General features: G+C 56.5%; 46 protein-coding genes (2 of these 46 cut by a window edge). 26 read left to right on the top strand and 20 right to left on the bottom strand.

Annotation, left to right across the window (positions count from 1 at the left end; all coding sequences use genetic code 11):
- Together KO499_RS13635 and KO499_RS13630 are read right to left on the bottom strand one after the other, a co-directional pair.
- Positions 1–225, bottom strand: partial view of an ABC transporter permease gene (locus tag KO499_RS13635; protein WP_215984300.1) — the start only. The gene continues 834 nt to the left of window position 1, outside the view; the window shows 225 of its 1059 coding nt (coding positions 1–225); it begins with the start codon at positions 223–225; the stop codon falls past the left edge of the window.
- Positions 222–1778, bottom strand: a complete 1557-nt coding sequence (locus tag KO499_RS13630) for an ABC transporter ATP-binding protein (RefSeq protein ID WP_215984299.1) — start codon at positions 1776–1778, stop codon at positions 222–224. The genes KO499_RS13635 and KO499_RS13630 overlap by 4 nt, the downstream gene beginning before the upstream one ends.
- A gap of 281 nt (positions 1779–2059) precedes the next feature.
- Between KO499_RS13630 and KO499_RS13625 the strand changes: the two genes are divergently transcribed.
- Positions 2060–2794 (top strand): GntR family transcriptional regulator, encoded by a 735-nt coding sequence (locus KO499_RS13625; protein WP_215984298.1) that lies wholly within the window; start codon positions 2060–2062, stop codon positions 2792–2794.
- Positions 2795–2833: 39 nt separating this feature from the next.
- Positions 2834–3835, top strand: a complete 1002-nt coding sequence (locus KO499_RS13620) for a formamidase (protein ID WP_215984297.1) — start codon at positions 2834–2836, stop codon at positions 3833–3835.
- A gap of 31 nt (positions 3836–3866) precedes the next feature.
- Here KO499_RS13620 and KO499_RS13615 read toward each other — a convergent pair whose 3' ends face one another.
- The 9 genes from KO499_RS13615 to rutR form a co-directional block, all read right to left on the bottom strand.
- Positions 3867–4508, bottom strand: coding sequence for an isochorismatase family protein (locus KO499_RS13615; protein ID WP_215984296.1), 642 nt, complete (start codon positions 4506–4508; stop codon positions 3867–3869).
- 2 nt (positions 4509–4510) lie between these two features.
- Positions 4511–5296, bottom strand: coding sequence for an SDR family NAD(P)-dependent oxidoreductase (locus KO499_RS13610; RefSeq protein WP_215984295.1), 786 nt, complete (start codon positions 5294–5296; stop codon positions 4511–4513).
- 43 nt (positions 5297–5339) lie between these two features.
- Positions 5340–6266 carry an ABC transporter permease gene (locus tag KO499_RS13605; protein ID WP_215984294.1) on the bottom strand — a complete coding sequence of 309 codons (927 nt, stop codon included), beginning with the start codon at positions 6264–6266 and terminating at the stop codon, positions 5340–5342.
- Between the two features lie 2 nt (positions 6267–6268).
- On the bottom strand, positions 6269–7360 hold the full coding sequence (locus KO499_RS13600; RefSeq protein ID WP_215984293.1) for an ABC transporter permease: 1092 nt from the start codon (positions 7358–7360) through the stop codon (positions 6269–6271).
- On the bottom strand, positions 7353–8873 hold the full coding sequence (locus KO499_RS13595) for an ABC transporter ATP-binding protein (protein ID WP_215984292.1): 1521 nt from the start codon (positions 8871–8873) through the stop codon (positions 7353–7355). The genes KO499_RS13600 and KO499_RS13595 overlap by 8 nt, the downstream gene beginning before the upstream one ends.
- Positions 8870–9958, bottom strand: coding sequence for a BMP family ABC transporter substrate-binding protein (locus KO499_RS13590; protein ID WP_215984291.1), 1089 nt, complete (start codon positions 9956–9958; stop codon positions 8870–8872). Before KO499_RS13590 ends, KO499_RS13595 begins: the two co-directional genes overlap by 4 nt.
- A gap of 32 nt (positions 9959–9990) precedes the next feature.
- The gene (locus tag KO499_RS13585; RefSeq protein ID WP_215984290.1) at positions 9991–10377 is read right to left on the bottom strand and encodes a VOC family protein; all 387 of its coding nucleotides are present in this window, start codon (positions 10375–10377) and stop codon (positions 9991–9993) included.
- A 1-nt stretch (position 10378) separates the two neighbouring features.
- Entirely contained in the window at positions 10379–11389 is a 1011-nt protein-coding gene (locus KO499_RS13580) for an isopenicillin N synthase family dioxygenase (RefSeq protein ID WP_215984289.1), read from the bottom strand.
- A 241-nt stretch (positions 11390–11630) separates the two neighbouring features.
- Positions 11631–12323: an HTH-type transcriptional regulator RutR gene (gene rutR / locus KO499_RS13575; protein WP_323133348.1), complete on the bottom strand. Its 693-nt coding sequence runs from the start codon at positions 12321–12323 to the stop codon at positions 11631–11633.
- A gap of 300 nt (positions 12324–12623) precedes the next feature.
- Here rutR and rutA point away from each other — a divergent pair, with 300 nt between their 5' ends.
- Genes rutA through rutF form a run of 6 tightly spaced genes read left to right on the top strand, consistent with a single transcriptional unit; the run spans position 12624 to position 16843 of the window.
- The gene (rutA, locus tag KO499_RS13570; protein WP_215984515.1) at positions 12624–13715 is read left to right on the top strand and encodes a pyrimidine utilization protein A; all 1092 of its coding nucleotides are present in this window, start codon (positions 12624–12626) and stop codon (positions 13713–13715) included.
- The gene (gene rutB / locus KO499_RS13565) at positions 13712–14482 is read left to right on the top strand and encodes a pyrimidine utilization protein B (RefSeq protein ID WP_215984288.1); all 771 of its coding nucleotides are present in this window, start codon (positions 13712–13714) and stop codon (positions 14480–14482) included. The genes rutA and rutB overlap by 4 nt, the downstream gene beginning before the upstream one ends.
- Positions 14483–14498: 16 nt before the next feature.
- Positions 14499–14885, top strand: coding sequence for a pyrimidine utilization protein C (gene rutC / locus KO499_RS13560; protein WP_215984287.1), 387 nt, complete (start codon positions 14499–14501; stop codon positions 14883–14885).
- A gap of 20 nt (positions 14886–14905) precedes the next feature.
- Complete coding sequence (gene rutD, locus KO499_RS13555) at positions 14906–15718, top strand: pyrimidine utilization protein D (RefSeq protein ID WP_228339981.1); 813 nt, start codon at positions 14906–14908, stop codon at positions 15716–15718.
- Complete coding sequence (locus KO499_RS13550) at positions 15715–16305, top strand: malonic semialdehyde reductase (RefSeq protein ID WP_215984285.1); 591 nt, start codon at positions 15715–15717, stop codon at positions 16303–16305. The genes rutD and KO499_RS13550 overlap by 4 nt, the downstream gene beginning before the upstream one ends.
- A 10-nt stretch (positions 16306–16315) precedes the next feature.
- On the top strand, positions 16316–16843 hold the full coding sequence (gene rutF, locus KO499_RS13545; protein WP_215984284.1) for an NADH-dependent FMN reductase RutF: 528 nt from the start codon (positions 16316–16318) through the stop codon (positions 16841–16843).
- 49 nt (positions 16844–16892) lie between these two features.
- Here rutF and KO499_RS13540 read toward each other — a convergent pair whose 3' ends face one another.
- The gene (locus tag KO499_RS13540) at positions 16893–18254 is read right to left on the bottom strand and encodes an 8-oxoguanine deaminase (RefSeq protein ID WP_228339980.1); all 1362 of its coding nucleotides are present in this window, start codon (positions 18252–18254) and stop codon (positions 16893–16895) included.
- 236 nt (positions 18255–18490) lie between these two features.
- On the opposite strand from KO499_RS13540, the gene KO499_RS13535 reads away from it, so the two are divergent.
- Complete coding sequence (locus KO499_RS13535) at positions 18491–19450, top strand: isopenicillin N synthase family dioxygenase (protein ID WP_215984282.1); 960 nt, start codon at positions 18491–18493, stop codon at positions 19448–19450.
- Between the two features lie 9 nt (positions 19451–19459).
- A complete protein-coding gene (locus KO499_RS13530) occupies positions 19460–20446 on the top strand; it encodes an ABC transporter substrate-binding protein (RefSeq protein ID WP_215984281.1) in 987 nt (328 codons plus the stop codon).
- Positions 20447–20499: 53 nt separating this feature from the next.
- On the opposite strand, the gene KO499_RS13525 is transcribed toward KO499_RS13530, so the two are convergent.
- Both KO499_RS13525 and KO499_RS13520 read right to left on the bottom strand, forming a co-directional pair.
- Positions 20500–21255: an alpha/beta fold hydrolase gene (locus KO499_RS13525; RefSeq protein WP_215984280.1), complete on the bottom strand. Its 756-nt coding sequence runs from the start codon at positions 21253–21255 to the stop codon at positions 20500–20502.
- Positions 21248–22213: an isopenicillin N synthase family dioxygenase gene (locus tag KO499_RS13520; protein WP_215984279.1), complete on the bottom strand. Its 966-nt coding sequence runs from the start codon at positions 22211–22213 to the stop codon at positions 21248–21250. Before KO499_RS13520 ends, KO499_RS13525 begins: the two co-directional genes overlap by 8 nt.
- A 425-nt stretch (positions 22214–22638) precedes the next feature.
- Here KO499_RS13520 and KO499_RS13515 point away from each other — a divergent pair, with 425 nt between their 5' ends.
- The 9 genes from KO499_RS13515 to KO499_RS13475 all read left to right on the top strand — a co-directional run bounded on the left by KO499_RS13515 (position 22639) and on the right by KO499_RS13475 (position 30346).
- Entirely contained in the window at positions 22639–23643 is a 1005-nt protein-coding gene (locus KO499_RS13515; protein ID WP_228339952.1) for an ABC transporter substrate-binding protein, read from the top strand.
- A gap of 2 nt (positions 23644–23645) precedes the next feature.
- Positions 23646–24434, top strand: a complete 789-nt coding sequence (locus tag KO499_RS13510; RefSeq protein WP_215984278.1) for an ABC transporter ATP-binding protein — start codon at positions 23646–23648, stop codon at positions 24432–24434.
- Positions 24415–25200 carry an ABC transporter permease gene (locus KO499_RS13505; RefSeq protein ID WP_215984277.1) on the top strand — a complete coding sequence of 262 codons (786 nt, stop codon included), beginning with the start codon at positions 24415–24417 and terminating at the stop codon, positions 25198–25200. Before KO499_RS13510 ends, KO499_RS13505 begins: the two co-directional genes overlap by 20 nt.
- Positions 25201–25269: 69 nt before the next feature.
- Positions 25270–25734, top strand: coding sequence for a nucleoside deaminase (locus KO499_RS13500; RefSeq protein WP_215984513.1), 465 nt, complete (start codon positions 25270–25272; stop codon positions 25732–25734).
- 11 nt (positions 25735–25745) lie between these two features.
- Complete coding sequence (gene wrbA / locus KO499_RS13495; protein ID WP_215984276.1) at positions 25746–26417, top strand: NAD(P)H:quinone oxidoreductase; 672 nt, start codon at positions 25746–25748, stop codon at positions 26415–26417.
- A gap of 240 nt (positions 26418–26657) precedes the next feature.
- Positions 26658–27653, top strand: a complete 996-nt coding sequence (locus KO499_RS13490) for an ABC transporter substrate-binding protein (protein ID WP_215984275.1) — start codon at positions 26658–26660, stop codon at positions 27651–27653.
- Positions 27654–27714: 61 nt separating this feature from the next.
- Positions 27715–28593 (top strand): ABC transporter ATP-binding protein, encoded by an 879-nt coding sequence (locus KO499_RS13485; RefSeq protein WP_215984274.1) that lies wholly within the window; start codon positions 27715–27717, stop codon positions 28591–28593.
- Positions 28590–29393 carry an ABC transporter permease gene (locus KO499_RS13480; protein ID WP_215984273.1) on the top strand — a complete coding sequence of 268 codons (804 nt, stop codon included), beginning with the start codon at positions 28590–28592 and terminating at the stop codon, positions 29391–29393. The genes KO499_RS13485 and KO499_RS13480 overlap by 4 nt, the downstream gene beginning before the upstream one ends.
- Positions 29394–29395: 2 nt before the next feature.
- Complete coding sequence (locus KO499_RS13475) at positions 29396–30346, top strand: DMT family transporter (protein ID WP_215984272.1); 951 nt, start codon at positions 29396–29398, stop codon at positions 30344–30346.
- A 93-nt stretch (positions 30347–30439) separates the two neighbouring features.
- Here the strand turns inward: KO499_RS13475 and KO499_RS13470 are convergent, their stop codons facing one another.
- Positions 30440–31333 (bottom strand): LysR family transcriptional regulator, encoded by an 894-nt coding sequence (locus tag KO499_RS13470; protein WP_215984271.1) that lies wholly within the window; start codon positions 31331–31333, stop codon positions 30440–30442.
- A 197-nt stretch (positions 31334–31530) separates the two neighbouring features.
- On the opposite strand from KO499_RS13470, the gene KO499_RS13465 reads away from it, so the two are divergent.
- Together KO499_RS13465 and KO499_RS13460 are read left to right on the top strand one after the other, a co-directional pair.
- Positions 31531–32292 (top strand): helix-turn-helix domain-containing protein, encoded by a 762-nt coding sequence (locus KO499_RS13465; RefSeq protein WP_215984270.1) that lies wholly within the window; start codon positions 31531–31533, stop codon positions 32290–32292.
- On the top strand, positions 32282–34684 hold the full coding sequence (locus KO499_RS13460) for a hybrid sensor histidine kinase/response regulator (RefSeq protein WP_215984269.1): 2403 nt from the start codon (positions 32282–32284) through the stop codon (positions 34682–34684). The genes KO499_RS13465 and KO499_RS13460 overlap by 11 nt, the downstream gene beginning before the upstream one ends.
- Here KO499_RS13460 and KO499_RS13455 read toward each other — a convergent pair.
- Genes KO499_RS13455 through KO499_RS13445 form a run of 3 tightly spaced genes read right to left on the bottom strand, consistent with a single transcriptional unit; the run spans position 34671 to position 39321 of the window.
- Positions 34671–35612: a diguanylate cyclase gene (locus KO499_RS13455; RefSeq protein ID WP_215984268.1), complete on the bottom strand. Its 942-nt coding sequence runs from the start codon at positions 35610–35612 to the stop codon at positions 34671–34673. The genes KO499_RS13460 and KO499_RS13455 overlap by 14 nt on opposite strands.
- Entirely contained in the window at positions 35609–38050 is a 2442-nt protein-coding gene (locus KO499_RS13450; RefSeq protein ID WP_215984267.1) for a response regulator, read from the bottom strand. The genes KO499_RS13455 and KO499_RS13450 overlap by 4 nt, the downstream gene beginning before the upstream one ends.
- Positions 38047–39321, bottom strand: a complete 1275-nt coding sequence (locus KO499_RS13445) for an ABC transporter substrate-binding protein (protein WP_215984266.1) — start codon at positions 39319–39321, stop codon at positions 38047–38049. Before KO499_RS13445 ends, KO499_RS13450 begins: the two co-directional genes overlap by 4 nt.
- A 385-nt stretch (positions 39322–39706) precedes the next feature.
- Between KO499_RS13445 and KO499_RS13440 the strand changes: the two genes are divergently transcribed.
- Both KO499_RS13440 and KO499_RS13435 read left to right on the top strand, forming a co-directional pair.
- The gene (locus KO499_RS13440) at positions 39707–48097 is read left to right on the top strand and encodes an SdrD B-like domain-containing protein (protein WP_215984265.1); all 8391 of its coding nucleotides are present in this window, start codon (positions 39707–39709) and stop codon (positions 48095–48097) included.
- The gene (locus KO499_RS13435) at positions 48094–52227 is read left to right on the top strand and encodes an OmpA family protein (protein ID WP_215984264.1); all 4134 of its coding nucleotides are present in this window, start codon (positions 48094–48096) and stop codon (positions 52225–52227) included. The genes KO499_RS13440 and KO499_RS13435 overlap by 4 nt, the downstream gene beginning before the upstream one ends.
- 129 nt (positions 52228–52356) lie before the next feature.
- On the opposite strand, the gene KO499_RS13430 is transcribed toward KO499_RS13435, so the two are convergent.
- Together KO499_RS13430 and KO499_RS13425 are read right to left on the bottom strand one after the other, a co-directional pair.
- Entirely contained in the window at positions 52357–53496 is a 1140-nt protein-coding gene (locus KO499_RS13430) for a DcaP family trimeric outer membrane transporter (protein ID WP_215984263.1), read from the bottom strand.
- Between the two features lie 194 nt (positions 53497–53690).
- Complete coding sequence (locus KO499_RS13425) at positions 53691–54692, bottom strand: LysR family transcriptional regulator (RefSeq protein ID WP_215984262.1); 1002 nt, start codon at positions 54690–54692, stop codon at positions 53691–53693.
- A 230-nt stretch (positions 54693–54922) separates the two neighbouring features.
- On the opposite strand from KO499_RS13425, the gene KO499_RS13420 reads away from it, so the two are divergent.
- The 3 genes from KO499_RS13420 to KO499_RS13410 all read left to right on the top strand — a co-directional run.
- Positions 54923–56266, top strand: coding sequence for a hypothetical protein (locus KO499_RS13420; RefSeq protein ID WP_215984261.1), 1344 nt, complete (start codon positions 54923–54925; stop codon positions 56264–56266).
- A gap of 95 nt (positions 56267–56361) precedes the next feature.
- Positions 56362–57522 carry an acyl-CoA dehydrogenase family protein gene (locus KO499_RS13415; RefSeq protein ID WP_215984260.1) on the top strand — a complete coding sequence of 387 codons (1161 nt, stop codon included), beginning with the start codon at positions 56362–56364 and terminating at the stop codon, positions 57520–57522.
- A gap of 14 nt (positions 57523–57536) precedes the next feature.
- On the top strand, positions 57537–57671 hold the beginning of the coding sequence (locus KO499_RS13410; RefSeq protein ID WP_215984259.1) for a CaiB/BaiF CoA transferase family protein. Its footprint extends 1089 nt past the window's final position; 135 of the gene's 1224 nt are visible here — the first part of the coding sequence; it begins with the start codon at positions 57537–57539; the stop codon falls past the right edge of the window.

The raw sequence follows: 57671 nt of genomic DNA, 5'->3' as shown, positions 1-57671 counted from the left end.
CAGCAGGATGGGAGCGGTCTTGACCAGGGTCTCACTGAATGAATAGCCATCGCCGAAGGCCCCCATGACCATTTCCTGAAACAGGGATATGGATTCCCGGCCATTGATTGCAAAGAACGTCAGTGCCGCCAGCACAAACGTGGCCGCCATGATAAGCACTGCGCCGGTGGGGCCTCTTAGCAGCCGCAGCCCGAATCTGACGGCCGGTTGGGTGGTTATTGTCATGATGCAATTCTCGCTTGAGGTTCAGCGGGTGCCGGGTCAGCGGTGGGAAGGTGTTCTCCGGTCATGGCCCGGCCGATGTCGAGGCGATCGAACTGGTCCGGGTTGAACAGTCCCGAGATGCGTCCGCCCTGAAGTACGGCAATCCGGTGGGCGTAGGACATGAGGTCATCGAGATCCTCTGAAATCCATAGCACGGCTGCGCCCTCGCGGGCTTTTGTGAAAAGAGCCTGATAAATGTCATGGGCCGCACCAGCGTCCAGTCCCATGGTGGGGTAAGCTGCGACAATCAGATCCCTCGGGCCTTCCAGTTCACGCCCGACCACCAGTTTCTGAAGGTTGCCTCCGGAAAGTTGTCCGGCGCCCAGCGCCGGATTGTCAGGACGAACCTGATAACGGCGGATGATGTCCCTGGTTTTTTCCTCTTCCGGGCCCCAGGCAGGAAAGAAACGCAGTTGCCGGAAATGGGACAGAGCCACGTTGACGGTCAACGACAGATCGCCGGCCACCGCGTTCACGGCCGGTTGCTCAGGTATGTATGCAACCCGGTCAGAGGTTTTCGGGGCACGGCTGGCGGACTGGAGTACCACGCCATCAATAATGACTTCGCCACGGGAAAGCGGGACCAGGCCAACCAGCGCGTCTGCCAGCAGATGCTGGCCGTTACCGGAAACCCCGGCAATACCAAGGATCTCTCCCGGCCCGATATCCAGGCTGATGTTGTCAATGGACTGGACGCCATGGTTTGCATGGAGCCCACGAAGACTGATTCGTGGCGGCTTGCCAGCGAGGTCGGGGTCCCGATGTGTGTCGATGTCGGAGCGTTGACTGCTGTCTCCCATCATCAGGCTGACCAGTGAGGCCTCACTGCAGTTCTCTCTGGTCAGAGCCTGTACCATTTTGCCGGCACGCATCACGACCACTCTGTGGGCGCAGGCCATGACGTCCTGCATTTTGTGGGTGATCAGAACAATACTTCTTCCGGCTTCGGCCATTTTTCGGATCAGCCCCCAGAGTCGTTCCGCTTCCTGTGGTGGCAGAACCGACGTTGGTTCATCCAGTATCAGAACCTTGGCATTCAGATTCAGCACCTTGACCAGTTCCAGCAGTTGGCGCTGGCCCACGGATAGATCGCGTACCAGGGTATTGGGGTCCAGGCCGGGCGCGAGTTCCTCCAGGTAGGCGAGTACGTTCTGCTGAGAGGCGCCTTCGCCAAACAGCCGGCGGAACGTCCAGAAGGGTGGCCTGGGATAGGCCAGTAACAGGTTGTCCAGCACCGACAGTGCCGGTACCAGATTGAACTGCTGGAACACCATGCCGATGCCCAGTGACATGGCCTTCTGCGGGGAGTCGATGAGAGTTTCACGACCGTTGACAAGAATGCTGCCTTCGTCCGGCGTGTAGAGCCCGAACAGCATCTTCATCAGGGTGCTCTTGCCGGCGCCGTTTTCGCCGAGCAGCGCGATGACTTCTCCCTCGCGGATGTCCAGGGAGATGCCGTCATTGGCCGTGACCTCCCCGAACCGCTTGGTGATGTTGTAAAGCTGAATCTCCATGGAACCGTGCCTTGGCTACAAATCTTTGTTGTATACAAGGGTGCATGGTTCATGCCACGTTGACGAAGAGGTGCATGGTTCTGGCAAGGAAGACACTCATATTCCTGTCGCGTGTTGGAAAAGTACAAGAAAACAGAAAGTTGATGGCGACACGATGGTGCGTTGATTGATGGTAATGCATTATTTTGGTGCGATCCTGGGTTCTCGGTGGTGTGCCATAGTGATTGAAATTCAATGGGACTTGGATAAGATGTATGCAACGAGATGACAAGGAAAGAATCGTGAGTGAATCATTCAGGAAAGGAACCACAGGCAGCATCTACCAGACTCTGCGTCAGAGCATCATGAATCTGGAGCTATATCCTGGTAGCCGGGTTACTGAAACCGAGCTGGCCCAGCACTTCGGAGTGAGCCGAACTCCGGTTCGGGAAGCGTTGCAGCGCCTGGCGGTGGAAGGCTACCTTACGATCCGTCCCAAGCACGGCTGTTATATCCGCCAGCTCGACGTATTTGAGCTGGCGGAGTACTACGATGTCCGGGTTGGTCTGGAATTGGAAGGTATTGCTTTGATGGGGCAGCGTATTCCCTATCGGGAGGTGGCGCAGCTGGCGGAGGATTGGGATCCCCAGCAGGCCCGCTATGGCATGTCTGGCTCCGAAGAGTTCAAGGACGCCGAGGAACTGTTCCATATAAGGCTGGCCGAGCTCTGTGGCAACCCGATTCTGGTGCAATACCTGCGAGACGTTAACAATCATATTCGGATTGTGCGTCGTCTGGGCCTGCCGGACCAGGACAGTGTCATGCAGACCTACCGGGAGCACCATGAGATCTGCCAACGTATCCTGGCCAATGATCTGGAAGGCGCAACCGTAATGTTGCGGGCCCATATCCACGAAAGCCAGGCGAAGAGCCGGGAAGTGACCCTGGCCCAACTGCAAATGCGCCGGCGTGAGCGGGGCTTGGGGACCGATGCCGGTACGGCCTCTGCAACGCCTGGCACGCTTCCTGCTCATTAGCTTCCGACATCATCTAAACATCATGTGAGAGGAAGCGTAATGAGCGGATTTGGTGGTTTGAACAAGTCCCCGAACGGGGTGGTGATCGGGCTGGTGCAGCTGCAATTGCCAGATGTGGCCACCCCGGAACAACTGGCAGCCCAGACCCGCCGGGTATGTGAGCTGGTGGGGAAAGCCCGTCGGCAGTCTCCGGTGATGGATCTGGTGGTATTCCCCGAATACTGCCTGCATGGTCTTTCGATGAACATTGACCCCGCCATCATGTGTGATCGTGACGGCCCGGAGATGGATGCTTTCCGGGAAGCCTGCCGAGAGCATGACATCTGGGGCTGTTTCTCCATTATGGAGAGCAATCCCGGAGGGAACCCCTACAACACCGGTGTCATTATCGATAACACCGGCGAGGTGCAGCTGTTCTATCGCAAGCTTCATCCCTGGGTGCCGGTGGAACCGTGGGAACCGGGCAACCTGGGAATCCCGGTCTGCGATGGACCCAATGGCAGCCGTCTGTCACTGGCTATCTGCCACGATGGTATGTTCCCGGAAGTGGCGCGCGAGTGCGCCTACAAAGGGGCGAACATCATGCTGCGGACCGCAGGATACACGCCACCCATCCGTCATGCCTGGAAGATCACTAACCAGGCGAACGCGTTCTGCAATCTTATGGTCACTGCCAACGTCTGTCTGGCCGGTACAGATGGTACCTTCAACTCCATGGGTGAGGGCATGGTGGTCAACTTCGATGGCGTGCCTATGGTGGAAGGAAGTGGCTTTGCCGACGAAATCATTACCGCGGAAGTGCGGCCAGATCTGGTGGACGAAGCCCGTATTCACTGGGGTGTCGAGAACAACATTTACCAGCTCGGCCATCGTGGGTATGTGGCGGTAAAGGGTGGTGCCGGAGATTGCCCGTACACCTTCATGCAGGACATGGTGAGGGGCGAATACCGTTTGCCATGGGACGGTGATGTCAAAGTGGTGGACGGCCGGGACTTTGGTTTCGCCCCTCCCGAGCGCAAGTATGAGTCCGGTCAGGAGTAGCTTCTGATTTGATGACCTGACGGGCCGGGAGTTACTCCCGGCTCTGCAGCCTCTGCACAATATCATCCGTGCTTGTCACCTCACCGAACTCGTAGGCAAAGGTGGTCAGCGCGACCTTCTGAACCTCGTCTGCAGTAACGGCCCCCCAGCCAAGATCGGGATAGGGCATGGCGGCGCTGGCATCGCTCAGCGCGATAACCTTGTATTCCCGGTGAACGGCGTCGCGTATGGTGGTGTCACAGCAAACATTGGTGACGGTGCCACAAACGATCAGGGTATCCACATCCCGGGAACGTAGAATGGTGTCCAGATCGGTTCCGTGAAAGCCGCTGTAGAAGAGCTTGTCCACCACCACATCTCCGGTCAGTGGCGCAAGCTGCTCGATAATCTCAACCATGGGGTTGTCACGCGCCAAAACCTCGTCGACATCCGGATACATATCGCTCATGCGCCCGGTGTCACTGCCGTCACCGCGAACGATGTGACGCAGATAGACAACGGGGACGCCGTTCTTCCGGCAAACGTCGGCCAGTTGCTGAATTCGTGGCGTGATTGCTGTTGTCGATGGAACGTAAAGATCTCCGTCGGGCTCACAGAAAACTCGCTGCATGTCCACCACAATCAGGGCGGTACGACCGGTGACGACCGGCCAGGCGTATCTGAGTTTCGGCATGTTCAGGCTTCCTGTTCGTGGCTCGGGCTCTGTTCGCGATGAATGGCATAGGGCCCCCAGGCTTGCCGTACCGGTACCATTTCCACCCGATTGATATTGATGTGGTCGGGCAGGTTGGCGATGTGGGCAATCTGCTCGGCAATGTCCTCGGCGGACAACGGCACGGTTCCCTCGTAAACAGAATTTGCTGCGGCCTTGTTGCCGCTATTACGAACTACCGAAAACTCGGTTTCGGCAATGCCAGGTGCCAGATCGGTGACGCGCACCCCGGTGCCCAGGAGGTCACAGCGCAGGTTGTAGGAGAACTGTTTGATAAACGCCTTGCTGGCACCGTATACATGGCTGCCAGGATACGGCCACTCACCGGCAGTGGAGCCGATGTTGATGATATTGGTACCGGCCCCGGTCTCAATCAGTGTGGGCAGCAGGGCATGGGTCACATTGACCACCCCGGTAATGTTGGTGTTGATCATGGTGTGCAGGTCGGAAAGCTGAACATCCTGCATGGCAGCCGGCGCCAGTGCCAAGCCGGCGTTGTTGACCAGGGTATGAATCTGACGAAAGCCTGAGGGCAGCGAGGCGATCGCCTGTGCCACCGCTTCGGCGTCCTGGACATCCAGTTTCAGAGGATGCACCGGTGTCAGGCATCCAAGCTCATCGGCCAGCGCGTAAAGGCGTTCTTCCCGGCGGCCGCAGATAACAATGGACCAACCGTCGGCGGCAAACCGCCGGGCCGTGGCGGCGCCAAAGCCGGAGGTTGCACCGGTGATAAACAGAGTCTTGCTCAAGGTATTCTCCTGGTGATCGGTAGGGTGTCTGTTCTGCGCCGGATCAGGTGCGCTCTTCCCGTATAAACGGTGTCCCCAGAGCACCGGGCTGACTGTTGCTGTCCCGCTTTGATGCTGCTACCCAGATCATGACACCAAGGGTGATGGCGTAAGGGGCCATGAACACAAAGTATTGTGATAGCTTGATGCCGGAAGCGGCCAGCTGAGGGATCAGCGCTTCAATGCAGCCAAACAGAATGGCTCCGGCCAGGGCTTTCCAGGGCGACCAGCGAGCGAAAATAACCAGTGCGACGGCAATCCATCCCCGGCCTGCGGTCATGTTCGAGATCCAGAGTTTGGTACTCAGAACGGCAATGAATGCCCCAGCCAGACCAATCAACGCGGCGCCGATCACAATAGCAGCCAGTCGGTAGCTTAGTACCGGGATGCCCGCAGCGTCTGCTGCCTGTGGATTTTCGCCTACGGCACGCATGCGCAGTCCCGGCGTGGTGCGATTGAGGGCCCAGACGGAAACCAGGAAAATCACGGGCACCAGATAGACCACGGGATTCTGAATGAAGAACCGGCCCAGGTAAGGCAGCTCGGAGAGTGGCCAGAATGCGATGGTTTCCAGTCCGGGCACAGGCTGGTTGGTCCAGCCCATCAGTGTTCCGGTCAGAGTTGTCAGTCCCTGGCAGAAGAACACCAGTACCAGACCCGAAATCACCTGGTTCATGCGCATGACCAGAACCATCAGGGCAAACAGCAGGGAAACCACGCTGGCGGCGATCATGGCCATGATCAACGCGAGGGCGGTATGTTCAAAGGTCAGGTAGGCGCCGATGCCGGCAACGGCACCAACCAGCATCAGGCCCTCGGCGCCGAGCGCAAGAACACCGGATTTTTCAGTAATGATCAGTCCCAGTGCCGCCAGGGCAAACGGGACAGCAAATTCAGGGATGTTACCCATCCAGCTTGAAATCAGGTCCATGATCAGTCCCCCCCCTGTACGCGGCGAATACGATGACGAATAAAGAAATCTGAGGAAGCGACGCAAATCACCAGTACGGCCTGGATCAGTTGCACCATGGCAAACGGGATCTGGTAGAACACCTGAAGGCTTCTGCCAGCGACGAACAGGGTGGCAATCAGCAACGCGGCGCAGGTGGCGGCAATGGGATTGTTCCGGGCCAGAAACGCGATCAGAATCCCGGAAAAGCCATAGCCCACATAAAAGGAGTGGGTGAGGCGTCCTTCCTGGCCCGCAGCGACCATAAGGCCAGCCAGTCCCGCCAGGGCTCCGGAAAAGAGCACTGCCATCAGGATGGTTTTGGCAACAGGAACCCCAACGGCACTGGCGACTTTCGGGCTCTTGTCCACGAACCGCAGATAGAGACCGGCGCGGGAGATGTTAACGAACCAGAGTACGAGCAGCGCTATGCCAATGGCGATGGGAATTGACAGGCTGAGGCCATTTCCCAACTCCGGCAGAAGCTCGAAGCTTTCATACTTGGGGGAGTAGGGGAACGCGTCCTTGGGGTCTTTCCAGGCTCCGTACATCAGGTGCAGCAATACGTTGATCGCAATGTAATTGAGCATCAGGGTCGAGACAATTTCATTAACCTGCAGTTTGAGCCTTAGAAGCACCGGGGCAACTGCCCACAACAGGCCGCAGGCCATGGCGGCAGCAATCATCAGTGGCAGGCGCATACTCGGGGCACCGATATCCCACATGGTGATGGCTGTGGCGCCGATCGCTCCGAAGATCATCTGGCCTTCCAGACCAAGGTTCCAGAACTTGGCCCGGAACGCCAGGCAGCCGGCCAGGCCCACCATGATCAGCGGTGAGGCCTGGAAGAGCACGGAGGTCAGGCTCTGACTATCAAACAGAGTGAGGATCACAAACTCGTTCAGCAGCTCGCCAGCCGGAACCCCCGCGACCACGAGGATGGTGCCGGAAATCAGCAGGCCCAGGATCATGGACCCGGCCAGAATCAGTGCCTGCCAGTGCCAGGCCATCTGCTGGCGGACTTCCAGGGTGTATCTGCGCTTTGTGAGCGGTCGTTGTAATGCAAAATCAGACATGGTTCACCATTGCTTGGCCAATGGCCTGACGATCGGCAGGCTGTGAAAACTCGGTCACGATACGTCCGGCGGACATGACGCCGATCCGGTCCGCCATGGCCATGACTTCGTCCAGATCCTCACTGATCAGGAGAACCGCTGCGCCACTATCCCGGGCCGCACGCAAGCGCTCCCTGACAGCTTCGGTCGCTTTGACGTCGAGGCCCCGGCTGGGACTGTGGGCCAGGACGAGCTTGGGGGGATGACTGAACTCCCGGGCGATGACCAGCTTTTGTGCGTTGCCCCCGGAGAGCAGTGCCGATTTCTGTTTCAGCGAGCGAACACCCTGGACATCGAACTGTCGAACGGCTTCCGCCGCGTCAGCTTCGATGGCTCCGGTTTTCAGATACCAGAACGGGCCGTATCGACCGGAATGGATGTCGCCCAGGGCAAAGTTGTCGGCGATAGAGAGCGGGCCGGCAAGGGCAGAACCATAACGGTCTGCAGGGATGGCGGCGACGCCGATAGCGCGGCGCCGGGCCGCATCGAAGTCCGCCAGATCGCCTTCGCCAATCAACTCCATGGTGCCTTCGACACCCTCTGGAATGCCCATCAGGGCGTTGGCCAGTTCGCTTTGTCCGTTACCGCCGACGCCGGCGATACCGTAAATTTCTCCCTTGTTCAGGGTCAGGTTCAGGCCATTCAGGGCCCGGTGGCCACCGGTGCTGGTGAGACCTTTGACGTTCAGATAAGGTTCACCGGGCGTCCGTTGCTCCACAGGAGCCGTCTGCTCCGGTGCTGATTCGCCGACGGTCAGCTTCACCAGTTCATCTACGGAAACCGAATCCGGCTTCAGGCTTTTAATGGTCCGGCCCGAGCGCATGATGGTGACCTGATCGGCATAGCGCAGAACGTCGTTCATCTTGTGGGTTACAAGGATGACCGCAGCGCCCTCCCGGGCGAAGCCGCGCACAGTGGTGAGCAGGTTTTCGGCTTCTTCTTCGGTAAGCACGGCGGTCGGCTCATCCAGAATCAGAATCTTGGCGCCGGCCAGCAGTACTTTCAGAATTTCCACGCGTTGTTGTTCTGCGATGGAAAGTTGATCAATACGGGCGTCGGGATCAATCCCGAATCCAATTCGCTCGGCCATGGCACGGATGTCGTCAGACACCCGGCGCAGGCGTTCCCGGTAAAGCCCGCTGGTCTGGATATGGCTCAGGTTCAGCAGGATATTCTCGGCAACGGTGAAGGGGGTCACCAGCTTGAAGTGCTGGTGAACCATTCCGATGCCGAGCTTGGCGGCTTCTTTCGGGCCTTTGAGTTTTACCGGGTTGTCATCGATGAACAGCGATCCGCCTTCCGGGCCATAGAGGCCGGCCACGATGTTCATCAGGGACGACTTTCCGGCTCCGTTTTCGCCGAGCAGGGCGTGAACTTCGCCCCACCTGGCGGTGAAATCAGCGTCGGACAGGGCCTTGAAACCGTCGAAGGTCTTGCTGACGCTGCTCAGCTGGATCGCGTTCTGTTTACTCATTGCTGCGTAATCACTCCGTCAACAAACCAGTCCATCTGCCACAGGGCGCCATCGGATACGACTTCGCCTTCTGCCGCGCGAACGGTGCCGTTCTGATCAGTCAGCGGGCCGGCATAGATCTCCAGCTCGCCATTCATCAGCTTCTCGCGGGCGGCCATGATCTTGGCTTCTTCTTCCTCATCAACGTTCGGCCCACAGCAGGCGATGTCGGTGCCGCCTTCTTTCATGGACAGCAGCGCACCATGAGGGGCTGGTACCCAGTTACCGGCGATGATTTTTTCCAGTTCGTTCTTCAGGAAGCGATCCCAGACCCAGACTGACGAACAAACCGTAGCCTTCGGTGCGAACTCGCGGAAATCACGATGGTGACCTGTGCCGTAGACGCCATTTTCCTGGGCAACCAGTTGCGGTGTCGGGGTGTCTACGTGCTGGCCGATGACATCGGCACCCTGATCGATCAGGGCCTTGGTTGCGGAGCGCTCTTTGGTGGGGTCATTCCAGGCGCCGGTATAGACCACGGTAACGGTTGCATCCGGGTTCATTTCACGGGCACCCATGGCGTAGGCATTGATAGTCCAGTTCACAACACCGAACGGGTTGGCGGCGACGAAGCCGAGCTTGCCGGATTCAGACGCTGCGCCGGCTGCCATGCCACAAAGGTACTGACTCTCGTAGGTACGGCCGTAGTAAGACAGCAGGTTGGGGCCGTTGGTGGTGCCAGAACCGTTCAGGAAGGCCACGTCCGGATAGTCTTCAGACAGTGATTTGAACGTATCGGAGTATCCGAAAGCCGTACCGATGATGATGTTGGCGCCGCGCTTGATAAAACGCTCGACGGCCGGCCGGATGGCCGAGGCAGATTCAGGAACGCTTTCCACGTACTGAATCTTGATATCCATCTCATCTTCCAGGCGCTGACGGGCTTCATCAAAAGCCTGGGTCCAGCCGCCGTCATTGGTCGGAGAGATATAGAGCATGGCGATCTTCGGGTCACTCTTGAGAGTGAAGCCCTCGGCGTGAGCGGTGTTCAACAGGCCCAGGAAACCGGCCAGTGCAAAGCAGGCACTGAATATGAGTTTTTTCATGTTGGTACTTCCTTTGGTTGGGAGAAACGGTTCTACATCATGTGATTGATTCGGAAAACGTTACCTTCCGGGTCCAGCAGTACAGACTGGTACCAGTTGTAATAGGTGGTGTAGGGCTCTTTGATGAGCGTTGCACCAGAGGCGAGAGCTTTGGGAACGTACTCGTCCACCTCTTCCTTGCTGTCCACATCAATGTTCAGCAGGAACTTGCAGCCTTTTGTGTCCGAGTAATCGTCGAGCTTGAGCAGTTCGTAGGCATCCAGCGCATTGAAACCGATGCAGGAACGCCCTGTGTCCAGGCCGCGGAAGATGGGTGAGCGGATCTCCGGGATTTCCTTGAACCCGAACAGATCCCGGTAGAAAACACTGAGAGCTTCTATATCTTTGGCGAAAACATTGACGTAAGAGAGCGTCCCCATATCAAGCTACCTCCTGGGTGCCACCAAAGGTGGTCTGTTTGACGAATTTGGATTTCAGGTGGTCACCGGAGCTGACAGCCGGGTATTTGCCTTTGCCAGCTTCGTCCAGACAACTGGGCAGACATTCGATCATGGCGTCGTAGTTTGGCTGGTGGAAAAAGACAATGGACTGGCGCGGCTCGGCGGTCTCGACGTCCAGCGGCGGATTGACAACACGGTGGAGGGTCGAGATCCACTGGTCATTGGTCCATCGCATCATGAGGTCGCCAATATTGACCGCGAAACTGCCTTCCACATAGGGCACGCTGACCCACTCCCCGTTCTGGTTGCATACCTGCAAACCGCCCGGTGAGTTGTCGGGTTTGACAATGGTCAGGCTGCCATAGTCGGTGTGGGCTCCTGCACGCATCTGGCCAGCTTCAATGTTTGTCCCCATGTTGGGGTAGCTGAGGGTGCGCAGCATGCTGATTTCTTTGTCGATCTTGTCGTCGAAGAAGTGCTCGTCCAGCTTGAGGGAGAGGGCGAAAATACGCATCAGCGAACGGGCCAGGTCGCTCATGGCATCGAAATAGTCTGAGTAGGCTTCTCTGAAGCCTTCAACGGTTTCCGGCCACACATTCGGCGCAAAGTGAGGACCTGCGGCAGCGCCCCGGTGGTATTCGTCGTCCGGCACGTCTGTGGGCCCGATGGAAAAGGATTCTTTCAGGTCTCCCGGCGCTGCTTCTTCCATCGAATAGGACAGGCTTTCTTCGGCAATGGCACTATAACCGCGCACCATATCAGGGCTGGGACGATCCACTTTCCGCTTTTCGGCCATGGGCTGGTTGAAAAACTTGCGGCTCAGTGAATAGACGCGATCCACCAGTTCGCTGGGAATTCCATGGTTGGTGATGACCAGGAAGCCAATATCCTTACAGGCCCTGTCGACCTCCTTCGCCACCTGGGCCTTGCCTTCAGGGGTGCCTTCGAAATAAGGGGCTAGGTCGATCGTTGGTACGTGTTGCAACTGCATGGCACAACCTCCTTCAATTCAGTTTTGCGAGAAGGGCCCGGATAGAAAAAAACAAAGGAGTCGTTCTCGCTCGCTGATTGACGTAGCAGCAAGCGTGCCATTTTTCGATTTTGTTAAAAAACAAGCAGTTAGCTATTTGTGAAAAATTGATCTGGATCAAATGGTCTAAATTAGAGCGTATGGTTCTAATTTGAGCCCAAATTAGGGGCAGGAGAGTTGCGGAGGGCGTGCTGCGCTCCGCTCAGCGGGGGCGGACGCCGTTAAGAATGATGGTTTCGAGGCTAGTGAGGGTTTCCTGAAAGAAGTCCGGGTCTTCCAGCGTTTTCCCTGCAACAGCCTCTACCTGTACGCGAAAGTCGGCGTAGTGCTGGGTGGTCGCCCACAGCGAAAAAACCAGGTGGTAAGGCTCTACGGGCGCCAGCTTGCCCTGATCAATCCAGGTCTGGATAACTTCTATTTTGTTCTCGACCAGATCGTGCAGTGGCTGTTGCAGTTCGGTCAGCATTAATGGCGCGCCCTGCATGACTTCCATGCAGAACAGCCGGGATTCGGCGGGGTGATCCCTCGAAAACTCCAGCTTGACCCGAACGTAATCCCTGATGGCCTCTATCGGATCCTGCTCGACCGTGAATGCCCGGAGCGGTTTGAGCCATAAATCCAGAAGCTCCCGAAGTACGCTGACATAGAGTTCTTCTTTATTACTGAAGTAATAGAAGAGGTTGGTCTTGGATACATCGGCCTGAAGTGCAATCTGGTCGATACTGGCGCCGTGCAATCCGTATTTCGAGAAGGTGCTTAGCGCAGCATCCAGAATAGTTGCCCGCTTCTTCTCGCTATTGCGCATCCGTCTGTTGAGCGCCGCAGCGGAAGGAACCCGTTGTGGCTTCCGTTTGCCCTCACTGGCTGTTTCCTTGCCCTTTCTTATGACGCTCACGTAGTTCTCCGCTGGATTGACCGGACGCACATTCTAGCACCGGATTTCCCGGTGAATAGGCCTTTTAGACGCTATCAGTCGGTTTGCCCCAAAAACGCCCGCAGTGCACAAACCGAGTGCTCTATTTCAGACCAAATGGTCTGAAATAATCAAAGAAAAAATCATAGATAATTGATTTAGCGCAATAAAACGCATTGTGGCCGGCATTATGCGTTGTTGTTGGGGAACGTGAGTCACAGGTGGTGGCCCCCGAGTGCGCCACCAGACCGGAAACATCAAGGAGAACCCATGAGCGAACAGATGAATATCGGCGTCTTCATTCCCATCGGCAACAATGGTTGGCTGATCTCGAAGAACGCGCCTCAGTACATGCCGACGTTCGAGTTGAACAAGGAGATTACCCAGAAAGCAGAGGGCTACGGCTTCGACTTCGCGCTGTCGATGATCAAACTGCGTGGGTTCGGCGGTGAAACTGAATTCTGGGAGCATAATCTGGAGTCGTTCACCCTGATGGCAGGCCTTGCTGCTGTCACCAGCAAAATCCAGTTGTTCGCTACTGCGGCAACGCTAACCATGCCGCCGGCCATTGTTGCTCGCATGGCTTCCACCATTGATTCCATCTCCAATGGTCGTTTCGGGGTGAATCTGGTGACAGGCTGGCAGAAACCGGAATACTCCCAGATGGGGCTATGGCCGGGCGATGAATTTTTCGGCTCCCGTTATGAGTATCTTGGTGAGTATGCCCAGGTACTGCGCGATCTCTGGGCGACTGGCCACAGTGATTTCAAAGGCGAGCATTTCCAGATGGATGATTGCCGTGTCAGCCCCGTACCGCAGGCTGACATGAAAGTTATCTGTGCCGGGCAGAGTGAGGCCGGGATGGCGTTTACCGCCAAATATGCCGATTACAACTTCTGCTTTGGTAAAGGGGTGAACACGCCAACTGCCTTTGCGCCAACCGTTGAACGCCTGGTGAAGGCTACCGAAGAAGCCCAGCGGGAGGTCAGTTCCGTCGCCCTGTTCATGGTGATTGCCGACAAGACCGATGAGGCGGCCCGGGCCAAGTGGGAATCCTACAAGGAAGGTGTCGATGAAGAGGCGGTGGCCTGGCTCGGTGAGCAGGGTGCCGCGGACAAGAAGTCCAAATCCGATACCAACATCCGTCAGATGGCGGATCCGACCTCCGCAGTGAACATCAATATGGGCACCCTGGTGGGTTCCTACGAGAACGTCGCACGCATGCTGGATGAAGTGGGTACGGTCGAGGGTGTCAGTGGGGTGATGCTGACCTTTGACGATTTTGTTCAGGGCATTGATGACTTCGGAAAATACATCCAGCCACTGATGAAAACGCGGGTACATGTCAACCAGCAGTTGGAGCAGGCCGTATGAGCATCGCCACGGAGAAATCGGGCTACGCCCTGAATACCGGTGCGGAACCGGTACTGGAATTGCCGGGAAAACCGGAACCCCTGAATGTCCGCGCCAGTGAGTCGGCGCTGGTTGTGGTGGATATGCAGAATGCGTATTCCACGGTTGGTGGTTACCTGGACCGGGCCGGATTCGATGTTTCCACAACCGGACCGGTCATCAAGCAGATCAGGAAAGCGATCACTGTGGCTCGGGCGGCCGGTATTCCGGTGATTTTCTTCCAGAATGGCTGGGATCCAGAGTACGTGGAAGCTGGTGGCCCCGGTTCCCCGAACTGGTACAAATCCAACGCCCTGAAAACCATGCGCAAAGAGCCGGAGCTCAATGGCAGCCTTCTTGCCAAGGGCACCTGGGATTATGACCTGGTGGACGAACTCCAGCCGCAGCCCGGCGATATTGTCATTCCCAAACCCCGTTACAGCGGTTTCTTCAATACCTCGTTTGACAGCGTTCTGCGCAGCCGGGGCATTCGCAACCTGATCTTCACCGGTATCGCGACCAACGTCTGTGTTGAATCGACCCTGAGAGACGGCTTTTTCCTGGAGTACTTCGGGGTAGTTCTGGCGGATGCCACGCACCAGGCTGGCCCGGAATTCGTCCAGCAGGCTGCGCTGTACAACATTGAAACGTTCTTCGGCTGGGTGTCCAGCACTGAAGATTTCTGCCAGACCTTCGGCGGCGCCACAGGCGACGCGGAAACGGCTCAAACTGAATTCACCACTGCATAAACGACGGAGATAGATCATGCCAAAGACTTCCATTATTCCCGAAGGTTCAGGAAAACCACTGGCTCCTTACGTCCCTGGCTCCATGGCTGATGGCGTTGTATACGTTTCCGGGACTTTGCCGTTCGACAAGGACACCAACGTGGTTCATGTCGGCGATGCAGAAGCCCAGACCCGGCACGTTCTGGAGATCATCAAAGGCGTTGTTGAAGCTGCCGGCGGAACCATGGACGACGTTACCTTCAACATGATCATGGTTACCGACTGGGATAACTACGCGGCCGTGAACAAGGTGTATGCCGAGTATTTTCCGGGAGAGAAACCGGCCCGTTACTGCATCCAGTGTGGCCTGGTAAAGCCGGATGCCTTGGTCGAAATCGCAAGTATTGCGCACGTAGGTAAATGATGACGGGCACCGCAAACCCACTGTACTGGGAAAGTCACGGCCCGGCCGACGGTGAAACCGTCGTGCTGAGTTCCGGGCTTGGGGGGTCCAGTAATTACTGGGCCGCCCAGTTGCCAGCGCTGACCAAACGATACCGGGTGCTGGTCTATGACCACTTCGGCACCGGTCGCAGCCGGGGCGACCTTCCGGAGTTCTACACGGTTGAAGCGATGGCCGCAGAGCTGGGTGGACTGCTGGAGCAACAGGTATCCGGGCCGGTGCATTTCATTGGTCATGCACTGGGTGGGCTGATCGGTCTGGAACTGGCCCGACGGTCCCCGGAGATGGTTGCCAGCTTGCTGTTGATCAACGCCTGGTCAGAACCCAATGCGCATTCCCGGCGCTGCTTCTCGGTGCGCAGGAAGTTACTGCTGAATTCCGGGCCTGAAGCGTATCTGGAGGCGCAGCCTCTGTTCCTGTTTCCGCCGGTATGGATCGCAGCCAACAGTGAGTGGCTGGAGCAGGAGTCTTCCCATGCGCTGGCCAGTTTCCCGCCTCCGGCAAATGTTCTGAGGCGCATTGCGGCGCTTCAGGCCTGGCAGCCAGCGGCGCAGGAACTGGCCGAGGTACGTGCGGAAACGCTGGTGCTTGCTACCCGTGATGATTCACTGGTGCCCTGGACCTGTTCCCAGAAGCTGGCTGCGCGTCTGCCCAATTCCGGCATCCGGCTTCTGCCCGAGGGTGGTCACGCCGTCAATATCACCGAGGCTGAGCGGTTCAATGAACTGATGCTGGACCACCTCAGGAAACACCGTTTGCCCGCAGAGGCGTTTAACACTCAGGAGGCCCTATGAGCCAACAACTTGACGACAAGGCCCTTGGGCAACTGTTTACCGAGGCGCGTACCCACAATGGCTGGCTGGATCAGTCCATTCCGGATGAGACGCTTCGGGCATTGTACGACCTGGTGAAAATGGGCCCGACATCGGCCAACTGCAGTCCGGCCCGATTCGTGTTTGTCCGAAGTGCTGAAGCCAAAGAAAAGCTGGCAGCTGGTCTGTCCGGCGGTAATCTGGAAAAGACAATGAGTGCCCCGGCCACGGTGATCGTCGCTTATGACGAAGAATTCTACGAGCGTCTGCCCGAGCTGTTTCCCCATGGCGATGCCCGCAGCTGGTTTACCAGCAGCCCGGATATGGCGTACGAAACCGCATTTCGTAACAGTTCGATGCAGGCTGCCTACCTGATACTGGCGGCCCGGTCGCTGGGCCTGGATACCGGGCCGATGTCCGGTTTTGATCCCGGCAAAGTCAATGATGCGTTTTTCGCGGGAACCCCCTGGAAAGTCAATCTTCTGATCAACCTGGGCTATGGCAATCCGGAGAAGGTCTACGGACGCTTGCCTCGCCTGGAATTCGAAACCGCGTGCCAACTGGTCTAAGGAGAGAATGATGAAATCTCAACCGCAACTTCGTGAGGTGCTCACCATGCCGCCGCTCGTGGACAAGCAGTCGTTCCGCAATGCCATGTCCACCCTGGCCGCTGCCGTCAATGTTGTCACTACCGATGGGCCGGGAGGCCGAGCAGGATTCACGGCTACGGCTGTCTGCAGCGTTTGCGACGAGCCGCCTACCCTGTTGGTGTGCCTGAACCGTGGCGCATCGGTGTACGACACCTTTCAGCAGAATGACAGTATCTGCGTCAACACGCTGGCGGATCATCAGTCCGATTTATCGAATCTGTTTGGTAGCAAAACCTCCATGGATCAGCGTTTTGCCGGTGCACAGTGGAGCACCGCGGTTACCGGAGCACCGGTGCTGGAAGACGCGCTGGTGAGCTTTGACTGCACCGTGAACAAGCGGGTGAGCGTGGGTACCCACGATATTCTGTTCTGCGAGGTTGTGAACGTTCGGCAACAGGATGAAGTCGGTGGCCTGGTTTACTTTGATCGGGGCTACCATCGCCTGAAAGGTGAGTGATGAGGAGCGGTTGCTGTCCGGTAACCGGCCAACCGGACAGCATGGACGGTCAGGCCATCAGTTGTTCCGCCATCCGGTTCTGTTCCTCAATGATGTGAGGCAGAGAACGGGTCAGCAGGTGGCCCTCTTCAATCACCACACGACCATTGATGATGCTCCATTGCACGCGCGGTGGTGTGCAGAACACCAGCGAGGCCAGTGGATCGCTCTGGCCGCCGGCCATGGCAATATCATCGGTGCGAAAAGCCACGATGTCCGCGCAATAGCCCGGCTGAATTCTGCCCAGGGCATCTCCCCGGCCGAGCACTTCCGCGCCACCACGGGTAGCAATCCGCAACGCTTCCCGGGCGGTCATGGCGCCGGGCTCCTGATCCCTCACGCGGGCTGACAGCATGGCCAGGCGTGCCTCATCCAGCAGGTTGCCACTATCATTTGAGGCGCTGCCATCCACGCCGAGTCCCACCTTCACGCCGGCATCCAGCATTTTCCGGACCGGGGCAATGCCTGAGGCCAGGCGCATGTTCGAGCAGGGGCAATGGGCGACGCCGGTGCCAGTCCGGGCGAACAGTGCAATGCCGGGTTCATCCAGGTGCACGCAGTGAGCATGCCAGACATCTTCCCCGACCCAGCCCACGTCTTCCGTAAACTCTGTAGGGGTCATGCCATAGCGTTCCTGACTGAAGGCGAGATCCTTCCAGTTTTCCGCGGTGTGAGTGTGTAAGCCCACCTTCAATGACCGGGCCATGGTGGCGGCTTCACGCATCAGGTCGGTCGTTACGGTAAATGGCGAGCAGGGTGCCAGTGCTACACGCGCCATGGCGTCCGGGCTGTGATCATGGTGGGTCTCCACGACTCGCAGCATGTCCCGGAGGATGGCGCTTTCGTTCTGCTCCACCAGTTCATCTGGCGGCAGTCCGCCTTTGCTCTGACCCAGACTCATGGCGCCTCGTGCGCCGTGGAAACGAATGCCCATTTCTGCGGCCGCCTGGAAGCTGTCGTCCAGGGTGATGCCGTTGACATGGAGGTAAGCATGATCGGCAGCCGTGGTGCATCCCGATAACATCAGCTCCGCCATGGCGGTCCGGCTGGCGGCCCGCTGCATGGCAGGAGTGATGTTTCGCCAGACTGGAAACAGGGCGCTCAGCCAGTCGAACAGCTCGCCATTCTGTGCTGCGGGCAGCGCCCGGGTCAGGGACTGGAACATGTGGTGATGGGTATTGATCAGACCCGGGATCACCACATGGCCCTTCAGATCTATGGTGCGGTCTGCTGCATCGGGGCAGTAGGCGGCCGCACCGACCGCTTCAATACGGTTGTTGCGGATCAGAATATAGCCATTCTCAATCTCTCTGTCGTCATCGTCCATGGTGGCGATAACGCGGGCGTTCTTCAGTAACAGGGTTTCCGTCATTGCTGGCATCGTCTCCGTGCTAAGGGGTGCCACTTGGTATGCAAAAGTGATGCCTTACTTGTTGCTGTAAAAGCCTGACTTTATGGTCAGAAAAGTGGCATTGCGCCCTTATTTGATGCAGTGGATCTGGGAAATGTCTCAATAAGAGGCCTTTTAGGGGGTATTTTTTATGGCACGTCAGTTGCAGATTACCTGACCAATTGGATAACAAAGAATGATGTGCCGCAGGAGAAAATATGCCGGACGAGACCCAGGAAATACCCGTAATTGATTTTGAGCGGTTCGTGAACGGAACCCGAGCGGAGCGCAACTCGGTGGCTGATCAGATGCGTAAGGCCAGTCAGGATTGGGGGTTTTTCTACCTGTCCGGGTGTGGCATGCCCCGCGAGCAGCTGGAAGCCGCATTCTCCGGTTCGAAGGCGTTTTTTGAGCTGCCAGTGGAGGAGAAGCAAAGGGTCGCCTGGCAGAACCCGGAGAGTAATCGAGGCTATGTCGGGATCAAGCGGGAAAAGCTTGACCCCAAACGTCCGGGGGATTTGAAAGAGGCATTCAATCTGGCGCCGGAAAGACCCGCTCCTGACAGCCATAAAAATCTCTGGCCCGCCGGCTATCCCCAGTTCAAGACGGTTATGACCCGGTTCCTTGCGGAGTGCATTGTTACCGCCGATCGGGTTCTGGAAGCCTTTGCGCTCGCTCTGGGGCAGCCGGAGGATTTCTTCAAGACGGCCCACAACGAACACGACCATACCCTGCGGCTGTTGCATTACCCGCCATTGCCCGAAGGGTTCGAACCGGAAGATGGTGAAAGTCGTGCTGGAGCCCATACCGATTACGGCAGTATCACCCTCTTGTTCCAGGATGATGTTGGTGGACTGGAAGTCTGCACCCGGGCGGGAGAGTGGATCCGGGCGACGCCGATACCCGGCACCGTTGTAGTCAATACCGGTGATCTGATGCACCGCTGGACGAATCATGTGTTCTGCTCCACACCCCATCGGGTAAACGTTGCACCAGAGCATCGTCATCGTGATCGTTATTCGATTGCCTTTTTCTGCCACCCCAACAAGACGTCGGAAATAGCCTGCATCGAGAGTTGCGCAACCGATGACAACCCTGCGATCTATGAGCCCATCTCCGCAGGGCAGCACCTGAATGAAAAACTCACCAACACCTACGGGGCCCAGGCCCAGAACTGAGGAATGACCATGAAACAACTGAAGAATATTGCGGCGGGGCTCACCCTGTCGTTCGGTGCTGCCGCCGGTTTCGTCCAGGCAGAGGAACTGACCCCGGTTTCCGTTGCCACAACCTGGTATGCCCAGGCCGAACACGGTGGATTCTATGCCGCAAAAGCCATGGGGATTTATGAAAAGTACGGACTGGATGTCACCATCAAGATGGGTGGCCCCCAGGTGAACAATGTGCAGTTGCTCATGGGTGGATCGGTGGATTTCATCATGGGCTACAGCCTGCAGTCGCTCAACGCCGTTAACCAGGGAATCCCTCTGGTAACAGTCGCCGCATTCTTCCAGAAAGATCCGCAGTCGTTAGTGGTTCATGAGGGTGTTGGCAATGACTCTCTGGAAGCTATGAAGGGCAAATCCATGCGTGTTCCTACCGCAGGACGGGTTGCCTACTGGCCGTGGCTGAAAACTGAATATGGTTACACCGATGACCAGTTGCAGGCCTACGACTACAGCTTCGCTCCGTTCATCCAGGATGATCAGACGATTCAACAGGGCTACGTAACCAATGATGGTTTCTTCCTGGATCAGGCCGGGGTCAAGGGAAAAAGCCTGCTTCTGGCCAACTATGGCTGGGAGGCCTATGCGGCGACGCTGGACACCACGGCTGACATGATCGAAGAGAGCCCGGAGCTTGTGCAGAAGATGGTTGCCGCGACAGCGGAGGGCTGGAAGGCCTATTTCGAGAATCCGGCTCCGGCGAATGCCCTGATCAAGGAAGACAACCCCGAAATGCAGGATGCGTTGCTCGCATACAGCCATGCGAAAATGCAGGAAGAGGGTATTCTTTTGTCCGGCGCTGCCGAGGACGGTCGTTACGGGATGATGACCCTGGAGCGCTGGCAGGCATTCTTTGAGGATATGGTTGAAGCAGGCACCCTGCCGGAGGATCTGGAGTGGAAAAAGGCGTTTGATCTGTCCTATATACAATCGGTCTACGCCGACTGATCAGCGTACCCGATAGTATGAATCAGAAGGACGGCCCGAAAGGCCGTCCTTTTTTACATCTGGCTGGCTGCAAATTCCGCCAGGGCAAGCGCAACGCAACCAGGCGCCGCGACCTGGGGAACGTGACCGGTATCCAGAGAAACGATCGATGCGCCCGGGACCAGTTGCTGCATTCGCCGTTGCACCGGCAGGATCACGGAGCGGTCTTGCTTCGCCTCGATGTACAGCCTTGGCAACTTTCCAAAACGGGCGTCAGTCCAGTGAGGCACCAGCATCCGGCTGCCCTCGGCCTGGGGATTGAAGCGGGGAATTGCCTGCTCGGCAATGGACTCACTGACGTCTTGCAGGAAAATCTGGCGTATGGCATCTGCCGGTACGCGGGAAACCTGCCCGTTGTCTTCCCAGGTCAGAAACGGGCCAATGCCGGAGGCTTCAGGGTACTGTTCCAGCATGTCACTGACGATTTGGCCAAAACCCGTACCGGGAGGCAGCATCATGCCCGCCAGGTAGGCAACGCCAATGACTCGTTCAGGAATGGCTTCTGCCAGTTGGGTTGCAACGGCACCACCCCCGGAATGCCCCACCAGTAGCAGTGGGCCTTCGACCTTCTGGAGCATCTCTTCCAGGTCTGCGACGCACTGGCTGAGAGAGGCGTCGGCCGGGTTGCCCAGGCGGCCTCCGCAGCCAGGGAGATCCGGAGCCATAACGTTGAAGCCCTGCTCTTTGAGATAAGGGGTGATGGTTTCCCAAACCCAGCCGCCGGCCCAGGCGCCATGAATCAATACGGCGGTCGTTACTTGTTCAGGCATAGGTCCTCCGGTACATGTCCATCAGGTGGGCTTCAACCGTTGTGGACGGGTAGTGAGGTTGCTCACCCTCGGATAGGCAGGTAGGCAGGCAGGTGACGGTGTGGTCGGGGTTGCCGCTGAAGAAAAACGGTATCGAGTAGCGTTCAGCGCCTGACGTATTGACGACCCTGTGAAGCGTTGAGCGGTAACGATCATTGGTCCAGCGGGCGATCATGTCGCCAAGATTGACCACAAACGTGCCGGGGATGGGAGCCGCGTCTATCCATTGGCTCGTGCGGGCATCCCACACCTGAAGTCCCGGATTGTTGTCTAACAACAGGACCGTGATACCGCCAAAATCTGTGTGGGCTCCGCACCCTTTTTCTCCCGGGGCCGGGTTGGCGGGTTGGGGCGGGTAGTGCAGTAATCTCAGTGTGGATAAGGGTTGGTGGCAGAAGTCCTCAAAGAAGTCGGCTTCCAGATCCAGGGATAGTGCCAGCGCCTCCATTATGCGAGCGCTGAGCTGATTCATGGCATTGAAGTATGCGGTCATTGTGTTTTGGAAACGGGGTAGCTCGTCCGGCCATTGGTTCCCGCCCTGGTTAAACCGGCCGGCCTGCACGCGCGGATCGGTGTCGTCCAGCTCTTCGCCTATGTAAAACCCTTCTTTCAAATCCGGGGGTGAGCCTGGTTCCAGAGTCTGTCCCTTCATTGGTTCATAGCCCCGGTTCGCCCGGGAATGGGCTTTGTTGATTGCCTGCTTGCTCTTCTCGGGCAGGTTGAACAGTGCCTGTGACTCCCGGAATACCTGATCGATCAGTTCCGCGGGAATGCCGTGATCGCGAATATAGAAGAACCCGGTGTGCAGGCAGGCCCTGGTCAGAGCACTCGCCAGCGCCTGCCGTTGTTGCCCGGTACCTGCCAGTAGCGACAGGTCGATGATGGGTAATGAACCGTCTGTGTCATTTGTGCTGTTCATGGTTTGACTCCGGATTGCGAAAGCTAAAGCTGTCCATATGGTCAGTAATTCACAAAGCGTGCCAAACAGGAATTGTCCGTGAGTGAGCGGGTGCCCGGAAATACCACGGTCTTCGGGATTTCAGATGCCTGGTGCCGATGCCCGGAATGGCTTCATATCAGGGCGTTTTACCATTTCCTGCACCAGATTCGCGCGCTCCAAGGTATCAGACAGTGCCCGTCTGATCATGACCGGAGCGCCGTGCGGGCTGCGCCTCCTGCAGCGCCACTGGCCCGGAAATTGGAATGTTTTCAGAGGTAAAGGTGAGTTTTTAACCAATTTGTGCGGTTGCGGTCACAATCTGGCCTGCCCTTTGCTACTCATTTTAAAAACCTGACCGAATGATCAATAAAGCTCGGATAGACAACCACCGTAGGAGAATACTCATGCACAAAGGTTTCACACGCTCGATTCTGATCGCGGCTTCGCTGGCCGGCGGGTTAATGGCCCAGGCAGCATTGGCGGCCGACAAAGTGGTTTATCAGCTGGATTGGCTGCCTGGGGGGGATAAATCCCCAGTGTACGTTGGTGTACAGGAAGGTTTCTTCGAAGCCGAGGGGTTGGAAGTCAAAATCGCCAGCGGTCGGGGTTCGACTGATGCGATCACCAAGATTGCTACCGGCCAGGCCGACATCGGCAGCGCCGATATTGGCGCACTGATGGCCGCCAAGGCTCAGGACGATAGTCTGCCGGTGACCGCCGTCTATAGCATTTTTAACCAGGCGCCCCATGCGTTCTTTACTCTGAAGAAGACTGGCATCAGTGAGATGGCGGATATGGATGGCAAGAAAGTCGCCACTTCGCCATTCACGTCGTCCAATGCGTTTTTGCCACTGGTGCTGAAAGAAAACGGCATGGCTGAAGACGCAGTTAATCTGACCAAGGCCGATCCGGGTGCTCTGGGGCCGATGCTGATGAGCGGCGGAACCGACGCCATCATTGCCTGGGTCACGAACATTGCCCTGTTTGCAGACCAGGCAAAAGAGACCGGTAACGAGTTGGTGGTCTTGCCATGGTCCGATGCCGGTCTGGAGCTGTACTCGGCATCTGTGGTAGCCAGCGAGACCTTCCTGACCGAGCGCCCCGACGTGGCCAAGCGCTTCCTGAGAGCTTTTGACAAGTCTCTGAAATTTACCAGCGAGAACCCGCGCAAGGCGGCCGAAGCCCTGCACAGCATGGTGCCGGAAGTGGATGTAGATGTGGCGACCGGCCAGATTGATGACACCATGAAACTGATCATGAACGACGTCAGCACGCGTGATGGCCTGGGTGCCCTCACTGAGGAGCGTGTGGCACTGACCTGGAGCTGGGTGGCACAGGCCGAAAAACTGGCCGATGACGCACTGGACCCGGAAGTCATCATTGACCGGACCCTGCTTGAGGCGCTGTAAGCATGACCGAGCCCGCCACTAATCGTTCGTTCGTGCGACTCTCCGGAGTCGGTCACCGCTACGATCCGAACCCTGCGATTCCGCCTGCGGTTACCGGTATTGAACTGGACATCCGCCGTCACGAATTCGTGGCGGTAGTGGGACCTTCAGGCTGCGGGAAATCCACCTTGCTGCGGATGATTTCCGGGCTGTTGACCCCCAGCGAGGGTGAGGTCTCGGTCTTTGGAAAGCAGGTTTCCGGACCCCGGGACGACGTCGGTATCGTATTCCAGAAACCAACGCTGTTGCCCTGGCTGACGGTCCGCAAGAACGTGCTGTTTCCGCTCAAGCACAAATTTGGACGTTACGGTCGTGACGATGAGAAGCGTGCTGACGAGTTGTTGGCCATGGCGGGCCTGGAAAGTTTTTCGAACAAGATGCCGAACGAACTGTCCGGCGGCATGCAGCAGCGGGTCGGCATCGTCCGCGCGCTGCTGCTGAACCCGGATATTCTGCTGATGGACGAGCCTTTCTCGGCTCTTGATGCAATGACCCGGGAGCAGATCGGGTTCGATCTGCTGAAGATATGGCAGGAAAACCCCAAGACTGTGCTGTTCATTACCCATTCCATAGCCGAAGCCGTGTTGCTGGCAGATCGGGTGCTGGTCATGAGCAAGCGGCCGGGTACCGTGCTTGAGGTAGTGGATGTGGATCTGCCTCGGCCACGCACGACCCATACCATATCCGAACCCAGGTTCGGCCAGTTAACTGAGCGTCTGAGGAAGCATATCTATGAGCCTGAAGCTACCTGAGGGCAGGGCAGGCCGCTCCCTGTTGACGGCCGCGCCCTGGTTATTCTTCGTGGCGCTGATCCTGTTGTGGGAATTGATCTGCCAGGGATTCTCGCTGCCGGCCTATGTGCTGCCCGCACCGTCGGCTATCGTCGAGGCCTTTTTCAATGTGGAGATGAGCCGCTGGTTTACCCATCTGTGGGCGACCCTGCGGGTGGCGTTGATGGGTTTCGTAGTCTCCATCCTGGTGGCGATTCCCATTGCCATTGCGATGATGCGATCGGAGCTGCTGACGCGCACTCTTTTCCCGTTGCTGGTGGTGGTTCAGTCCACCCCGGTAGTGGCGGTTGCGCCACTGATCATTGTGCTGATGGGTTCCGACGATCCGTCACGGGTGCTGATTACCTGCCTGCTGACGTTCTTTCCACTGGTGGTCTCGACGGCTACCGGCATCAACGAAACACCCGAGGAGCTGGTTGAGCTGAGTCGCTCACTGGATGCTCCACTGCGCCGGGAAACCTGGCAGATCCGGATACCTTACGCCATTCCGCATATATTCAGCGGCCTGCGTGTAGCCATTACCCTGGCCATTATCGGCGCTGTGGTGGCGGAGTTTGTTGCCGCCGAAGAGGGGCTGGGGTACTTCATCCAGTTCTCGACGTCGTTTTTCCGGATTCCGCAGGCGTTCGCCGGGCTTTTCTTCCTGGCCGTGGTCAGCTTGTTACTGTTCAAGTCGGTGCAGTGGACGCAGCAGATTTTCTTCCCCTGGAGCCTGCCTAAAAAGTAACGCCCGGCAGGCCCATATGAGGTAAACGATATGTCTGAGTTAAACGCCTTGAGTGATGTTGATCTGTCCATGATGCATCACGTGCTTGAAATGGCCGAAACCCTGGCCGAAGAGGGTGTTCATCCGTTCGCTGCCCTGTTGGTGGATGGCGCGGGAAACAAGCTGATGGAACAGGGCAATGCCTACCTGCCGGATCAGGATATGACCGGTCATGCTGAGCGGGTACTGATGACCCGGGCCAGTAAGGCCTGGCGTCCGGACTTTCTGGCCAGTTGTACCATGTATGTATCCGCAGAGCCCTGTGCCATGTGCGCCGGTGCCGCCTACTGGGCGGGACTGGGGCGTCTTGTCTACGGGCTCAGCGAGCACCGGCTGAAGGGTATAACCGGTAACCATCCTGAAAACCCGACCCTGGATCTGCCCTGTCGTCTGGTTTTTGAATCCGGGCAGCGGGACGTTGAGGTGATCGGGCCGGTCCTGGAAGACGAGGCTGCGGAAGTACACGAAACCTTTTGGCAGACACACGGCAAATGAGGGCAAGGGTCATGACAGCAAGTCGGGTAACCGTGGTTGTTGATTCCCGCTACGGCAGCACTCTGGCGCTCGCCCGTGCAGTGGCTGAGGGGGCTGCTTCAGAAGGCGCCGAAGTTCGTCTATGCCGGGTGGCGATCGATGAGCCCGAGTTCAGTGTGGATTCTGAGCGCGACGATTTTATTGCGGCACAGGCCGAGTTCCGGGCTCTACCCAGAGCCACTGCTGATGATCTTGATTGGGCCCGGGGCATTGTCTGGGGTTCTCCCACCCGATACGGGTTGATGAGTACACCGCTCAGGGCGTTTATCGACGAAGTGGCGCCCCTTTGGCGCCAGGGTGCATTGATCGGGAAAGTGGGCGCCGCGTTTACGTCCACTGGCGGTATGCATTCCGGCAACGAGATGACCTTGCTCTCGTTATTGTTGCCCTTCATGCAGCACGGGATGGTGTTGGCTGGGGTTCCGCACAGTGTTCCGGAACTGGTGCAGACAGAAAAGGGAGGGTCGCCCTATGGGGCGACAACGGTAACCGGATTCGATGGGACCCGGGGCGTTGATGAAAATGAACTCGCCATTGCCCGTGCTCTGGGTGCCAGGGTAGCGAGACTTTCGGGCTGGGTAACGCCCGAGCCTGCATCCGTGGAACTTGCGGCCTATTCAACTCAGGCCGCTGGAACAGTGTAAGCGTGACGTTGTGTTGTCCTTTTGCCGCCTTCGGGCGGCTTTTTTTGGTTTGTTCAAACGTAGAGCAGTTGGACAGTCTTTGATTCAATATGGTGCATCCGAAGGTTTTTTTGAGTTGTGTAAGACACTGAAAAATAGAGATAAAAAGTTACTTTCCATGTGGCATGGCGGTTGCTTCTAAAAACCTGAACAGTTGGTCAATTAAAAGAGGCGTCAACCGCCTGAATCAGGAGAGTATCCATGAAGACGAAACTGAGTAGCGTTCTGGGTGGTTCGATGATGATAGCCGGCCTGGTCGCCTTCTCGCCGGTCTCTGCGGACGAGTTGGACAAGGTCGTATTTGGAACCAATTGGTATGCCCAGGCCGAGCACGGTGGCTTTTATCAGGCGCTGGCGACAGGGCTTTACGAGGAGCATGGCCTGGATGTGGAGATCCGGATGGGTGGCCCGCAGGTCAACGGGACCCAGCTATTGGTAACCGGCCGCTATGATCTGCTCATGGGCTATCCGATCGGCAACATCAATGCCGTTGAAAAAGGGCTGCCCGTTATGACGGTCGCCGCCTCCATGCAGGGCGACCCCCAGTCTCTGGTGGCGCATCCCCACGTTGAATCCATTGAGCAGATCAAGGAAGAAGGCCTGCCCATTTATCTGGCAACCCATGCCCATTCCACCTTCTGGCCATGGCTGAAGGCAGAGTACGGATTTGAGGACGATGTTGTACACGCCTACACCTTCAGCGTTGCCCCGTTCCTGACCGACGAAAACATTGTTCAGCAGGGCTACCTGTCGTCGGAACCGTTCGCCATCCAGAAGGGCGGGGTTAAACCGAACGTCTTTCTGCTGTCTGACTATGGTTACCCTCCTTACGCCACCACCATCGAAACCACAACCGGCATGATTGAAGAGAAGCCAGACGTGGTTAAACGGTTTGTTCAGGCAAGTATGGAAGGCTGGCAAAGCTACCTGGAGAACCCGGAACCGGGTAACAAGCTCATCATGCAGGAAAACCCGGAGATGACCCCGGAGCAGATTGCCTATGGCATCGAAAAGATGAAGGAGTATGAACTGGTGACCGGCGGCGACGCAGGTACTCTGGGGATTGGTGTGATGACCGAGGAACGTTGGACGAAAATCAAGGATTTCATGGTTAGTGCAGGTCTTGCGTCCGCCGACCTTGATCTCAGCAAGGTTTACACCCTGGATTTCCTGCCCGATGAGCCGGTGCTGCCGTAAGCATCGAACCCAATCCTGATGCCGGTCGGTGACGCCATCGACCGGCCCTGGAGATATCAATATGACAGCGAACAAAGTAACGCCGCTGAACCCGCTCCGGGAACCGGAGGTTGAAGCCCCGGTGCCGGAGGCAGTCGCTGCTGGCCGACCGGTTCTGCAGGTGGACGGAGTCAATAAGATCTATGGCAATGGTACGGTCGCCCTCAAAGGCGCTGATCTGACCATCAAGCAGGGTGAGTTTGTCAGCCTCCTTGGGCCGTCTGGCTGTGGCAAGAGCACTTTGCTCCGGATCATGGCGGGTCTGGGCGAAGTGACCACCGGTACGGTCAAATGGTGGGAGCAGGATTACGGAGTGGTTGGCAGCAAGGGCCGGAAACTGGCCTTCGTGTTTCAGAATGCCACGCTGATGCCCTGGGCCAGGGTGCGCAAGAATATTCGCCTGCCACTGGATCTGGATCGTGCAGGTAATGCACCGGAAGTCGAAAAAAAGATTGATGACGCCCTCGATATGGTGGGCCTGAAGGGCTTCGATGAGAGCTTCCCGAGGGAGCTTTCCGGTGGTATGCAAATGCGGGCGTCCATTGCCCGTGCCATGGTCACGGAACCCGACCTGTTATTGATGGATGAACCCTTCGGCGCCCTCGACGAAATGACCCGGAACAAGCTGAACGACGATGTGCTGAAGCTCTGGAAAGAAAAGGGATGGACCATTGTCTTCGTGACTCACAGTGTTTACGAGGCGGTGTATCTGTCCAGCCGGGTTGTGGTCATGGCAGCGCGCCCCGGACGGATAGTGGACGACATCGAGATTGAAGAACCGTACCCCCGCTCTCCGGATTTCCGGGTATCCACCGAGTTTGCGGGGTATTGCCGTCAGGTGTCGCAGGCCCTCGAACGAGCCAGTGCCATGGGCGAGCGCAAAGAGGGGAAGGATTCATGAAAACACCATTGATACAGAACGAGCGTTTTGTTCAGGTTGCTGCCCCGCTGCTTGTGGGGGTATTGGTACTTCTGATGTGGCAATTAACGGTGGTGGCGTTTGAGGTTCCGAAATACATTGTGCCCAGCCCCGTGGATATCGGACGCTCGCTGGTATCCGATTTCAGTTCGCTGTTTAACGCCCTGATGATGACTCTCAAAGTCACCTTCCTGGCCTTTGCTATTTCGGTGGTTCTGGGGGTGGCGGCCTCATTGCTGTTTGTGCAGAGCAAATGGATCGAGATCAGTCTGTTTCCCTATGCGGTGCTGATGCAGGTAACCCCGATTGTGGCCATTGCGCCATTGATTATCATCTGGGTAAATGACACCACCTGGGCCCTGACCATCTGTGCGGTGATTGTGGCTATTTTCCCGATCATCTCCAATACCACACTGGGGCTGCGCAGTGTTGATCCGAACCTGTTGAGCATGTTCCGGATGTACCGTACCAGCCGCTGGCAGGAGCTGGTGCGTTTGCGTATTCCGAGTGCCTTGCCCTATTTCTTTGGTGGCTTGCGCATCAGCTCCGGCCTGGCGTTGATTGGCGCGGTAGTGGCCGAGTTTGTCGCCGGTACGGGCGGTGCCAAGGCCGGCCTTGCCTACATGATCCTGCAATCCGGCTACAACCTGCAGATCCCCAAAATGTTTGCAGCACTGATCCTGATCACCGTGACCGGAATTCTGTTGTTCGGGCTGATGGTCTGGATGTCGGATCGGGCACTGCGTAACTGGCATGAGAGTGCATTGAAGGTCGAGCACTGACGATGTCGAGCACTACTCCGGCAATGCCGGCAGCGGGTAACGGTTACGCCTGGCGCAACGGGTACCTGCTGGTGGCCTTTACCGCACTGGCCTGGGGGATTAATTTCCCCATCATGAAGATGGGGCTGGCCTACAGCCCTCCGCTGTTGTACACGACCTTGAGGATGGTCCTGGGAACGATCACCATGTTCGTGATTGCCCGCATGATGGGCATCCTCCGGATGCCGCACCGGGCGGACATGCCCGTGGTTTTCTCGGTTGGCATTCTTCAGAACATGGGGTTTATCACCCTGGTGACTCTGGGCATGCAGTACATGCCTGCCGGTCGGGCTGCGATTCTGGCCTATACCTCGCCAATCTGGGTGGTGCCGGCCGCAGCCTTGTTCCTCGGAGAGCGACTGACCCTGTTCAGAGCGCTGGGGACCGGGCTTGGGCTTGCTGGTTTGCTGGCCATATTCAACCCACTGACGGTCGACTGGCATGCCGAGGGAATGGTAACCGGAGGTGGCTTGATTGTTCTGGCAACCATGGTCTGGACGGCAGGGCTGATTCATGTCCGCCGGCATCACTGGCGCGGAGATGTGCTGTCGCTGATTCCCTGGCAGTTGTTGTCGTCGGTAGTGCTGCTGGTGCCTTTGTCTCTGTTGCTTGAAGACGCGGCTACTATCCGGTGGGAGCCGGCGTTTCTGGTGAATATCTTTTTCAGCGGTGCCATCGCATCGGGGCTTTGTGTTGCAGCCCAGGTAGGCGCAATCCGTTCCCTGCCGGCGGTAACCATGTCGTTGAGTTCTGCGGCGGTTCCGGCGGTCGGGCTGATTTCCTCGGCCCTCATCCTGAATGAGCAACCAGGAGTTCCGGACCTGGTCGGTTTCTGTCTGATTGGTCTTGGCATTCTGTTGGTGGGGCTGGCGGACCGGCGCCAGGCAAGGAAGGCGTTCAGAGGTCAGTGTTGATAACCGCCTGTACTACGTAACCGCGAGGAGCCCGGCGAAGTGTCATTATGGTTCGCGGGTGTGCGAGTGATCGTGAGGTCCATTGCCTGGTGCTTAACCATTGGGGGTCACGGATTCTGCCCTTAGAAAGTCAGTCAGGTAGCGGGTTGCCAGCGTGATGCCGCGGAACGAAGGTGTCAGAGATATCAGCTCAAGGGGCTCTGGTTTTGCGTCTTCAAAAACGTGACTCAGCGTCTGTTTCTCAAGCTCATCGGTGCAGGCCAGTGTAGGCAAGCACGCTATTCCGAGCCCTGCTCTTGCTGCCTCTTTAAGAACTTTCAGGTCAGAAGAAACCAGAGCCGGGCTGGTGATGGTTCTGATTGTTGACTGAAACGTCCACGGTTGAATAATACGCCGGTTACTCCAGGCAAGAAGGTGCTGATCTGTCAGATCCTCCATTCGCATTGACTGGATGTTCTGCGCGAACTCGGGGCTGGTGTACAACCCTTGTTGCAGCTTCATAACAGGACGGGCTACAAGGTTTGCGGAGTCTGAGGGGGCCGACTGAAAACTGAGGCAGAGATCGAAATGACGGTGCGACAAACCGTGCAGGTTGTCGTCCAGGTGTACCTCGTATCGAACATCCGGATACTGTTTGTGAAAGCGACTGAAGACGCCGAGCAGCCACTTTGACAGGATTGTCGGGATCGCAATGCGAATAGGCCCGCTCGGTTTGTCTGATATGGCCCAGGCACTTACTTGGGCCGCCTGAGCTGCATCCTGCATGCTGACGGCGTGCTGATAGATCTCTTCGCCGATGGATGTCAGCATCAGCTTTCGGGTATGGCGATCAAGCAATTGGACACCAAGCCGGTCCTCCAATTGTTTTATGCGTCGGCTTATACTTGACGTTGCCACCCCCGCTTCCATTGCGGCGGTGGAATAGCTACCGAGCTCAACGACAGCAGCGAACCAGCAGAGTTCTGTTAAAAAGTCGGCATCATGCACAGCTTTGTCCTTACTCCAAACTGATGGTTCCGGGGTGGATTGAAGCCTGTTTGGGAGCGCTTCTCATTCTATGGTACGGTGCTTCGACGTTCGTGGACAATGGGGCGGGCGGTTAGCCCCCGCCCCCCGGCTGAACAAAATTAAAACAAGATGATCCTACAATGCACAATGAAGATGTAGTGGCCAGGTGGCAACACGTGGCACCGAGGAATACCAGATCGCGTATTCTGATTGTTGATGATTGTTCGGACGACGTTCGCCCGGCCCTTTTGGCCATGAGTGCCAGGGAGTGGCATGTGTCAGTAGCCAATGATGCAAGGCAGGGGTTAAGGCGGGCGCGCCTTCTTCGCCCCGATCTCATTCTGCTTGATGTTCATATGCCTCACATGGATGGCTTTACCTTCTGCAGATTGTTGCGTGAGGACGAGGTTACACGCTCAATACCCGTAATTTTTCTGACCTCCGCAGGCGCACTCGACGAGCGCTTGGAAGGACTTCAGCTGGGTGGCGTTGATTACATTGTCAAGCCTTATGAGCCACTGGAAGTTCTGGCGCGCATGCGGGTTCATCTCCGGTTACGGCAAAACAGCCCTGCGGTCCGGGCAGAAGGCGACTCCGCGTCGGAAACAGATGATGAGATGGTGGTGCGCGCAGCCATCAAGTTTCTCTCACAGAATCTCGGTGCGCTTCCTTCGTTGCCAGACATAGCCCGAACTGTAGGTACCCACGACAAGCGCTTATCGAGACTGTTCCGGGAGCACATGGGGATGACGGTCTTTGCATGTGTACGTGAAATGCGACTTAAGAAAAGCCAGGAATTATTGAGCGATACAGACATGAGTGTTCAGGAAATTGCCGAACGGCTTGGCTTCAGTAGTGCCGGTAATTTCACAACGACATTTCGAAAACAGAAAGGCCTTACGCCCACGGAATTCCGCGAACAAATAAATGGCCAATAGACTCCTGCATCCATACTTTTTACCAGTTCTGATTATCTGGCTGGTTTGCCATTCGGGCTTCGTGGTTGCACAGGAGAGGGTTGATGTCTGTGCTTCCCCAGAGATGAAGCTAATCGGGCACGCGAATATCCTGGAAGACGCCACTGCGGAACTTGACCGGGAGAGTGTCGTGGCTCTGGGGGATGATGGCTTTTATGACATCAGCCAACGAGCGCCGTCCTGGGGGCATACCAGCTCGGCTGTATGGCTGGATTTTCGTTTGCAAAATCGCAGCGACTCTCACTGTGAGCGGTGGCTGATCGTGGGGGAGCCAAGACTCGAAAATATTCAGGTGTATGTCGGGCAGGATGGTTCCTGGAGGCAAGAACGAGCGGGCAGCGCCTATCCTCTGGAGACGTGGTCCGTGCCAGCCCGGCAACCGCGCTTCAAGATGATTTTTGAACCTGGCACGGAAAAACGGCTTTTGATACGAGTGACCAGCCGAAGCTCGCTGTTGATCAATCCTCAGCTCAAGGATGAGCAGTCCCTGATCAAGTCTGTGACAGACAGGCAATTGATCGATGGCTTTGTTCTGGGAATGATATTTCTGGTTCTCGCTATTGCATTTGCTGTTGGCTATGTCACACGATTTTATCTGCTGTTAATAAATGCCTTTGCGTTACTTTTCTATTCTCTGGTAATTCTCGTTGTTAATGGCTATCTGATTTACACGCCATCGCTGTTGCCCTGGACGCGGGAGTTAATCGGACTGCTGTCGTTCGGTACTGCCTCATTTTACTACCTTTTTTTCTATGTTCTCTTCCGGGTGAGGCGAATGGGTACAGGGATGAATGTGGTCTTTGCGGTTTACACCTCGGTCGTCGCGTTTGTTCTTTTTGCCGGTGCCTTTGAGGAGCCCCTGGCAAAGTCCGATTTGTACTCTTTTCTCAGGTACGGGGGGTACCCATTGGCTCTCGTTCTGACCCTGGCGGCCATAATTCGAGGTGTACGCCTACCCTGGTTTGCCTGGCTGTTCAGTATCATGATGCTGATTCAGGGAGCGCAGTGGGTCTGGTGGCAGATGGGTGACCATATATGGAGGTTCGGCGATGACGAGTTTGACTTGATCGCCGCCTCGGCTCTGCTGGCTACGCTTTTGAGTGCGCTGATCTTTGCGGTTGTGCGGTTGCGTCGACATGAGCGGGAAGCTGTTGCCGAAATTTCTTTCATGCAGCATGCGGAAAATGAGCGCCTTGAAAAGCAGGTGGCGCTGCGAACAGAACAGTTGCGGGAGTCCTTGCAGGCCCGTAGTTCACTGTTGGCCAGGGTGAGTCACGATTTGCGGGGGCCTCTGAACAGAATCGTCAATACGGCCCGGCAACTAAAGGCAGAAGTCGTGCCTGGCGAGATCAGTAAAGTCGAACGCATCGCGCTTCAGCAGATCGAGTTTATCGATGATCTTCTGCAGTTCTCGAAAAACGAACTGCATCAGATGGAGCTTGTTCTGGAACCGGGCTATCTGTTCGGGTTCTTGCGGGAGATTGAGGATGAAGGCGCTTTCCTGGCGTCGCGCCAGGGAAACCGGCTGAGTTGTTCCCTGGCTGATGACCTGCCTGCACTGGTACAGGCAGACTTTCGTCAGCTGCGTAGAGTCCTGATCAATTTGCTGAATAACGCTGCCAAGTTCACCCGTGATGGTTCTATCGTGCTGAAGGTGGAGTGCCTTGAGCGGAAAGGGAAACAATGTGCCTTGGCGTTTTCCGTTCAGGATACCGGGACGGGATTTCCTCAGGGAAGTGAGAAACATCTTCTATTGCCGTTTCACCGGGGTCTGAATGCCAAACAAGCGGAGGGCCATGGACTGGGGTTGTCAATTGTAGGCGACCTGTTGGAACAGATGGGCGCAAAACTGGTTATGAGTAGCCAGGAGGGAAAAGGGAGTACTTTCCGTTTTGACCTGTGGCTGAACATGGCTTCTGAAGATGAGATTGATAGTGTCTTTACGGAAAGTCATCTGATGGTAACTGGTGGTGGCGGCCATCGCCTCCTGGTCGTGGATGACATCGAGTTTGCCAGACTGTTCCTGGGGGATCTTTTCGCTGGATACGGTTTTGAAGTAAGTCTGGCCGCGAGTGTTGACGAGGCCCTGTCTATACTGGCAACTGACGAGATTGATCTGGTCATTACAGACCAGTTCATGCCGGATGTCGATGGTTGGGCTCTGCTGGACAATATCCGTCGTTCGAGTCCTGGGCTGCCTGTCCTGCTCTATTCCGCCCATCCACCCAAAAATCGTGATGATGCGCGGGCTTTGGATTTCGATGCCACCCTGATAAAGCCCGCGAGCTCGGAAGAACTGCTGGCCTGTGTGGAGCGTCTTTGTGGGGAGTGGCCGCAGGCTAGACTGAGCTGATCCGGTTTCGTCCCTCATCCTTTGCATGGTAAAGATGCCGGTCCGCCTCGGCGACCAATGCTGCTGGCGCTGTTTTGCTATCGGGAATGGCGCATGCGACGCCAATGCTGACGGTAACCCGATCACTGATGGTAGACGCAGCATGGGGGATGTTCAGCTCCAGGACTGCGGTACGAATTGCCTCGGCAATAACCCGGCCACCGAAAGCGTCCGCATGAGGCAGGATACAGGCAAATTCCTCGCCTCCATACCGACTGGCGATATCGTGTTTGCGGTGCATTTGAAGTTTGATGGCTGTGCCAACCTGCTCAAGCGTCACGTCGCCTGCGGGGTGGCCGTAATGGTCGTTGAACCTCTTGAACATATCAACGTCGATCAGCAACAGGCAAAGAGGTTCCTGATACTGGATGAGCCTTTGCCATTCGGCATGTAGAACCTGGTCAAAGCTTCGTCGATTGGCCAGGCCCGTCAGGGCGTCGAACTGAGCCATTCGCTCCAGTTGCATTCTCTGACGTTGAATCAGAAGATGATTGCGCACTCTCGCCCTGAGAATGGCCGGACTGAAGGGTTTCGCTATGTAGTCGATGGCGCCGAGCCTCAGTCCAAACTCCTCATCTGCTTCTTCATCCAGAAGTGTAAGGAATATGACAGCAATGTCTGCGGTTTCGGGGTTCTGTTTCAGTCGGCGGCACACATCAAACCCGCTCATATCAGGCATCTTCACATCCAGCAGGATCAGGTCTGGATGCACGCTAACTGCCAGTTCAAGCGCTTTCTTGCCATTGGGCGCTGTGATCGGGTGGCATAAATCCTCGATCTCGGCGGCGGCAAAAGCAACGCTCAGAGGCTGATCGTCAACAAGAAGAACGGTTTGTCGGCCAAGGCCTGTGCTTTTCTGGTCATTTCTTTGATCGGAATTGTGAGTCATGACGTCGGATGCCTGGATTCTTCTTTTGCCTGCCTTGATTCAGTGGTTTTGAAGTGCCGACGCAGTACCTGGTCAGCATCCAGCGTTGCTTGGTGGATCTCCTGTGCAAGCTGCAGCGCGGACCTGGTGTCATTGTCCCGAATGGCTTTTGATAGTGCTTTGCCCAGATCCCTGAGCTGATTCAGGCCGACATGACCCGAAGTACCGATCAGGTCGTGAGCGTCTTGCCGGAACGTGCCGGTTTCGTTTTTTGCGGCATGGGCGTTAAAGGCTTCCCCTCGCTGACGACAGTCCTCAATGAGAAGATCCAGCATGTTGTCAAAGCGCTCAGGTGTTACAAGGCTTCGCAGGTGCTCCAGGGGCCGGGGGTCGAGTATGTCGCTGTTCGGGGGCATTGGGGCACCATCTGAGTCGATGGCCGGGGCATGTGTCGTTTGCGGTGCTGTTTCCATTCCGGTTGCAGCCTGTTGCTCAGCCAATGTATTGAGGAGCCTTTGTATATCAAACGGTTTGGATACATGAGCATTCATGCCGGCGTCGGCACATTTTTTCACATCCTGAGTGCTGGCGTTGGCGGTCATGGCGATGATGGGGATCGCTTTAAAACGCGGGTTTTCGCGCAGCTTTCGTGTGGTGCTGATCCCGTCAAGTTTCGGCATCATCATGTCCATCAGGACCATGTGGTAGGTCTGGTCCGGTGCCGATTCAAGGAGCTCCAGCGCCTGCTGGCCATCGCTGGCTTCATCAACGAGGATGCCTTCATCCATCAAAAGCTCTTTGGCCACGACCCGGTTTAGCTCGTTGTCATCTACCAGTAACAGGCGCAATCCCCGAAGATTTACGGCATTCACCGGGTTTTTTTCATTGTCGGCTGATGGCAGGCATTCGTGCGTCCCGGGGTGGCGAACCTTGACCCGAAACCAGAATCTGCTTCCCTGACCTGGTTCACTGAAGACCCCGGTGGTGCCTCCCATTAATTCCGCAAGATTGCGGGAAATGGCGAGGCCCAGGCCAGTGCCGCCGAAGCGCCGGGAAATGGAGTTGTCCGCCTGCTGAAACGGTTGGAACAGAGATTCGGTCTGGTGTTTGTCCAGACCAATGCCCTGGTCTGTGACTTCACCGTACAGATAAACCGATTGGTCTTCGTGCTCCTGAACTTCCATCCGGAGGTTGATCTGTCCGTCGTCACTGAACTTGATCGCGTTATTGGTGTAGTTGAGAAGAATCTGTCTGATTCGCATAGGGTCACCCACCAGAACGGCAGGGCAGTCGTGTGCCTTGAACTCAAGTTGTAAACCCTTCTTTTCCGCTGTTTCCGCGAGCATCTCCCGGACATCATTCAGTAACTCCCCGGGTGAGAAGGGAACGTTCTCAGGAGTAACATGTCCTCCGTCGATTGAGGAAAAATCCAGTATGTCGTTGATGATGCCCAGCAGGTGCTGACCGGTGCGCAGAATTTTCTCGATACGATCCTTTTGGCGTGGCTCCATCGAATGTCGAAGGCTGATCTGGGCAAGCCCGAGAATGGCGTTCATCGGAGTTCGGATTTCATGACTCATTGTTGCCAGAAAGTTGGCCTTGGCCTCAGCGACTTGTTCGGCCAGCTCGCGAGCCCTGGTGCTGGCGGCAGCTTCAGCCTCCAGTTGATCAGCCCGCTGCATGTTGTCCCGGAACACCTCCAGCGCCTTTGCCATTTCGCCGACTTCATCCTGGCGCTCGGTGTGACGAATAGTCTGATGGTAATTGCGGCTGGTTAACTGCTGCATGGCGCGAGTGAGGTGACTGATCGGACGTGATACCCGGGTGAAGGCCAGGTAGGCGGAAAAGCCGACGGCGCTCAGCAGAACCAGGGTGAATAGCAGCGTCGTGTTGGTGATCGTATTCTGTGTGTCCTGATTGAGGCTGAGCGAATCATCCTGAAAGTTTGAAATGGTTCTGTCTTTGAGGTTATCCATATTCTGGCGCATGGCGTTGAGCTGAGGCTCAAATTCCTCCTGAATGATCTTGAGCGCCTTGTCGCCACGCCATCTGGCTGCAGAGTCAATGATGTCGTCGGCCAGCGAGAACAGGGCCTGTTCCTGGGTTTTCAGGCTTTCGAACTCTGGATTAACCCCATTGAGGAGTGGAGAAATACGCCTCAACTTGGAATTGAACTGTGCGCGCCGAGTTGCCAGGTGCGCTTGCGTGGCTCGCATTTTTGCCACTTCCTGTTGGGTCAGGACGGAGAGAACCATTTTGCTGGAATCACTCAGGTCCAACAGGGCCGCACTGATCAACAGGGAGGCCTGGGCATCTTTTTCAAGAAGCGTCTGGTAGTTTCGACTGACTGTGTAAAGGCTCGTCATGGAGTAGAGCATGATGATGACCGCCAGCGCCCCGAGGAGCGTGACCAGCATAACGATCTTGCTGGTTAATCTGAGGTTGCTGAAGGGTTTCATTGTCTTGTTCCAGTTGGACGGGGCGATTCGGCCAGTATAAGCTCGACGCGTTCTACTGCCTGCGCATTGGTGATTCGCCCCATCAGATGGTCGCTGATAACTTCGTAAAGGGCATTTTTCACCGGGGCGGGATTGGCATTGCCCATGGCAATTGACCCCATGATTGTCCGTCGCATGTTTGTTGCTCGCATGTCGTTGATCGCTTTTCGGCCGCACTGGTTGAACCCGGCTCGCGGCACGTCGACTCTCGCGGGTGCCGCACCGGTAGCAATATTGAGATCGCGTTGCAGGTCAATGCTGATGAGTGTTTTGACAACAGCCTCCCGCGTTTCGGGTGTCGCCGGGTAGTTTTTGAAAAATATATACTGGTCGCTATTCAGGAGCATGACCCCCTGGGTGTCTGGGAAGCGAAAGCAGTCGAAGTCCTGCCCCGGCACCAGTCCGTGGGCACTGAATTCTCCGTTAACCCAGCTTCCCTGGGCCTGAAGCAGCGCTTTGCCAGTGCGGATGAGGTCGGTGGCTTCATTCCAGCTGCGCTCACCCATTCCCGGATCCAGGTACTTCCTCAACAGGCTCATGCGTTCGAAAATGCGATGGAGAATTTCAATGTCGCCGGCATTGGGGTTGAGGTGGATGAAGGTCCGGCGGTAGAACTCCGGGCCTCCCGCTCCGACGGCAACCAATTCAAACAGAAGCGTGTGCTCCCAGGCTTCATGGCCAATAACGATCGGGATGAGCCCGGCGCTTTTGGCCGTATCCAGTATGGTAATCAGGTCGGCCCAGGTGTCGGGCTCAGTCAGGCCAAGACGCGTGAACTGTTCATGGTTGACCCATAACCAGTTGGTGGAGTGCGCATTGATAGGGGTGGCAACCCAGTGGTTCTGGTATTTGGAAAGGTGTTGGATAGCAAAAGGAATGACTTCGTCCCATTGCTGTTCCTCGGCAATATCATCCAGGTTCACGAGTTCTCCTGAACGTGCCCAATCGCGGATGTCATAACCGATGGCTTGTGCTGCCATCGGTGGTTTTCCTGAGGCTACCTGTTGGCGTAGTACATTGGTAAACCGGTCGGTGCCGCTACCACTGACGGCCTGCTCATGAAAAACAAGCCCCTGCTCGTCAAGATAGTGCCGGATAGTATTGATGCTGTTCCGTTCACCCGGGGATACCCACCAGTGCATGACATCCACCCGGGTTTCCGGAGGATGGTTGGCCGATGCGACGTTGCAGTAAAGAAGGGTGAAAAGGATCAACAACGGGATAGGGCGCATCAACAGATCCAGAGGGTCAGGTTTTGGGTCTCAATGCTAATTTTGAAGTAAATGGCTCTGGCCAACAAATCTAGAACGGGATTTTCACCCCGTTGATCCATTTAAGAGTGCTCTGTCTGTCCGCTCAGATAAAGGTCCCGGTCTCTCCATTGAGTGTTTGATAGGCCTTGCCGGGTATGGCGTGGTCGGTGTTTTCCTGCCTCGGCTGCGTGTTCTTCAGGGTTTTAATGCGCGGATATCCGGTGTTTTTGAGCTCATCCAGTTTTCGATTTCATGATCTGTCTGGTGTCTGGTCGAGGTGAATATAATCTCGCCAGCCAGCTTCTGCTGGTCGTTAGTGTGCCTTGCATTCCGGCGCAGAATTCAATGATCAGGAAGGTTCTTTATGCTTCGTCCGGATACCAGTCAGAGAATTGTTCGGTTATTCCTCAGCCTGTGCGTGTTGAGCTCCATGGTTTTTTCCCTGGGAGCTCATGCGAACATTGGTGTCAGCAAGACACGGGCTGATGGTTTTACCGGCACACCTTATGTCGGCGATATTGATGGTTTCCGGATACGGCTGAGCAACAACTTCGAATCAGGCAATATCACGGGTGTGAGCTTTACAGACACAATGCCTGCGGGTTTCAGAGTGGCTGGGGCCGGAGTGGTGTCTCAGGTCTGTGAAGACGGAACGGGTGACCCGGAGGCGTTTGTCGGAACCGTTTCCGCTGCGCTGGGCAGCAACACGATTGAGCTGACTGGTGGCTCTATTCCGCCAAGAAACGGTGGTGGCGAGGCAGGGTACTGCGAGATCGTCGTTGAAGTGACGTCGACTCAAAGCGGTACGGGCACCAATACGCTGCCCGCGAGCAGCATTAATGGAACCCATGATGGTAATGCGGTAACCAACGCGGATGCGGCTCAGCAGTCCCTCAACTTCCAGGCATTGCCTGCGCCGACGATCAGCAAGAGTTTCAGTAGCAGTACTGTGGTAAAGGCGGATGAGGCAACACGTCTGACCATTACGATTTCTAACAGTGCATCTCAGCCCCTGCCGTTGAATGGCGCCGGAGACAGCCCGGCTTTCGCCATTCGTGACCAGCTTGGAACTTTCGGTTTGGCGGTGGCGCCAGATCCTGATGTACAGATCAGCTGCGGCGCGAACCCTCCTGCCTTTTCGCCAGCCGCTGCAGATACCACCATTACAGCGGTTGGCGGTGAGGTGCCAGCGAACAGTTCCTGTGAGCTGAGCGTTATGGTCGTGGCTGATGGCGTCAATAATGCCTATTCAACGAACGTGACCAACACCATTGATCGCACGAATGACTTTGGTAACCAGCGTGGCCTTACACCGGCTTCCGATGCTACCGCAAGCATGAGCGTAACCTCGGCGTTGCGTGTGGAAAAAGATTTTTCTCCCGCCACGGTTTCAGCCGGGCAGGAAGCCATCCTGACTATTCGCCTGACGAATGCTAGCCCGCTGAGCGCGCTGGATCTGGGTGCTTTTTCAGACGACATTGATGGTGCCGACAGTAATTTGCTGATCACCTCGGCCCCGACGGTTTCCTGTACCGGAGGATCAAGCCTGACGGGTCTGACGGGGCAGGGTACTGAGATTCTCGAATATACCAGCGGAACCTTGCAGCCGGATAGTAACTGCCTGATTACGGTGCCCTATACCGCGACTCTGGATGCCGCGGGCACAGCCCAGAGCTTTACCAATACGATTCCTGAGGGCGGCGTCGCAGTGACAAGCCCTGCGGATGTGGTCAGTCAGCCGGCGGTAGCGTCGGTTACTGTGGCGGACCGGTTCCGTGTTGAAAAAAGCAGCAGCCCTGCTGAGGTGGCGCCCGGGAACCCTGTGCGCTTTGATGTCCGGGTCAGAAATTTCAGCACTCAGCCACAAACGGTAACCGTGACGGATAACCTGCCAACCGGTATGGAGTTACTGGATTCAACCGAGTCGTATCCGGATCCCGTTTTGAGTGGTACGGGATGTTCTAACCTGGCGGTCGGTGGAACCCAGGCGAGCCCTGAATTCACCTTTGATATTCCTTCCGGCACGGCGGGCTCTCCGGCTGCGTGTTCGGTGCGTTTCTGGGCCATGGCCCCGGAAAGTGCTGAGGCGGGTGCCATTGTTAACACGATTGGCGGGGGAGACGTGTGTAATGGCGGCGGTATTTGCAGTGATACATCAGCTTCTGCCAGCTTCAGTAACAGTGGTGCCACACTGTCGGTTGAAAAAACGTTTGATGAGAGCTCCAAGCCGGAGGGTTCTCCGGCAACGATGACTCTGACCCTGGTGAACCTGTCTGCGGATCCGGTGACCAACATCACCCTGACAGACAATCTGCCGCTGGGAAGCAATGGCACTCCCATGTTGGTGGCTTCACCCAACAATGCGTCCAGCACCTGTGGTGGCGTTATCAGCGCATTGCCCGATAGTGATCAGGTGGTGCTGACGGGGGCCGAGGTTCCTGGCCGTGCGGATCTTGGTGTCGGTGATGCCGGGCGCTGCACGCTGACAGTCAACGTTACGGGTGCTGCGGGTTCGTATGTCAATGAACTGCCAGCGGGTGCGGCGACGGGTGATGAAACCCTGCCCGACGGGACGTCACGACAAGTTCAAAGCCCCGGGCCGGTGAGTCGGAATATCAACTTCCTGTCGGCATTGAGTGGCAGCAAGTCCTTTTTCCCCAATGTGATCCAGTCGGGTGGTAGCTCAACGGTGACTATCCGGTTGACCAACTCCCAGCCAGGTGTGCTGGAGGACGTCAGCGTTGTCGATAACCTGCCAGCAGGTATGCAGGTGAGTTCGCCGGCCAATGCCTATACAACGTGTGCGGGTGCCACTGTTATCAGTGCAGTGGAGGGCAGTGGTAGCGTCAGCCTCAGTGGGGCGGAAATTCCACAAGGCAGTTGTGATCTGCTGTTTGACGTCACGGCCACGGGCGGCAGTGACTGGGTCAATACCATCGCGCCGGGTGAGTTGACGGCGTCTGGCGGGGTGGAGAACGTAAACCCGATCAGCGCCACGTTGCAGAATGGCTCGGGCGGCGCGGTGATCGTTTCTCTGAACCATGCGACGCCTAGCCTGTCGGCTCCCGGAGCCGCCACGCAGCTTGTGATCACCTTGCTGAATAATGGCAGCCTGGATCTCAGTAATCTGAATCTGGAGAGCTACTTTACTGATACCGGCCTGGCTTCGGGCGCGTTGACCGGCGAGCTGATTGCAAGCACCGCGAATGCGTCCACAACCTGCACAGATGGTGCTGTCAGTGCCGTACCTGGTGAGACCTCACTGGCTCTTGTCGGGGCCAGTCTGGCGGCCGGGGACACCTGCACGGTCACCGTTGATGTGACAATGAACAGAGCGGGCACCGTGACCGCAATAATTCCTGCTACCAGCGTTACATCAGCGCAGGGAATATCCAATGCGGATGCCGCATCCAGTAGCCTTCAGACCAGCACCGGTCTGGGTGTGGTGAAGGAATTCACTCCCAAGGTTGTCTCCCCGGGGGAAAGCTCGCGTCTTCGTGTCACGTTGTTTAACCCGACGTCGCAGCCAGTTGAAAATCTGTCACTGGTGGATGCATTTCCGGCAGGGTTGGAGGTTGCCTCGCCGTCCAATGAGGTGACTACCTGCGGCGGAAGCCTGGCCAATACTACAGACCAGTTCTCTATCACTGGCGGTACCATTCCGGCGGGTTCAAGCGCCGAGCCGGCCAGTTGTTATCTGGAAATTGATGTGGTTGCCCCGGCGCAGGGGGATTACGTCAACGAGATCCCGACGGGTGCAGTGACCGGCGAAGTGGGTGGTGCTCCCGTCAGCAATAACGAGCCTGCGCAGGATACCCTTCGGGCGAAGTCCGCCTTGAGCGTCCATAAGGCGATTGAGGGGCTGACCCTGGATGCTGGTGATCCTGCCGGTTTCAGCACGGGCACAGCTCAGGGTTCGGCGGGCAATCCCTACCGTCTGACAATCAGCATCACTAACCCCAATAATGCAGCTCTCAGCGGGCTGGCCTTCACCGATACCTTGCCAGAAGGATTGGTAGTTGCGACTACCCCGAATGCCACGAACGGCTGTGGAGGAAGCGTGAGTGTTACGCCTTCCGGGACGGATGTGCGCCTTGCGGGCGGTTCCCTCGTTGCAAGCGAAACCTGCCTTGTTGCCGTGGATGTGCTGAGCAACGTGCCAGGAACCTATACCAATACGATTACCACCGGAACCGTAACGACAAACGAGGGCGTGACGAACGACGATCAGACCCGTGCGCAAATCGTGATTTCGTCGGCGCCGACAGTCGCCAAACAGTTTGAGCCAGCGGTTATTCCGCAAAACGGTGTTTCCCGTCTCACGATTTACGTCAACAATCCCAATGACGTTGACATGACGTTGACTTCAACCTTGACCGATAACCTGCCGGTATCTCCCGGGCCGGTGACGGTTGACGCAACACCTGATGTGGGCGGTACCTGCCCGGTTGCAAACGTCACGGCCACTGCGGGTGCTGGCCAGGTAAGCCTGGCGAGCGGAACAGTAGTTCCAGCCGGTGGCTGTACCGTTGAAGTGAATGTGACTGCGTCGGCCGCTGGAGAGCACACCAACACAATTGAGGCTGGCGCTCTGCAGACCGACCTGGGTGACAACCCGCAAGCGGCCTTTGGCACGCTGAATGTCAGCACACTGGGTTATGTGTCTGGCCGGGTGTATCTGGATAATGATCTGACCAATGGCGATGTCTTTGCGTCGGGGCAGGATACCCCGCTGGCAGGTGTCACCATTGAGTTACGTGATGGCAATAGCTGTGCCGGTCCGCTGGTTGCGGGTATCCCCACTTTGCAAAACCCGGGGCAAACCTCGGCATCCGGTAGCTTCCTGTTCAGTGGCCTGCCGGCTGGCACCTATTCGGTCTGTCAGCCCGAACAGCCCACAGGGTCACTTAACGGTGATCCGGTGACCGGCAGCATTGTTACCCTCAATGGAAGCACCGGCACAGCCGGCGTAGCGTCCAACCCCGAAACCGCGTCGGTGAAAAGCCAGATTGTAAACATTGTGCTGAACGAAAATGGCGCGGGTGAAGTCAGTGGCTCCGTGGGCAATCTGTTCCCCGAAGTGGCACCTTCGGATCTGGGGGGCACGGTCTTTATTGATGAGAATAATGACGGCGTGCGTCAGGGCAGTGAAAGCGGGATTGCTGGTGTCGAGATTGTACTGAGTGGCACCGACTGGCAGGGGCGATCCGTCGATCGCACAACGACCACCGATAATAGTGGCAATTACCAGTTTGAAGATTTGCCGCCGGGTACCTACAGCGTGACGGAGCCGGATCAGCCGACCGGCACCGCGAATGGTAAAACCAATGCCGGAGCAACGGGCGGCACGGTGTCCGGGGTAGATGAGACTCCGAGTAGGATCAGTAATATCGATCTGCCACCTGCTACCGTCCTCGAAGGTCTGGATTTTGGCGAGCTGGCAACGGGTCGAAGCATCTTTGGTCGGGTATTTCTTGACCGGAATGCCAGTGACATCTACGACGAAGATGACTCGGGCCTGGAGGGTCAGCGCATTGAGCTTTCGGGTGTCGATATCAATGGTAACAACGTTGATGTCGTGAGTCTTACCAATGCCGACGGGACCTTTGCCTTCACTGAACTCCCGGCTGGCGTGTATACACTGACTCAGCCGAATCAGCCCGGAGGAACCAGTAATGGCGTGACCATAGCCGGTTCAGCGGGCGGTGACGCTACGCTGCCAGAGGTGATCCCAAGTGCTATCGCCAACATTGATCTGACGGCCCAGAATATATCCGTTGGTAACGACTTTGGGGAATTGGTAAATCCGGCATCGCCGGGCCGAAGTATCTCAGGTCGGGTGTTTCACGATCTTGATCGTAACGCCCTCTACGACGGTGACGATGTCGGCCTTGGCGGTCAGACCATCGTGCTGTGGGGTGTGGATAACGACAATAATCCTGTGAACGCCACCACCGTTACCGCAAGTGACGGAACTTATATCTTCACGGGTTTGCCACCAGGTCTGTACCGACTGACACAACCGGACCAACCTGAAGGGTTGCAGAACGGTACCACCATTGCCGGATCGGCCGGTGGCCGGGTAACGGACGTTGATGTAACACCCAGTGTTATTCACGATATTGATCTCCGGAGCCTGTACTCATCGGATGAGAACAACTTCTCCGAATGGAGTGGAACCGATTCCGGTGATCGCTCTATCTCTGGTCGGGTGTTCCATGACAAGAACATCAACGATGTCTTTGACGGCACTGATGCCGGCCTTGGAGGGCAGCGTGTTGTGCTCACCGGCATTGATGAGGATGGCAACGCTGTCAGCGAAACCCGCACCACCGAGAGCGATGGCTCCTATCTCTTCGACGGATTGCCACCGGGTGTGTACGAAGTAACCCAGCCTGATCAGCCCGAGGGGCTTCAGAACGGTGCCACTATACCGGGTTCTGCTGGCGGGCAGGCGACAGAGACAACGACCACGCCGAGCGCCATCCGGCAGATTGACTTGACCAGCCAGTTCGCGTCAGTTGAAAACAACTTCGCCGAATGGACTGATTCAACCTCGGGTAACCGTTCCATTTCCGGTCGGGTTTTTCATGACCGGAACATCAACGATGCATACGACGACAATGACACGGGCCTGGGTGGTCAGCTTGTTGTGCTCTCCGGAACCGATGAGAATGGTAATTCCATCAGCGACAGCCGCATCACCGAGAGTGATGGCTCCTATGTCTTCGACGGATTGCCACCGGGTGTGTATCAGGTGACACAACCGGATCAGCCCGAGGGATTGCTGAATGGTACAACCATTCCGGGTACCGCTGGCGGCGAAGCCACTCCGGTATCAACCACGCCCAGTTCGATTTCAGTCATTGATTTGACCAGTGTTGCCCGGTCGGATGGAAATGACTTCGCCGAGTGGACCATCCCTTCGCTTTCCGGGCATGTGTGGCGAGATAGCAGTCACGACAACATCTTTGATCCCGGCGAAACCGGCGTTCCGGGATGGCCTGTAGAGCTGTGGCATGACGGCGTTGCAATCGCCGAAACGGTTACTGATTCGACCGGTGGCTATGAATTCAGCAATCTGACACCTGGCGAAGGTTACGAAGTGCGCTTCAGGCATCCTGATAGCGGCTATTACTTCGGTCGCCCCGTTCCGAATGAAAGCGGGGAAGAGTTTGCCCTGGGTGTCATCAGTCCGAGCAATCCGACGGGCGCGGATAACACGACGGGCCTGCTGAGTGAGATGGTGATTGTTGGTGGACAGGATATTGTTGAACAGAGCCTGCCTCTGGATCCTGCCGGTGTCGTCTATGATTCCGAAAGCCGCACGCCGGTTTCCGGCGCGACGGTGCGAATCATCGGCCCTGCAGGCTTTACGGCTGAGGATGTGCTCCAGGGTACGCTGGAACAGGTCACCGGCGATGATGGTATCTATCAGTTTGTTCTGCTTGATTCCGCTCCTTCGGGAACCTACACACTGGAATTGACCTCACCACCTGGGTATCTCTCAGGACTCTCTGATGTGATCCCTGTTTGTGACAACACGCTTTCTGTAAGGTCACTGACTGATACGGTGCTTGTTCAGACCAACAATCAGGCACCTGATAATCAGGCACCTCTGCACGACCCACTGTCCTGTGCTACCGACGCGTCAGTTCTGACCGGCGACGCAGAAGGAACCCGGTACTACACGAGTTTCGAGTTCAGTGACGGCGTTATGAGTCTGGTGAATAACCACTTGCCGGTTGATCCGATTCCGGACAGCGCGATTGCCGTCACCAAGACGACGCCAAAAGTCAGTGTTACCCGTGGTGAGTTAGTCCCTTACACGATTACCGCGACGAATACGCTGTCTGAACGTATCACTGATATTGATGTGCAGGATCAGATACCAAGTGGCTTCACGTACGTCAAAGATTCTGCGCGCGTCAACGATTTCGCTTATGAGCCGGTTGTTGAGGGTCGTCTTTTGACCTGGCCGGGACAATCTCTCAGCGGTAGTGAAGTTCTGACCATCAAGCTGCTTCTGGTTGTCGGGTCAGGTGTCGGATTCAACGACTACACCAATACGGCCTGGGCCTCCAGCCTGCCGGTATCCAGACGTCTGTCTGATGTTGCGTCGGCCGTTGTTCGGGTTGTTCCGGATCCGGTTTTCGACTGCACGGACATTATCGGCACCGTATACGACGATCAGAACCGCAATGGCTATCAGGATTCTGGTGAAGGTGGTCTGCCCGGGGTGCGTCTGGCCACACCGAGGGGATGGCTGATAACCACGGATGAGCATGGCCGTTACCACGTGGCCTGTGCCGATGTGCCAAGCGAGCTTCGCGGCGGCAATTTCATCATCAAGGTGGATGAGCGGACGCTACCAAGTGGTTACCGGATTATCACCGAGAATCCTCGTGTCTTGCGTATCACGCAGGGTCGGATGACCAAAGCCAATTTCGGGGCCAGCATCCACCGGGTTATTCGCCTGGATCTGGGCAGCGATGCCTTCAACTCCGACAACGAACTGAACTCCAACTACCAGACGCGCATGCAGGAAGTATTGGACCTGCTGCATGCCGAGCCATCAATACTGCGCATTGCTTATCGCATGCCGGTGGATTCACCGGTTGATCAGGCACGTGAGCGCATAGGATACATCCGCGACTGGATTACAGAGCGCTGGGAACCGGACGGTTGCTGTTATGACCTGCAACTTGAGGAAGAAATTGTGCCGGCGACTGACAGCGTGGAGGTGATCCGATGAAGGCTTTTAACTGGAAAATGAGCGCTGTTGTTGCGCTGATGTTTACGCCTCTGCTGGCACTGGCAGAGGAACGTCCACAGGAATGTGGTATGGAGGATGGGTGTGGTTTGCAGGGGCCCCGGGGGGCCATGCAGGACGAATCGCAAGTGCAGCGTCGTCCTTTTACTACAGGCTTGCCGGCCGTGCCCGAAGATTCTGAACGCGAATTGCCTCGCGAGCGGCTGATCCTGTGGCAACTGCCGGGTGATGTTCTGGCAGAGCGCACGCGGTTGTTGGGCGTCAATGGTGAAATAATCAGCTCGGTCATGCTGGATGATGACTTGCCGGTGGTGCGCTTTGAGTCCGGCCGGTCGGTGATTCCTGAGCCGGACAGTGAGGCGCTTCAGAAACTGTTGGATCGCCTGGCTGACAAACGCAATCTGCGCATGCGCTTCATTGGCCATACCGATCCACAGCGATTGTCGAAGCGGGCACAGGAGATTTATCGTGATAACTATGACCTCGGTCTGCAAAGGGCTCAGGAGGTGGGTGAAACATTCCGCCAGCGCCTGAACCTTGGCAGTGATCAGCTTGAGTTCTACAGCCGCGGGCCGGACGAGCCTTTGGTCAGTAACGACACTCTGGCAGGTATGGCGGTCAACCGCCGTGTGGAAATCGAGATCTGGTATGACGAAGTGACTCCGGTGGCGGCTCCGTTACCGTTAGTCTGTTCCACCGGTTCGGTAGCCTCCGATGAGTTGGCACCCTTCCGTATCAGTCTGGACGGTCAGCAGCAGGATGCCTCGGAGCAGCCAGGTAGTGCTGATGACCAACGCTGCGTCGACGTGGCGTTGGCCCGTGATCTGTTGCAGGTGCGTTATGACAACCTGTCGGCGAAGCCTCGCCTGAACGTGGTGTCTGGCCCTCGCCTGGCGCATGTCGGGGAGCCTGTGGAGTTTCGTGGCTACAGTAACTATCTGCACTGGATAGATCGTGCTGAAGTGCGGATCCTGGGGCGCAGAGGTGTGTTCTCGCAGCCTGATGTGTTGGCGACAGTCACTCTGGATGAGCACCTGGAAGGTGAATGGGTGCCTACCGGTGAGCTCCCCGAGCGAGTGTATTACCAGCTCAGGGTTTACGATACCGAGGACCGCTTCGATGAAACCAGTGTTCGGTCGCTGAACGTGTCACATTCACCGATGACTGACGAAGAAGCCGAGGATGCGAAAGCAGATCTTCTGGCGGGGTACGGCGAGAGCCGGTTGCAGCGCCACCGCATTCCGGTAGCCGGCGGTACCGTCACAGTGAACGGCAAGAAAATCAAGTCGGATCAGCAGGTGTATGTAATGGGACGGCCGGTACCGGTTGACCAGAAAGGTCACTTTGCCAGCAGTCAGATCATACCCCGAGGGTTGCACAGCGTAGAGGTTGCGGTGCTGGATAACGAGGGCAAGGGGCGTATCTATCGACGAGATCTGCGTCTTCCGGCCAAGGACTGGTTCACCGTGGCCATTGCCGACATTACCGTCGGTCAGCAAAACACCACCGGACCGGCCCGTCTGGTGACCGGCGAAGACCGCTATTACGACGACAAACTCTATGTCGACGGCCGACTGGCGTTCTACACCAAAGGTAAGATCGATAATAAGTACACGGTGACCGCGAGTGTTGATACCACTGAAGAATCCTTCAGCAGCATTCTGAGCAACTTCAACGACAAGAACCCCAGCGAGTTCCTCCGTCGTATGGATAGTGATCAGGGGTGGACAACCTTTGGTGACGATTCCACGCTGGTTGAGGATGCACCGACCCGAGGCAAGTTCTACCTTAAAGTGGAAGACGGAAAATCCCATGCGATGTGGGGGAATTTCCGGGAAGAGATTCGGGCAACAGAGTTAAGTCAGATCGATCGTAGTCTCTACGGCGCACAGCTTCGTTTCAACAGCGATGATTACACCGCTTTTGGCGAACGTCGTCTGCAGATTGAAGGGTTCGCGGCTCAGCCGGGTACGGCGTCGGCACGTGAAGAGTTCCGTGGTACCGGTGGCTCGCTGTACTTCCTGAAACACCAGGATCTGACTGAAGGTAGCGAGCGGGTACGTATTGAGGTTCGGGACCAGGATTCTAACCTGGTGCTGTACAGCCAGGATCTGGTTTCGGGCATTGATTATGATGTAAATGCCCTGCAAGGGCGGATCATCCTGTCCGAGCCGCTCTCCAGCACCGTTGATGGCAGTCTTCTGGTGCGATCTGGTGGCAGCCTTAGTGGCAATGCGGCTTATCTGGTGGTTGGCTACGAATATTCACCTGGCGTCGATGAACTGGACGACATCGCCGTGGGCGGACGGGCAGCTTACTGGGCTTCTGACTGGGCACGTATCGGCGTGACGGGCAGTCGGCAGGAGCAGACCGGTAGCGATACACAGGAGTTGGCAGGGGTTGATGTGCTGTTGCGCCAGAGTGACAGCAGCTGGATCAAGCTTGAATCGGCGCAAAGCACTGGCGACGGTTTTGAGCAGTTTACTTCCTTTGATGGTGGTTTTGGTTTCAGCAGCAGCGTGGTGGGAACCACCTCAGATGCCCGCGCCCACCGGTTGGAAACCGCATTCTCCCTGCGCGATCTGGGCAGTGAGAACGAGGGTGGCGGTACCTTCTACTTCGAGCAACGGGACGCTGGCTTTTCTGCACCAGGGCGTTTAACCAGCCTGGATACCCAGCAGGTTGGAGGTAGCTTCACGGCGCCGGTTGGCGATGATACCGAAGTGATCGTTAAAGCGGATGAGCTGGATGAGGACGGCGGTACCCTGAAGCGCTCGGCTGAGGCTGCGATTGCTCACGATCTCGATGAGAACTGGCAGCTTTCCGCGGGCATTCGGGCGGATGATCAGGAAACCCAGGTAGGCACCAACGACGGGAGTCGTAATGATCTCCTGGTGCAGGCGTTATACCGGGATAACGAAGACTGGTCGGTGTATGGCTTTACCCAGGGAACGCTTGATCGCAGTGGCACTCGCTCGGCCAACAACAGAGGCGGTGTAGGTGGTCATTATCGTATCAACCCCCGCACATCGCTCAGCGGTGAAATCTCCGACGGTAATCTGGGTGTGGGAGGCAAGGCCGGGGTTAATTACGATGCGTCTGACCGCACCAACCTGTACCTCAACTACGAACTGGACAATGATCGCACCGATGATGGCTTTGGTGGCCGAACCAGCCAGATCGTAACCGGTGCACGTTCGCGCTGGACCAACACGGTGAGTGTATACGCGGAGCAACGCTATCAGGACGCGAGCGAACAAAGTGGTCTGATTCAGGCCTATGGACTCGACTTTGCGCCGAATGATAACTGGAGCTATGGCCTGAACACGGAGTTCGGAACCATCAACAGTGAATTAGGTGATGAACTCAGACGGCGGGCTCTAGGTGGTAAAATCGGGTATAGCGGCGAAGAAGTGCTCTATGCCGGTGCTCTCGAATACCGTGAAGACAAAACCGATGCTGAAACCCGTGATGTCTGGCTGATGCGCAACAATTTCAGCTACAGGATCAACCCGGAATGGCGCTTTATCAGTAAGCTGGACCTTTCGATTGGCAACTCGACCCTGGGTGACTTCTTTGATGGTAACTTCGTTGAAGGGTCTGTCGGCTATGCCTACCGCCCGGTATTCAATGACAGGCTTAACTTGCTGACCAAGTATACTTACCTGTCTGATCTGGCACCGTCTGAACAGTTGAGCAGTTCTACTGGGAGCACCATCGATTATTCACAGCGCAGCCATGTTTTTGCGATCGACGGTATTTACGACCTGACAGAACGCTGGAGTGTGGGCGGACGATACGCTTATCGCTTGAGCGAACTGCGCATGAGTCGTGATGACTCAGCCGAATGGTTCGACAGTCGCGGGCAGCTTGCGGCCCTTCGCCTTGACTGGCACGTTACGCGTAAGTGGGATCTGATGACCGAGATTCGTCGACGTGATGAATATGCGGCTGACGATACCCGCACCGGTGCGTTGGTCGGTGTCTATCATCACTTTGGCAATCATTTGAAGGCCGGTCTCGGTTATAACTTCAGTGATTTCAGTGACGACCTGACGGATATGTCGTTCCGGACTCAGGGTTGGTTCATTAACGCTGTCGGTAAATATTGATCGATTGATCTCCTGGAGCTAAATAAAAACCCGCGCACAGATCCTGTGGCGCGGGTTTTTTATTTCTTGGGCTTCGCCTTTCCGGGACTGCCCGGATTCTCGTGGCAGTACGAAGACGTTAGCTGTGGTTCAGAAATTATATTGCGCAGCGAACATCAGGCGGTTGGCATCGCCCTCGTCACCGCTTACTTTTTCTACCTGGAACCGTCCGTACTCTACGCCCAGCATAACGCTCTTCACAGGAGACCATTTGTAGGTAACAAAAGCATTTGTGTTGCGTTCATGCTTGTCGGCAACGGTTAATCCATCCGCTACCGCATCGTCCCAGTCCATTGTGGTCATTCCGTACACGGCGCTGAGTGATCCTGGCCCAACCTTGATTGTGGTGCCGAGATTGGCGCTGTAACCAACGATGGTTTCAACATCGCTCCCGTTCATGTAAGCGTCTTCACCGTAGTAATTGGTGCCAGAGCGCCAAAGGTAGCTGTTAGCCCCATCCGTATAGTTGACATTACCCTGAATGCTTACGGTATCGGTCACCTGGAACCTGGCTGCGCCGAAGACAGCAAAGCCCAGGGCAGAATCATCGTTGGTGCCGGTGTCGTACCCGACTTCCTGAATGAGCGCAGCAGAGGAGAACTTCAGTGCTCCGGCTTTATTTTCGTAACGCGCAGTCAGCGTAGGCAGGCCGCTTTTGGTGGCCTGATCAAGGATGTTGGGCTTTGGGTCTTCCACGGCGATGGTAAGGTTTCCGTGGATGTAGCGTACTTGTGCGGTTCGGTTATAGAGGCCTGCGTTGCCGGCGACGCCGTCCATTTCGAGTACGGACGTGTTACCAACAAAGCTGTTGTAGTTGGACCAGGTCCGGCCCATTAGCCAATTCCCATACTGCCCATAGGCGTGGCGCAAGCGAAGTTGGCCACCGCTGGTGCCACCCCTGAAATCACCTTCCAGGTTAACCATGACACCATTGGTCATGCGTGTGCGAATGCCCAGGCGGGATTGAACGGCATCAGCTCCAAAGTATCCGGAGGCTTCGTTGTCTTCTGCGGCGCCGGTGTTGATCTGGCTGAAGTCGCCGGAACGGGTGCCACTGCTTCTGCTGATGTCTTCGTTAATGTCGTAAGACGCGTTCAGCCGTGCGTAGCCGTAAATATCGATCTTGGCATTTTCCGTTTCGATCTGGAGTGCGCTTGCGGTATTTGCCAGGCCAAGAATGAGAACGCCGGAAAATAATTGTACTGAAGAGGACAGTTTGTTTTTGGTCATCTTTGGTGCCTTTGTCAACGTTGTTTTTGCTGTTGCCGCAGGGCAGTGGCACGGTATGACGCAATTAACCACCACCCGGATCTCGCGGGCGGCAGAAATTATCAGTGTGGCATCAGGCGAACAATTACCTAAATTGGATTGCAGCTATGCCGCAAATCTATAGATCGATATCTGTTTTAGTCATTACTGCGATGTTACGCCTCGGCCAGGCCATAATCGGAGGGCGCGCTGATACTGTCCAACGCGTTGTTGCCAAACAGCGGGCGACCTTCCCAGATGCCGTCTGCGACCTGAAGCGTGACCTGATTCATGATGATTTCGGCGAGCTTCAGGGTGGCCAGGGAGGGAGGCAGGTCGCGCGGCGTTGCAATGGCCAGCGACCGGTGAAGTTTCGGCGTATCAATCGGGATGGCCACGACTTCTTTACGCATCACCATTTCATAGACCGAGGCGTAAGACAGTACCGTATAGCCCAGCCCACGTCTTACCAGATCCGTTAACAATGGCCACGCGTTAACCTCAATGGCCAACTGGAGTTTCTTCTGGTGTTTCACGGCTTCTTTTTCCATGAGTTCGCGCAGGCCGTGCTTTTCTTCCGGCATGACCAGGGGTAACTCAAGCACCTCTTCCAGGGAGATGCTTTGACGCAGGGCGAGTTTGTCTGTGGGGGGAGCAATCAGGAAAAAGCGCTCTTCGATGAGTGGTGTGTGCTGTACATGCTTGTGCTTGCCGTGGTTGTAGGTGACCGCAAGATCCACACGATGCTGTGACACCATTTGCTGCAAGGTGCCGCTCATAGCGGATTTGACGGAGAGCCTGACACGGGGGAATTTTCGGCGGAACTCGCTGATGAGGCTGCCGGAAAACGTATCGGCTGCGGTAGGTAACATGCCAAGAATAACCTGCCCGGTGACTTCACCCGCAATAGCGGCCACGGAAGCCTGGGTACGCTCCAGATCCTGAAAAATGGCCATCGCTTTTTCGTACAGCAATTCGCCTGCGACGGTGAGCGCGACCCCACGGCCGTGCCGCACAAACACCTCGGCGTTAAGGGCCTCCTCCATCAAACGGATTTGCCGGCTCAGGGCTGGCTGGGCAATGAACAGTTTTTCCGAGGCGCGACTGAAGCTGCCAACCTCTGCAATGGTGAGAAAGGTGTTGAGTTGGCGCAGGTCGATCTTTAGCTGAAATGACATAGGGTGTATTCGCCTGAAGCGGTTGCTGGTTTTCCTCAGGATGTCGCTGTCTGATGGCAGCGCCAATAAGGTATCTAATAATTAAATAGAATATATACAAAGTATATAATAGTGGCATTTTTTTTGTGATGGTATCTTGCGCGCTCAATCCAGAAAGCCAGTTATGGAACAAGCGTTATGAGTAGAGCCGGTCTGAGCCTGGCAACTGCACGCGGTGGGCTAGCGACACAGTGATAAAAGGAGCGACGTTACACCGTCTGCGCTCGGGTCTTGCCTACCTTGCCCTGTGTTTTGGCGCTCTGGCGTTCCTGCCCGGTAGATCTGCTGTTGTGGCGTTGCTGGCTTGTGTCGTGATTTTTCTGGGGTGGGGGCAGCTACGCCCGGTCGCCCGGGTGATTGCGTCGCTGATCCTGCTGGTCGCTGTACTGGCTCTGGTGGTGAATCCCGACGTTCTCGCCAGTGCGGTTCAGCGCATGGCCGGAATCACCGGGCTGATCCTGGCGGTGATGTTGCTGTCGGCGGTACTCAGTACCTCGAAGGATTTGGCGGTGATTTCCCGAAGTCTGTTCGGTGGCCGTGCGGCGGCCCGTTATCTCGGGTTGAGCCTCGGTACCGGGGTATTGGCGATCCCACTGAACTTCGGATCGGTAGGGTTGGTCGCCACCATGATTGGTAAACAGGTACAGGATGGTGGTGATGATGCAGCCACCCGAAACGCGTCGCGGGCGGTCATTCGGGGATTTGGTGCTTCGCCGATGGCGTCGCCATTATCGATAGCGGTAGCGCTGACGGTGACCTTGTTACCGGGGCTGGCGAGCTGGACGCTGCTGGTATGGAGCATCCCATTTGCGCTGAGCTATCTCTTGGTCGGGGTATGGTTTCGGGAGACCGAGTTCGGTGCTTCGTCGGTGTTGGGCGTGACGGACGACTCTGGAGTTGGTGAGGTACACGCATTCTGGCCGTGGGTGCGGTTTGTAGGATTGGCGCTGTTTATCTCGCTGGAAGCCTATGCACTCAATACCCGAGCGGGCCTGACCTACTCTCAAGCGGTAACCCTGAGCTGCCTGACCGTGATTATTCTTTATCTGGTGATCACGCGTCTGGTTGTCGGGACTGTCAACCTGCCGTCTATGGCGAACGTCTCCAATGAGTTGGCGATTATGGGTGGTGCGTCTTTTCTGGGGGGCGCACTGACAGTTACCGCGCTGAGTTCGCTGGGCAGCGATTTTGCGCTGCCAGGCTGGGCGTACGCCGTCGCGGTAACCTGCATACCGTGGTTGTTTTATGCCGGTGGGGCGGTCGGGGTCAATCCCATTTTAACAGCAACGGTTTTCGGGGGTGTGTTAGGTCCTATCTGGCCAGAGTCCTCTATTCTCGGACTTGGTATTGCCATGGTCACGGGCTGGGGGGTCACCATTGCCGGCACCCCCTATTCGGCAAACGCCATACTGCTTGAGCGATTTACCGGCTATGACGCGCGGACGGCGTCCTACGGCTGGAACCTGTCTTATTCGTGTTTTTTCCTGGGGCTCAGCAGTTGCCTGAGTGCAATCGTGGTGGCCGTTTCGGCCTGATCGTTATAGCAGCTCTTCAGGAACATTGATTTTCATTAACTGACTGCCGATTTGATGGGTGGTCGTCGTCAACGTATCGAAAGGTGGAGGCCATAATGGCGCTTGATCAAGAAACTCTGAACCAATTTATCGACAGTGTGCGCCGTTATGTACGGGACCGCCTCGTACCCCTGGAAATGCAGGTTGCGGAAGAAGATCGCATTCCTGAAGAAGTGATTGAAGAAATGAAGGATATGGGCCTGTTCGGTTTGTCCATCCCGGAAGAATTCGGTGGTCTGGGTCTGACGATGTCGGAAGAAGTCGCCATCATCCAGGAAATGGGGTACACCTCACCGGTCTTCCGCTCGATGTTCGGCACCAACGTGGGTATTGGCTCCCAGGGTATTGTGATTGATGGCACCCCGGAACAGAAAGCCAAGTACCTGCCCAAGCTGGCCACCGGCGAGTTGATTGGTTCTTTTGCGCTGACCGAGGCTGATGCCGGCTCCGATGCGGGCTCAGTAATGACCAGTGCCCGTCGCGATGGCGATGACTACATTATTAATGGCAGCAAGCGCTTCATCACCAACGCTCCCCGTGCCGGTGTGTTCACCGTGATGGCCAGAACGGGTACTCGCGAAGAAGGTGGGCGGGGCGTGTCCGCTTTCCTGGTGGACGCCACGTTGCCGGGTATTTCTCTGGGTAAGCCTGATAAAAAGATGGGGCAGAAAGGAGCGCATACCTGTGATGTGATTTTTGAGAACGTTCGGGTGCCAGCGGATGCCTTGATCGGTGGTAAAGAAGGTCAGGGTTTTAAAACCGCAATGAAAGTGCTGGACAGAGGGCGTTTGCACATCAGCGCTCTGAGCGTGGGTACGGCCAAGCGCCTGATTGATGAAAGTGTTACCTACGCCACCCAGCGCAAGCAGTTCGGTACGGAGATCAGCAATTTTCAGCTGGTGCAGGCGATGCTTGCGGATAGCCAGACAGAATACTACGCCGGAAAATGCATGGTTGAAGCAACCGCATGCTCCTACGATGCCGGTGAATCGGTGTCGCTGAATGCTGCCAGCTGCAAGCTGTACTGCACGGAAATGGTTGGCCGGGTTGCCGATCGGGCCGTGCAGGTTCACGGTGGCGCCGGCTATATCAGTGAGTACTGCGTCGAGCGTTTCTACCGGGATGTGCGGCTATTCCGCTTGTACGAAGGTACCTCTCAGATACAGCAGCTGGTAATCGCCAAGCAGATAATCCGTAACGCCCAACACGCGCTTTGATCGAGGAGACTGTTATGTCAGGCCCATTGTCGGGTATTCGAGTACTTGATTTGTCCCGTGTTATGGCGGGGCCGTGGTGCACTCAGATCCTCGCTGACCTGGGTGCGGAGGTTATCAAAATCGAGCGTCCCGGGTTGGGTGATGACACC

This window comes from Marinobacter sp. F3R08, from assembly GCF_018860425.1.
Lineage (GTDB): Bacteria > Pseudomonadota > Gammaproteobacteria > Pseudomonadales > Oleiphilaceae > Marinobacter.
The sequence above is the reverse complement of the archived record's forward strand: the minus strand, read 5'-3'. Positions and strand labels throughout refer to the sequence as shown.

Coding starts and splice junctions, on each gene's coding strand:
- KO499_RS13530 (WP_215984281.1), top strand. CDS start 19,460: ATGAAACAACTGAAGAATATTGCGGCGGGGCTCACCCTGTCGTTCGGT.
- KO499_RS13415 (WP_215984260.1), top strand. CDS start 56,362: ATGGCGCTTGATCAAGAAACTCTGAACCAATTTATCGACAGTGTGCGC.
- KO499_RS13425 (WP_215984262.1), bottom strand. CDS start 54,692: ATGTCATTTCAGCTAAAGATCGACCTGCGCCAACTCAACACCTTTCTC.
- KO499_RS13615 (WP_215984296.1), bottom strand. CDS start 4,508: ATGCCGAAACTCAGATACGCCTGGCCGGTCGTCACCGGTCGTACCGCC.
- rutF (WP_215984284.1), top strand. CDS start 16,316: ATGAAATCTCAACCGCAACTTCGTGAGGTGCTCACCATGCCGCCGCTC.
- wrbA (WP_215984276.1), top strand. CDS start 25,746: ATGACAGCAAGTCGGGTAACCGTGGTTGTTGATTCCCGCTACGGCAGC.
- KO499_RS13585 (WP_215984290.1), bottom strand. CDS start 10,377: ATGGGGACGCTCTCTTACGTCAATGTTTTCGCCAAAGATATAGAAGCT.
- KO499_RS13605 (WP_215984294.1), bottom strand. CDS start 6,266: ATGGACCTGATTTCAAGCTGGATGGGTAACATCCCTGAATTTGCTGTC.
- KO499_RS13620 (WP_215984297.1), top strand. CDS start 2,834: ATGAGCGGATTTGGTGGTTTGAACAAGTCCCCGAACGGGGTGGTGATC.
- KO499_RS13455 (WP_215984268.1), bottom strand. CDS start 35,612: ATGACTCACAATTCCGATCAAAGAAATGACCAGAAAAGCACAGGCCTT.
- KO499_RS13435 (WP_215984264.1), top strand. CDS start 48,094: ATGAAGGCTTTTAACTGGAAAATGAGCGCTGTTGTTGCGCTGATGTTT.
- KO499_RS13485 (WP_215984274.1), top strand. CDS start 27,715: ATGACAGCGAACAAAGTAACGCCGCTGAACCCGCTCCGGGAACCGGAG.
- KO499_RS13525 (WP_215984280.1), bottom strand. CDS start 21,255: ATGCCTGAACAAGTAACGACCGCCGTATTGATTCATGGCGCCTGGGCC.
- KO499_RS13630 (WP_215984299.1), bottom strand. CDS start 1,778: ATGGAGATTCAGCTTTACAACATCACCAAGCGGTTCGGGGAGGTCACG.
- KO499_RS13590 (WP_215984291.1), bottom strand. CDS start 9,958: ATGAAAAAACTCATATTCAGTGCCTGCTTTGCACTGGCCGGTTTCCTG.
- KO499_RS13600 (WP_215984293.1), bottom strand. CDS start 7,360: ATGTCTGATTTTGCATTACAACGACCGCTCACAAAGCGCAGATACACC.
- KO499_RS13430 (WP_215984263.1), bottom strand. CDS start 53,496: ATGACCAAAAACAAACTGTCCTCTTCAGTACAATTATTTTCCGGCGTT.
- KO499_RS13595 (WP_215984292.1), bottom strand. CDS start 8,873: ATGAGTAAACAGAACGCGATCCAGCTGAGCAGCGTCAGCAAGACCTTC.
- KO499_RS13490 (WP_215984275.1), top strand. CDS start 26,658: ATGAAGACGAAACTGAGTAGCGTTCTGGGTGGTTCGATGATGATAGCC.
- KO499_RS13475 (WP_215984272.1), top strand. CDS start 29,396: ATGTCGAGCACTACTCCGGCAATGCCGGCAGCGGGTAACGGTTACGCC.
- KO499_RS13580 (WP_215984289.1), bottom strand. CDS start 11,389: ATGCAGTTGCAACACGTACCAACGATCGACCTAGCCCCTTATTTCGAA.
- KO499_RS13480 (WP_215984273.1), top strand. CDS start 28,590: ATGAAAACACCATTGATACAGAACGAGCGTTTTGTTCAGGTTGCTGCC.
- KO499_RS13450 (WP_215984267.1), bottom strand. CDS start 38,050: ATGAAACCCTTCAGCAACCTCAGATTAACCAGCAAGATCGTTATGCTG.
- KO499_RS13505 (WP_215984277.1), top strand. CDS start 24,415: ATGAGCCTGAAGCTACCTGAGGGCAGGGCAGGCCGCTCCCTGTTGACG.
- KO499_RS13500 (WP_215984513.1), top strand. CDS start 25,270: ATGATGCATCACGTGCTTGAAATGGCCGAAACCCTGGCCGAAGAGGGT.
- KO499_RS13460 (WP_215984269.1), top strand. CDS start 32,282: ATGGCCAATAGACTCCTGCATCCATACTTTTTACCAGTTCTGATTATC.
- KO499_RS13550 (WP_215984285.1), top strand. CDS start 15,715: ATGAGCCAACAACTTGACGACAAGGCCCTTGGGCAACTGTTTACCGAG.
- KO499_RS13520 (WP_215984279.1), bottom strand. CDS start 22,213: ATGAACAGCACAAATGACACAGACGGTTCATTACCCATCATCGACCTG.
- KO499_RS13515 (WP_228339952.1), top strand. CDS start 22,639: ATGCACAAAGGTTTCACACGCTCGATTCTGATCGCGGCTTCGCTGGCC.
- KO499_RS13510 (WP_215984278.1), top strand. CDS start 23,646: ATGACCGAGCCCGCCACTAATCGTTCGTTCGTGCGACTCTCCGGAGTC.
- KO499_RS13540 (WP_228339980.1), bottom strand. CDS start 18,254: ATGACGGAAACCCTGTTACTGAAGAACGCCCGCGTTATCGCCACCATG.
- KO499_RS13440 (WP_215984265.1), top strand. CDS start 39,707: ATGCTTCGTCCGGATACCAGTCAGAGAATTGTTCGGTTATTCCTCAGC.
- rutC (WP_215984287.1), top strand. CDS start 14,499: ATGCCAAAGACTTCCATTATTCCCGAAGGTTCAGGAAAACCACTGGCT.
- rutB (WP_215984288.1), top strand. CDS start 13,712: ATGAGCATCGCCACGGAGAAATCGGGCTACGCCCTGAATACCGGTGCG.
- rutA (WP_215984515.1), top strand. CDS start 12,624: ATGAATATCGGCGTCTTCATTCCCATCGGCAACAATGGTTGGCTGATC.
- KO499_RS13445 (WP_215984266.1), bottom strand. CDS start 39,321: ATGCGCCCTATCCCGTTGTTGATCCTTTTCACCCTTCTTTACTGCAAC.
- KO499_RS13535 (WP_215984282.1), top strand. CDS start 18,491: ATGCCGGACGAGACCCAGGAAATACCCGTAATTGATTTTGAGCGGTTC.